Origin of the sequence: Algoriphagus sp., from assembly GCF_046296635.1 — a bacterium.
Lineage (GTDB): Bacteria > Bacteroidota > Bacteroidia > Cytophagales > Cyclobacteriaceae > Algoriphagus.
Window position 1 is genome coordinate 115344 of sequence record NZ_JBKBKZ010000007.1, and the last position, 51807, is coordinate 167150.

The 51807-nt window shown below is 40.2% G+C and carries 41 protein-coding genes and 1 tRNA gene (1 of these 42 cut by a window edge); 20 read left to right on the plus strand and 22 right to left on the minus strand.

Annotation, left to right across the window (positions count from 1 at the left end):
- Window positions 1-4186, minus strand: partial view of a T9SS type A sorting domain-containing protein gene (locus tag ACK4HU_RS07435; RefSeq protein ID WP_409804952.1) — the 5' portion only. Its footprint begins 4730 nt before the window's first position; the window shows 4186 of its 8916 coding nt (coding positions 1-4186); its start codon is at window positions 4184-4186; the stop codon falls past the left edge of the window.
- 583 nt (window positions 4187-4769) lie between these two features.
- On the opposite strand from ACK4HU_RS07435, the gene ACK4HU_RS07440 reads away from it, so the two are divergent.
- From ACK4HU_RS07440 to eno, 5 genes are all read left to right on the plus strand, one after another.
- On the plus strand, window positions 4770-5156 hold the full coding sequence (locus ACK4HU_RS07440; protein ID WP_409804954.1) for a DUF4174 domain-containing protein: 387 nt from the start codon (window positions 4770-4772) through the stop codon (window positions 5154-5156).
- Window positions 5157-5309: 153 nt separating this feature from the next.
- Window positions 5310-5504 (plus strand): hypothetical protein, encoded by a 195-nt coding sequence (locus ACK4HU_RS07445; RefSeq protein WP_409804956.1) that lies wholly within the window; start codon window positions 5310-5312, stop codon window positions 5502-5504.
- A gap of 113 nt (window positions 5505-5617) precedes the next feature.
- Window positions 5618-5691, plus strand: a tRNA-Pro gene (locus tag ACK4HU_RS07450).
- Window positions 5692-6409: 718 nt separating this feature from the next.
- Entirely contained in the window at window positions 6410-7522 is a 1113-nt protein-coding gene (locus tag ACK4HU_RS07455) for an ATP-binding protein (RefSeq protein ID WP_409804958.1), read from the plus strand.
- Between the two features lie 284 nt (window positions 7523-7806).
- Complete coding sequence (eno, locus tag ACK4HU_RS07460; protein WP_409804961.1) at window positions 7807-9099, plus strand: phosphopyruvate hydratase; 1293 nt, start codon at window positions 7807-7809, stop codon at window positions 9097-9099.
- Between the two features lie 387 nt (window positions 9100-9486).
- Here the strand turns inward: eno and ACK4HU_RS07465 are convergent, their stop codons facing one another.
- Window positions 9487-9855, minus strand: coding sequence for a single-stranded DNA-binding protein (locus tag ACK4HU_RS07465; RefSeq protein WP_409804963.1), 369 nt, complete (start codon window positions 9853-9855; stop codon window positions 9487-9489).
- Between the two features lie 250 nt (window positions 9856-10105).
- On the opposite strand from ACK4HU_RS07465, the gene ACK4HU_RS07470 reads away from it, so the two are divergent.
- From ACK4HU_RS07470 to ACK4HU_RS07480, 3 genes are all read left to right on the plus strand, one after another.
- Entirely contained in the window at window positions 10106-11302 is a 1197-nt protein-coding gene (locus ACK4HU_RS07470; RefSeq protein WP_409804965.1) for a serine hydrolase domain-containing protein, read from the plus strand.
- Window positions 11303-11469: 167 nt separating this feature from the next.
- Window positions 11470-12192 carry a sulfite exporter TauE/SafE family protein gene (locus tag ACK4HU_RS07475; RefSeq protein ID WP_409804968.1) on the plus strand — a complete coding sequence of 241 codons (723 nt, stop codon included), beginning with the start codon at window positions 11470-11472 and terminating at the stop codon, window positions 12190-12192.
- Between the two features lie 65 nt (window positions 12193-12257).
- Window positions 12258-12848 carry a Crp/Fnr family transcriptional regulator gene (locus ACK4HU_RS07480; protein WP_409804970.1) on the plus strand — a complete coding sequence of 197 codons (591 nt, stop codon included), beginning with the start codon at window positions 12258-12260 and terminating at the stop codon, window positions 12846-12848.
- Here the strand turns inward: ACK4HU_RS07480 and ACK4HU_RS07485 are convergent.
- The gene (locus ACK4HU_RS07485) at window positions 12838-13515 is read right to left on the minus strand and encodes a DUF4386 domain-containing protein (protein ID WP_409804974.1); all 678 of its coding nucleotides are present in this window, start codon (window positions 13513-13515) and stop codon (window positions 12838-12840) included. The two genes, ACK4HU_RS07480 and ACK4HU_RS07485, sit on opposite strands and share 11 nt — an antisense overlap.
- A gap of 304 nt (window positions 13516-13819) precedes the next feature.
- Between ACK4HU_RS07485 and ACK4HU_RS07490 the strand changes: the two genes are divergently transcribed.
- From ACK4HU_RS07490 to ACK4HU_RS07525, 8 genes are all read left to right on the plus strand, one after another.
- Window positions 13820-14209, plus strand: coding sequence for a hypothetical protein (locus tag ACK4HU_RS07490; protein ID WP_409804975.1), 390 nt, complete (start codon window positions 13820-13822; stop codon window positions 14207-14209).
- 631 nt (window positions 14210-14840) lie between these two features.
- On the plus strand, window positions 14841-15266 hold the full coding sequence (locus tag ACK4HU_RS07495) for a hypothetical protein (protein WP_409804977.1): 426 nt from the start codon (window positions 14841-14843) through the stop codon (window positions 15264-15266).
- Between the two features lie 204 nt (window positions 15267-15470).
- Window positions 15471-16364: a sugar phosphate isomerase/epimerase family protein gene (locus tag ACK4HU_RS07500; RefSeq protein WP_409804980.1), complete on the plus strand. Its 894-nt coding sequence runs from the start codon at window positions 15471-15473 to the stop codon at window positions 16362-16364.
- A gap of 122 nt (window positions 16365-16486) precedes the next feature.
- Window positions 16487-17848: a Gfo/Idh/MocA family oxidoreductase gene (locus ACK4HU_RS07505; RefSeq protein WP_409804983.1), complete on the plus strand. Its 1362-nt coding sequence runs from the start codon at window positions 16487-16489 to the stop codon at window positions 17846-17848.
- Window positions 17849-17953: 105 nt separating this feature from the next.
- Complete coding sequence (locus ACK4HU_RS07510; protein WP_409805056.1) at window positions 17954-18946, plus strand: PmoA family protein; 993 nt, start codon at window positions 17954-17956, stop codon at window positions 18944-18946.
- A 66-nt stretch (window positions 18947-19012) separates the two neighbouring features.
- The gene (locus ACK4HU_RS07515) at window positions 19013-20650 is read left to right on the plus strand and encodes an FAD-dependent oxidoreductase (protein WP_409804985.1); all 1638 of its coding nucleotides are present in this window, start codon (window positions 19013-19015) and stop codon (window positions 20648-20650) included.
- 178 nt (window positions 20651-20828) lie between these two features.
- Window positions 20829-21353, plus strand: coding sequence for a hypothetical protein (locus ACK4HU_RS07520; RefSeq protein WP_409804988.1), 525 nt, complete (start codon window positions 20829-20831; stop codon window positions 21351-21353).
- Window positions 21343-21501: a hypothetical protein gene (locus tag ACK4HU_RS07525; protein WP_409804991.1), complete on the plus strand. Its 159-nt coding sequence runs from the start codon at window positions 21343-21345 to the stop codon at window positions 21499-21501. The genes ACK4HU_RS07520 and ACK4HU_RS07525 overlap by 11 nt, the downstream gene beginning before the upstream one ends.
- 309 nt (window positions 21502-21810) lie before the next feature.
- On the opposite strand, the gene ACK4HU_RS07530 is transcribed toward ACK4HU_RS07525, so the two are convergent.
- Complete coding sequence (locus tag ACK4HU_RS07530; protein ID WP_409804994.1) at window positions 21811-22578, minus strand: HAD family hydrolase; 768 nt, start codon at window positions 22576-22578, stop codon at window positions 21811-21813.
- Between the two features lie 202 nt (window positions 22579-22780).
- Between ACK4HU_RS07530 and ACK4HU_RS07535 the strand changes: the two genes are divergently transcribed.
- The 3 genes from ACK4HU_RS07535 (at window position 22781) to ACK4HU_RS07545 (ending at window position 29646) form a co-directional block, all read left to right on the plus strand.
- Window positions 22781-24610, plus strand: a complete 1830-nt coding sequence (locus tag ACK4HU_RS07535; protein ID WP_409804997.1) for a hypothetical protein — start codon at window positions 22781-22783, stop codon at window positions 24608-24610.
- A gap of 825 nt (window positions 24611-25435) precedes the next feature.
- Window positions 25436-25615, plus strand: a complete 180-nt coding sequence (locus ACK4HU_RS07540) for a hypothetical protein (RefSeq protein WP_409805000.1) — start codon at window positions 25436-25438, stop codon at window positions 25613-25615.
- Between the two features lie 107 nt (window positions 25616-25722).
- Window positions 25723-29646 (plus strand): MopE-related protein, encoded by a 3924-nt coding sequence (locus ACK4HU_RS07545; protein WP_409805002.1) that lies wholly within the window; start codon window positions 25723-25725, stop codon window positions 29644-29646.
- Between the two features lie 325 nt (window positions 29647-29971).
- Here ACK4HU_RS07545 and ACK4HU_RS07550 read toward each other — a convergent pair whose 3' ends face one another.
- The 16 genes from ACK4HU_RS07550 to ACK4HU_RS07625 all read right to left on the minus strand — a co-directional run bounded on the left by ACK4HU_RS07550 (window position 29972) and on the right by ACK4HU_RS07625 (window position 48133).
- Window positions 29972-30892, minus strand: a complete 921-nt coding sequence (locus tag ACK4HU_RS07550; protein WP_409805005.1) for an alpha/beta hydrolase — start codon at window positions 30890-30892, stop codon at window positions 29972-29974.
- Between the two features lie 24 nt (window positions 30893-30916).
- A complete protein-coding gene (locus tag ACK4HU_RS07555; protein ID WP_409805007.1) occupies window positions 30917-31621 on the minus strand; it encodes a DUF3307 domain-containing protein in 705 nt (234 codons plus the stop codon).
- Window positions 31618-32262: a hypothetical protein gene (locus tag ACK4HU_RS07560; protein WP_409805010.1), complete on the minus strand. Its 645-nt coding sequence runs from the start codon at window positions 32260-32262 to the stop codon at window positions 31618-31620. The genes ACK4HU_RS07555 and ACK4HU_RS07560 overlap by 4 nt, the downstream gene beginning before the upstream one ends.
- Before the next feature lie 242 nt (window positions 32263-32504).
- The gene (locus ACK4HU_RS07565; RefSeq protein ID WP_409805013.1) at window positions 32505-32840 is read right to left on the minus strand and encodes an L-rhamnose mutarotase; all 336 of its coding nucleotides are present in this window, start codon (window positions 32838-32840) and stop codon (window positions 32505-32507) included.
- Window positions 32841-33125: 285 nt separating this feature from the next.
- Window positions 33126-34445: an L-fucose:H+ symporter permease gene (gene fucP / locus ACK4HU_RS07570; RefSeq protein ID WP_409805016.1), complete on the minus strand. Its 1320-nt coding sequence runs from the start codon at window positions 34443-34445 to the stop codon at window positions 33126-33128.
- Window positions 34446-34455: 10 nt separating this feature from the next.
- Window positions 34456-35226, minus strand: a complete 771-nt coding sequence (locus ACK4HU_RS07575; RefSeq protein ID WP_409805018.1) for an SDR family oxidoreductase — start codon at window positions 35224-35226, stop codon at window positions 34456-34458.
- Between the two features lie 171 nt (window positions 35227-35397).
- A complete protein-coding gene (locus ACK4HU_RS07580; protein WP_409805021.1) occupies window positions 35398-36222 on the minus strand; it encodes an amidohydrolase family protein in 825 nt (274 codons plus the stop codon).
- A complete protein-coding gene (locus ACK4HU_RS07585; protein WP_409805024.1) occupies window positions 36219-37082 on the minus strand; it encodes a fumarylacetoacetate hydrolase family protein in 864 nt (287 codons plus the stop codon). The genes ACK4HU_RS07580 and ACK4HU_RS07585 overlap by 4 nt, the downstream gene beginning before the upstream one ends.
- A gap of 330 nt (window positions 37083-37412) precedes the next feature.
- On the minus strand, window positions 37413-38171 hold the full coding sequence (locus tag ACK4HU_RS07590) for an SDR family NAD(P)-dependent oxidoreductase (RefSeq protein WP_409805027.1): 759 nt from the start codon (window positions 38169-38171) through the stop codon (window positions 37413-37415).
- 76 nt (window positions 38172-38247) lie between these two features.
- The gene (locus ACK4HU_RS07595; protein WP_409805029.1) at window positions 38248-38634 is read right to left on the minus strand and encodes a response regulator; all 387 of its coding nucleotides are present in this window, start codon (window positions 38632-38634) and stop codon (window positions 38248-38250) included.
- Entirely contained in the window at window positions 38624-39652 is a 1029-nt protein-coding gene (locus ACK4HU_RS07600) for a PAS domain S-box protein (protein ID WP_409805031.1), read from the minus strand. The genes ACK4HU_RS07595 and ACK4HU_RS07600 overlap by 11 nt, the downstream gene beginning before the upstream one ends.
- A gap of 5 nt (window positions 39653-39657) precedes the next feature.
- A complete protein-coding gene (locus ACK4HU_RS07605) occupies window positions 39658-40092 on the minus strand; it encodes a response regulator (RefSeq protein ID WP_409805034.1) in 435 nt (144 codons plus the stop codon).
- Window positions 40085-41977, minus strand: a complete 1893-nt coding sequence (locus tag ACK4HU_RS07610; RefSeq protein WP_409805037.1) for an ATP-binding protein — start codon at window positions 41975-41977, stop codon at window positions 40085-40087. The genes ACK4HU_RS07605 and ACK4HU_RS07610 overlap by 8 nt, the downstream gene beginning before the upstream one ends.
- A 105-nt stretch (window positions 41978-42082) precedes the next feature.
- On the minus strand, window positions 42083-46420 hold the full coding sequence (locus ACK4HU_RS07615; protein ID WP_409805040.1) for a PAS domain-containing protein: 4338 nt from the start codon (window positions 46418-46420) through the stop codon (window positions 42083-42085).
- A gap of 73 nt (window positions 46421-46493) precedes the next feature.
- Complete coding sequence (locus ACK4HU_RS07620; RefSeq protein ID WP_409805043.1) at window positions 46494-47564, minus strand: Gfo/Idh/MocA family protein; 1071 nt, start codon at window positions 47562-47564, stop codon at window positions 46494-46496.
- Entirely contained in the window at window positions 47561-48133 is a 573-nt protein-coding gene (locus ACK4HU_RS07625) for a peptidylprolyl isomerase (protein ID WP_409805045.1), read from the minus strand. Before ACK4HU_RS07625 ends, ACK4HU_RS07620 begins: the two co-directional genes overlap by 4 nt.
- A 139-nt stretch (window positions 48134-48272) precedes the next feature.
- On the opposite strand from ACK4HU_RS07625, the gene ACK4HU_RS07630 reads away from it, so the two are divergent.
- Complete coding sequence (locus ACK4HU_RS07630; protein ID WP_409805047.1) at window positions 48273-49529, plus strand: GAF domain-containing sensor histidine kinase; 1257 nt, start codon at window positions 48273-48275, stop codon at window positions 49527-49529.
- Window positions 49530-49546: 17 nt separating this feature from the next.
- Here the strand turns inward: ACK4HU_RS07630 and ACK4HU_RS07635 are convergent, their stop codons facing one another.
- Together ACK4HU_RS07635 and ACK4HU_RS07640 are read right to left on the minus strand one after the other, a co-directional pair.
- Window positions 49547-50668 (minus strand): 1-acyl-sn-glycerol-3-phosphate acyltransferase, encoded by a 1122-nt coding sequence (locus tag ACK4HU_RS07635; protein WP_409805049.1) that lies wholly within the window; start codon window positions 50666-50668, stop codon window positions 49547-49549.
- Window positions 50669-50754: 86 nt separating this feature from the next.
- Window positions 50755-51612 (minus strand): alpha/beta hydrolase, encoded by an 858-nt coding sequence (locus ACK4HU_RS07640; protein WP_409805052.1) that lies wholly within the window; start codon window positions 51610-51612, stop codon window positions 50755-50757.
- Between the last annotated feature and the right edge of the window lie 195 nt (window positions 51613-51807).

The window sequence follows — 51807 nt, forward strand, 5'->3', positions numbered from 1 at the left end:
CACAGGCTAAGGTACTGTTAGTTACATTCAAGATTCCTGTTGCGGAGATTCCAAAGGAAGTAGCAACCTTAAATATAGCCGAAGAGGCTGTACTTCCATAAGATCCATTGGGTTGTCCCACACTTCCAAGGGTTAAGGTGTTTGCGGAGGAATTGGCAGTTCCCAGATTGGCTGATGTAGTTGCCGCAATTGAAAGATTTCCGGCGAAGGAAGTGGCTCCAGCAAAGGTTTTTACACCGGAGGCTCCACCCAAAATGACGTTGCCATAGGTATTGGTAGCGACAGTTTGGTTGGTACCTGCATACTCTACAGTACTGCTGGCATCGATTGTCCGGGTTGTGTAATTGGTAGGAAATGCTGCGGTGCCATTTGCTGATGTAATAAAAGTGGTTCCTGCTCCAATTGTCAAAGTTCCACCTGCCGTGGATCGGTCGATCGAAATAGCTCCAGCGTTTAGTCTCCCACTTGTCAGTGAAAGGTTTCCATCCGGAAGGGCAGGAGTCCCACCTAGGGTCAAAGTTTGCCCAGCAGTTAGGTTTACAGTCAAATTTCGGAGTCCGGTATTGACTAATTCCGGTCCTGATGTTTTTGAGTTGCCGGAATAGCTGACGTCATAAGCATTGCTGCCTTGCAGTGTACCTGTGAGTGAACCTGCAGTCCTTAAAATTGCCGAATTGACACTCATGGTGAGGCTGGTACCTGCTCCAAGTGCCCCTGAGGCCAGCGTCAAAGTGCCTGATACAATGGTAGCAGTACCAAGTGATACACCGGCAGGATTGGAAATTGTGAGGTTCGCGAAATTATTGGCACTTGACCCAGAGGAGGTTTGAACAGCGGTACTCTGGAAAGTAACTGTTCCTGTTCCAGCAGAAAAGGTTCCGTTATTTATCCAGTTTCCTCGAACAGAAAAAGTTGAGGTTCCAGTCATACTTAGGCTTGCACCCGATTCTATTGTAATATTTCTGGATAGAGCCCCCGTGGTGTTAATCTCTGGTTGGTTTACGGTAGCAGGGATAGTTACATCGGTCGTTGCCGTTGGTAATCCATTACACCAGTTAGCTGGATCAAACCAATCCGAACTGACATCTCCGGTCCATTTTCCATCCTGGCAGACATTCGTCACAAATAAGATTCCTGGGTCTATAGTCCCAAAATAAGTTGCCAATTTATTGGTCGCTGTAGAAGCTGTACTTCCGTAAGATCCTACCCCTTGAGCTATTCCATTCAGAATTAAAACCTCTACAGATCTATCAATATTTCCCAGTCTGGCAATAGCAGTGGGATTGATGACCAATTCATTTGAAATGGAAGTTCCTGCGTCGAAGGTCTTGTTCCCACTACCGCTTAGAACCAGTTTTTTGAAAGTCAAACCGGCAATGGTTTGCGCTGCAAGACCATTGAACTCCACTCTGGAATCAGTCGCATCTACCGTAGCAGGATTGGTTACAATTAGTTGGTTCCTGATGACAAAATCCCCTGATCCCTCTGGCTCCATGGTATTAGTCCCACTGGTGGATAAGATTTCCAGATTTTCATAAATCCCATATACTATAGTTTGTCCACCGTCTGCTTTGTTGTATTTCACGACAAAGCTCCAGGTTACATCCTGAGGAAGCGGTTCCAGCGAGGTACTCTGAGTCTGCAACTGTCCTCCACCGAGGGTAGTAATCAGAGTAGGGCCTATGGAAAAGCTTCCCATATTGAATGTGATACCATTGGGAATGTTCAACTGACCTTTCATGGTAAAATTGGAAGTCGAAGTCAGGGTACTACCTGCTGTAGAAGTCAGGGTTACATTTCTTAATCCTGCACCGCTAAGCTCTTCGCCTGTCGGACGGTTTCCGCCTGAATAAATCACATCGTAATCCTCTGTACCTTGGATAGTTCCATTCAGATCCGCCAAGGCGTTGGTCAGGAGAATCTGTGATTCATCGAGCATGGTCAGGTTTCCATTGGTATTAAAATCCCCATTGGAAAGGGTCAGGTTGGTAGAGACGGAAATCGGGCTGTTGACCCCCACACTGAGTGGGTTGTTGATTGTTAATGCCTGAAAAGCGGTTGGGGAGGTTCCTGAGATACTTTGCGCTGCCGATCCTGTAAAAGAAATTAAACTGTTTCCTGTAGTGAAAGTGCCGTTATTGGTCCAATTTCCTGACAGGGAGTGTGAAAATGCACCCGCATTGAAATTATTGGATATCAGAATAGTACCATTGGCTGTGAGATTGCCCGAGGCTGTTTTTGCTCCGGTTCCTGAAAAAGTCAGGTTATTAAATGTGGTGCTTTGAATGCTTGCCGGATTGTCACCATTAAAGTTGATGGTGCTCGTACCGGGAGTAAAGGTCCCTGCACGAGTCCAATTGCCGCCCACATTGTGTGTAAAGGAAGCTCCAGAAAATATAGTTCCGGTTCCTATATTGACATTTCCCCCTATAGTTAGCCCAATGACTGCTGTGCTGGATGCAGTTCCTGTTAAAGTAAAATTGTTACAGATGTCTGTAGTACCTGTTTGAAATGTTTTTACTCCAGATCCACTGAGAATCAAATTCCCATAATTGACTGCCCCGATGGTTTGATTACTTGCTGCATTGTAATTAACTGTACTGGCACAGTCAATATCCCATGTAGTGTAATCCATAGGGAAATTATTGGTTCCACCTACCAACAAATTTGTGTTTGCCGCCAAGGTGAGGGTTCCACCTGCCGCTACCCGATTGGCAGTGAATGTGGATAAGTTGAAAGTACCAGAAAGTACACTCAGATCACTGGTAATAGTCCGGTTTGCGTTAAATGTGACTGTATTTGATCCACTAGCTCCCGTATTCGCTATAATGAAAGAATTGATGGTAGCAGGAGGGCCGGTACCAATCGCTTGGTTGACGCTACCATTGTATATGTAATTTCCGGTGGTGCTGAAGGTTCGGATTCCGGTATTTTGTATATGTCCGGTAGCTCCTGTTACAGAAATTCCGTCTGGAGAACGTATTCCTAAGGTTGCTCCCGTGCCCATCACAAAAGTCCCGATGCTACCTGATGTACTGGAAGTTGCGTCAGCGAATTGTAGAAATGAGCTGGCAGTGACTTCAAAATTTATAGTTTGAGAAAATGTTCCCCCAGTTTTTGAAAAAAATTGAATTGGGCCTCCACCTTGGAAATTTATCAAACCAAAACTGGAACTTGTTTCAGTAACTAAGCCACCTGATTGGGAATAGTTCCCATTTAATAGGAGCGTCCCTGAACCGGAAGTTCGACTTAAATCCATAGTTCCCCCAGAAATAGTTACATTCCCGTTTACCGTAACAATTCGGCTGGTATTATTATTCTGGAAAGCTAAATGACCACTGATTAGATTGAGATTCCCTCCTATTGTAAAACTCGATGCAATCCTGATTTGTTGATTATTGTTTGGGTTTTGAATAGTCAAATTTCCAGCAATACTTAGTGGAGAAAAACTCATATTAACGTTGTACTCAGGGCTAGCAAGAATGACGTCTCCGAAGTTTTGATCAGTATTTCCACTAGTTGTATTTTGGGTTCCCGTTACTCTAAGTATGGATGTCGGAGCCCAAGTAGCAAGAGGGAATGCTGTCCCATTTCGTGCGTGATGATATTCGGACTCTTCATTGAAAATAATTTTGTTTGTTGCCGAGTTGCTGAAACTTCCGCCTGTATTGGTAATTTTTCCATTTACAGTGATTGAGACTCCGGTATTATTCGTTCTTAAGTTGCCTAAATTCCCCAAAACCAATTCCCCATTGATCAGTCCAGTTGCGTTTGCGGCTAGGGTAATTCGAAACCTGTTGCTTGATGAAACTAACGTAAGTTTTGCTCCAGAATCGATTTGTAAATCCTCGCCGACAAGGTTGCTGATGTTAAGGTTATGATTGTTTTGTGCTGTATTTAGGGTAATTTGACTATTGTTTGTGATTAATAATCGACCTATGGTTTGACTTGGTACAGAAATGATATTCAGGGTCGTTCCTGAATTGAATTGCAGAATGTCATTGTTTGCTGTTGTTGTTCTTGTCGGGTTCCAATTTGCGGCAATGGCCCAAGAACCATTATTCGGTCCGACCCAGGTGTAGGTAGTCTGCCCCCAACTCACCCCATACCCAAACACCAAAAGCCCTACAATCAGGTAAAATTTGATCTTTGTCAAAAAAGATAAACCCGGTAAAATTTTATTCATAAAGAGGGGTGATCAGAATATTCTTCTGAGGGTAATCGTAATAACGCACTTTAACTAGGGTAATTTATATTTAGCCAAAATCAATCCAATTTTTGTTAAAATTCAATATTCTAGGTTTGAATTACATTTTCGACGGTACTTATTAATTAACTTCAATTTAATGTATAAATAGTGCTACTATTTACTTGTTAAATTTTAATTTGCCAAATAAATTCAAAAATCTCCGACCCTCACTAAATGAGTGAATTCATAAAATTTTTTTGAAATTCCTGTGATTAAATTGTGAATTCCAAGAATTAGAAATTCGGGAAACATGATAATTCCTTATAAAAAAAATCAATTTAATGCATAAGCTTTATTTAAAAAGAGACTTATTATTTGCAACCGCAGATAAAAAATCTTTTGTTTTTCAAAAGCTTTGATTATCAGGTTTCTTTTTAGAAATAAATTTTACCATGTTTAAGAAGGGAAAAAGGATACTGTTCGCTTTGTAATTTTATCTATCGAAGACTGTATGGATTCAAGGTTTTTAAATAATCATTTCAGGTAAAAAAAGTTTTAATCTTATATGGTAATTCTTCTAATGATCTCACTTGTTTTGAATTTAGAAAAGCCAAAATCTCCAAAAGATTTTGTTTGGGAAAACCGAATTCTGATTATTAGTTCTTCCAAAGTTGAATCTTTTTGGTTTGAACAAAATCTCCAAAAAAATTTGAACGATCGTAAACTTCTGGTTTTTTATTTCAAAGGAGATTTTTTGGTAAAAACCACATTTCAAGGTAAAGTTGACGCTGGTAAATTTTTGGAAAAGCTTCCCTCCAAAATTTCCAATCCCGATCGATGGGTTTTGATTGGACTGGATGGCGGGGTAAAATTTATGAGTTCTAAATCCCCACTACCCTCCGAGATTTTTAGAATTATTGATGCAATGCCTATGAGGCAATCTGAGATCAGATCCACTGAGAATTAAGGACTTTTTCCGTTTTTCTTACCAAAACATGCAAAATATACCCTATAGAGGGTATGTTTTGGTACTTTTTAGCACTGTATTTTTGATGGAATTTGTAAATGATATCTATGAAATTCTTTTATCTATCCTCCAAATCCAACAATCAAGGACAGTATGAAATCCACGAAAAAGATTGTGAAGACATTCCTGATGCAATCGATCGTGATTATTTGGGTCCATTCAACAATGGGCGAGAAGCGTTACGCAAAGCTCAACTTATCCAACCAAACTCAGTCTGTTGTGAAAAATGCTGTAAAACCAATTTTGAAGCTTCCTTTCTACAATCAAAAAGGAAAGAGATTTAATTGATTTAGATTTGTTTTGGAAATTCTTTGGATTTCAAAGTGTAAAAATCTTTGGAGTTTGAATCTAATTGTGAAACTTTTTAAAATCTGTAAAAATTGTAATTTTAGCTCCCGAATCGGGGTGTGGCGCAGTCCGGTAGCGTACACGTCTGGGGGGCGTGTGGTCGCAGGTTCAAATCCTGTCACCCCGACAAATAAGGATTTTAAACAAAATCAAAACTCTGTAAATAGCTGATTTACAGAGTTTTTTGTTTTTGGGGTAATTCAATAAACATCAAAAGAATGCATATTCCTGGTGTACTATTTGGTGAACTGTCAAATCGGGAATAAATGCATCACGGCGATTCTAAGTGTTAAACAAAAGGCGGATGAACCAATCCCTCTCAGGACATCAATTGGTCGGTATGATAAATACTACAACCAAATTCAATTTTGAAAATAAGCTGCTTTCCATCCTTAAGTTCAGTCCTATTCTAGTAGCCAGTGATATTTTTAGTAAGTGAGCTTACAATGAGACCAGACAGGTATTTCCTTTTAAATTCAATGTAGAACCAATAAAAGGGAAAATATTCCCCTTTATGAGAATACACTCGTAAAAACACAGGTTGGTTAGTTCGAAGCTTGACACTTTTTAAATTTTAAAGACAAAAAAAATTTGGTGCTTATTGACCTTAGGACTCTAATTTCTTTGAAAAAGTCAATTGAAAAGCAACCTTAAAAATTCACATATTTTGAAGGCTCGAGTTCTTATTTGGTTATGGCAAAAGTATTGATAATTATCTTTATGATTTTCGCCTTACAGGGTGCTTTAATTCCAAGGGACGTCTCCAAATCTAATTGCTCTTCAAAATTTTAATTGATTTCATGAGGAGATTGAATTTATAAATCTGACTAAATCTTTTTATAACCATGGCTCCTACTGACGAACAAAAAATAGCTGAACTAGAAGAGTTGAATAATGAACTGGAAAATTATTTCGATAATACCATCATTCCCCAGTTGTTTTTTGACAAAGAAATGATCTTGAGGAAGTTTACACCTCCTGCAATGAAGCAGTTTAAACTTACCAAAGCAGATTTAGGTAGGTCTATTCATGATTTGAAAAATACCCTTCGGCATACTACGATTATAGATAATATCGAACGCGTATTAGCCACAGCCAAAATCCTTGAAAAGCAGATTCAAACAGATGATATGTGTTGGTATCAGATGAATATTTTACCATGCTTCGACAAGGCTGATCGAAAATTAAATGGAGTAATTCTCACCTTTATCAATATCACCGGCAGAGTCAGAGATTTAAAGGAGCAGGAGAAAGTAATTGCAGAGTATGAAACGCTTTTGGATACCGTGTCTCACGACATTAAAAATGGGCTTACAGGCATGCTTCTTTCGGTTCAACTCTTAAATGATTTAGAGTTGGAGGATTTTAAAGAAATTAAATTTTATACCAAGAAAATTGAAAATGGAATCAAGAAAATCAAATTGATTTTAGGAGATTTTCGCGAGTCCGAAAGTAAGCGACATAAATATAAAGCAGAAGAGGAATTGCTTAATATTGAAAGTATTTTGGAGGATGTAAAATTTGCGCTCATCGATGAGATACATGAGACCAATGCTACAATAACAGCTGAAGTAAAGCATTCAGAAATAGTTTTTCCAAGAAGGGAGTTAAGAACAATTATTTATAACCTTGTAGTAAATGCCATTAAGTTCAAATCACCGGATCGCAGTCCGGAGATTTCGATTAAAATAACAAAAAAGGGCGCTTTGATGATTATATCTGTAAAAGATAACGGTATCGGAATTGACCCCAGTAAGCTTAAAGATATTTTTTCTAAATACTACAGAATAGAAGACACCTTGGAGGGTTCTGGTATAGGATTATATTTAGTCAAGACTCTGGTATCCAATGCAGGTGGTAAAGTAGAAGTAGAAAGCAAACTAGGGAAAGGGACGGAGTTTAAGATTTATTTTAAGCAAAAAATTGATAAGGTTTTGAAGAAGAATGCAGAAAAATAAATCCTTGTATTTCAGAGTATAAATTTCATTTAGAGGAATTGACAACCAAAAGTGTTTTGTTACTCTATATAGGGTTTTGATTTCCTGAATTTTTCTTGGATGATAGCAATTGAACAAAAGTTCAACTTAGGATTTATTCTAATAGGCTTTAGGTACTATAGAGAATATTTATTTTTTGAAAGAATTGATTTTTTAGATCCGTTATATGGGAGTTGAATGAAAATATTTCCTCACCAAGACATTCTAATTTATAAAGGAAACAGTAAATAAACACTAGTCTAATCATGATGAAAATTCAAAAAATTAAAGCAATCGAAATTCTCGATTCCAGAGGAAATCCAACCGTGGAAGTAAATATTCAACTTGAAGACGGTACGACTTCACGTGCAATGGTTCCAAGCGGAGCATCGACAGGAGAAAGAGAAGCCACAGAATTAAGAGATGGTGATAAGAATCGGTACGGCGGTAAAGGTGTTTTAAAAGCGGTAGAAAATGTTAACACAGTAATTTCAAAAGCGCTTGAAGGAAAATTTTTCAACAGTCAACGAGAGCTTGACTATTTTCTGATTGAGCTTGATGGAACCCAAAACAAATCCAAATTAGGTGCTAATGCGATCTTGGGTGTTTCGATGGCGTATGCCCGTGCTAAAGCCATGAGTTCAAAAATTCCTTTGTATCAATACTTGGGAGGAAGTAATGCGCACCTTATGCCTGTCCCTTGTATGAACGTTATCAATGGGGGAAAACATGCGGACAATACCGTGGATTTTCAGGAATTTATGATTGCACCACATAATGCACCTTCTTTTTCAGAGGCAATTCGAATGGGAGCAGAAGTTTTTCATTCTTTAAAAGCTGTGCTTAAAGCAAAAGGATTTAGCACGGGTGTGGGTGATGAAGGTGGATTTTCCCCTGATTTGAAATCAAATGACCAAGCCGTAGAATTGATTTTGGAAGGAATCGAAAAGGCTGGATATACTCCCGGGAAGGATGTGAGCATCTGTCTTGACCCCGCAGCAAGTGAGATGTGGGAAAATGGAAAATACAGGTTTTTCAAAAGTTCACAGAAACTCGCCACAAGCGATGAAATGATAAAACTTTGGGAAAATTGGGTGAATCAATATCCAATCGTATTGTTGGAAGATGGTTTGGCTGAAAATGACTGGGAAGGCTGGAAAAATCTGACCGATATTATGGGTGAGAAAATTGAAATTGTTGGAGATGACTTATTCTGCACGAATAAATCAATTTTAGCAGAGGGTATAGAAAAGGGAGTTGCAAATTCAATCCTGATTAAATTGAATCAAATAGGAACAATCACAGAAACTCTTGAAACGATTGAGCTTGCCTATAAAAACTCCTACAATTGTTTTGTCTCACATAGAAGTGGCGAAACAGTCGATAGCTTCATTGCTGATTTGACAGTAGGAGTTAATGCGGGGCATTTAAAAACCGGTAGCGGCTGCAGAGGGGAGCGGGTTGAGAAATTCAATCAGCTCCTACGTATCGAAAATGAATTAGGAAATACATCCGAATTTGCAGGATTAAAGGCCTTTAAAAACGCCATCAAACCATAGAAGTAATTGCAACTTCCTTGGAAATTTGACTTAGATCTTCCAAATCCCCCAACTTAAGTAGTCATGCTCAAGATTCGAGTGACACAACTAAGAGGTAACGGTTTTTTAAACAAATTCTACTGAGGTAACATTGGACTGAGGAAACATTGGACCAGACCAAAAAAACAAAGCCCTTTCGGTCATTTCTGAAAGGGGCTTTGCTTTGAATAAAACTTTGGTCTGATTAACCCTGAAATATACATTAGAGGAACTACTCAGGTCTCATCCGCAGCGGCGGACAAAATCTATCGCTGGGATTCACTTTTCTCCCGATGGCCATTGGGATCGATAATGCCTTATTTTCTTGCCGTTAGAAACCTCTTAAGGAATCCAAATGCATAATCGAGGTTAGAACGGCAAATCTGCCTCAAGCTTCTTTGATTTGGGCGAACCCATCAGTAGGAAGTCGCTGACCACCACTTCTGTGAAGTACCGCTTTTCACCGTTTTTATCGGTGTAGGCTCGGTTAGAAATTTTACCCTCGACACCTACCTCCGATCCTTTGTCGGTGTATTTTTCAAGAATTTCTGCGGTCTTTCCCCAGATGACCAGGTTGTGCCAGGTGGTTTCGGTGACCTTTTCACCTTTTTGGTTTTTGAAAGATTCGTTAGTCGCTATAGTGGCGTGACCTACGACTTTGCCGGATTCGAGGGTTTTCAATTCTACTTTGGCACCCAGATTACCGATGAGCTGTACTTTGTTTCTTAGCGTGTTCATGATTTTGAAAGTTTAGGTTGTGAACGATTTGTTAAAGATTTTCGCCAGAGGCTTGTTGATGAACCAAAGTTGGGGAGTGGCGCAAAAAGTAGTCGGTAGCTAGTCGTTTGTATTCGATTGTAGTCGTTTGTTGTCGGGTAATATGGCTTTATACACTGGAATGAGTTTTTTAGAATGAGGGGTAATTGTTAAATTTAATATATTGATAAACGAACTGGCAAACATTTTTCTAACCTTAAAATATTTGATAATGAGACAATTACTTGTTGTACTAATAATTATATCAATAGTAGGTTGCGAAACTGAAAAACAAGAAAGTAATGTTGCACTAGATGAATTACCTCTAGAAACTTATTTTCAAAACAGTCAGCTTCCTGCAGCGATTATGGGATATATTAATAAAGAAGGCGATATGCACTGGTATGCATATGGACCCTCAGTTTGGGGTGGCAGAGACACGGTAAATGAAAATAATATCTTCAGAATTTTTTCAATGACAAAGGCCATTGCTTCCGTTGCCGCTTTGCAGCTTGTTGAAAAAGGTTTGATTAATCTTGACGAACCTTTAGATAATCTTATGCCGGAAATGAACTCGATTCCAATCTTAACAGAAACAGACGAGCTTGTAAAGGCAAGAAAAGCAATAACCTTGAGGCATTTATTGACACACACGGCAGGATTTGGATATGAATTTCTGGATTATCGCCTTCAATCATTTGATAAATCTAAATGGGAACATGATGATTTACCAAGATTATTTGAAGCTGGCGAAAGATGGCAGTATGGCACTAATACAGAATGGGTTGGAAAAATTGTCGAAAAAATAAGTGGAGAAGACCTCGAAACTTACTTAAGAAATCATATTACGGGGCCTTTACAAATGAATAGTACCTGGTTTAATGTGCCGGATAACCTGAAAGAAAATATTGTTTCCTGGGGTGTGCGTGATTCAACCGGATTTAAAGAAAATCCTCGCATTCCGGCAAAAGTTGTCACAAAATACAGTGCAGGTGGTGGTTTATATAGCTCACCAAAGGATTATCTATTTTTTCTCAACTGCATAATGAATGATGGAAAATATGATGGCGGTCAAATTCTAAAACCCGAAACTGTTGAGATGATGTTTAAAAATCAACTCGAGGGGATTTCTCTTAATTTTAACATCCCTGTAGGCGGGTTTCCTGAAACAATAGGTCTAGGTGGTTTTGCCGATGAATTGGACACTTATGGACTTGCATGGGCAATTGAAAACAATGATGACGAATTGGTTCGAAATAAAGGGGCTGTCTATTGGGCTGGGATTGCTAATTCATATTATACATTAGATAAGGATCAAGAAGTTGCCGTTGTATATTTTACCCAGTTTCTTCCTTTTAATGATAAAGTATCCTATGATTTTTATAGACTTTTTGAAAAGGAAGTTTATTCAACTTTAAAATCAAAATAACGATTAACCAACAATGTTTTTGCGAAATGAAGGTCTAAGTATTAAGATTTAATGGCATGAATCTTACCGACCAATTGTCAAACCGAATTGAAGTTCATTTAACCCTGCACTATGATTAGGTTTGAACATGATGCCCCATTTTTATTAATACCTAAAAGAGTTAATATTTGACCTCAGAACTAATCCTCCTATTCGTAATTTCATTTCTCGCTGCAACAATTTCAGGAGCGGCAGGATTCGGAGGAGCGTTAGTTTTGCTTCCATTTTTGACAGGAATAGTTGGGATAAAGGCAGCTGTACCCATTTTGACCATAGGGCAGATTTTCGGGAATGCTTCAAGGGTGTGGTTTGGCAGGCACGAACTTAAATGGAAACCCATTATTTTCTTCCTTCTCACTGCAATTCCTTTGACAATTTTGGGAAGTTACTTATTCACCGAAATTGACAGCAATACAGTAAAATTTGGAATTGGATTATTTCTCATTCTGTTAGTCGTTTATCGCAGAATGAAAATTAGGAAAATAGAACTTGGGGATAAGGGAATGTTGCTTGGTGGCGGACTGACAGGTTTTCTATCAGGACTTGCCGGAAGTGCAGGTCCGCTTGGTGCAGCTTTTTTCCTTGGACTTAATATGACAGCGACAGCATACATTGCAAGTGAAGCGTTTACAGCTTTGGCTATGCACCTGACCAAGACAATTGTTTACAATAAATATTCACTAATTGGTCAGACGGAACTTTACTATGGAGTTTTTATCGGTGTAGCAATGATTTTGGGTAGTTGGACAGGAAAGAAAATAATTGAGAAATTGAGCAGAGAGAAATTTATTTTACTCGTGGAGTTTTTGCTCATAATCTCCGGCCTGCAACTTATTTGGACAGCAATTTGACACCGGTTCTGATGTACCGGTTTTTAATGGTTACTGAAATGGAGAAATTTACGGCACCTTGAAAAATGACAGAGCAAATGGGAAATAGGTTAATTAATTATTTTTTAAGATTCACTCCATTGACTGAGGGAGAGATTAAAGCCTTGACTGACAGTATGCTTATTAAAGAAATCAAAAGAGGGGATTATCTTTTAAAAGAAGGTCAAACGAATAGAGATACTTTTTTTATTTTGGAAGGTTTGGTAAGACAATACAGGCTGACAAATGGCGAAGAAGTTACAATGAATTTTTTCAATGAAGGGCAATGGATTATTTCGTTCACAAGTTTCTCAGACAATCCCATTGCTGATAGTTATTTGATTTGTGAAGAGAGCACCTTCGTAGTGGTAGGCAATGAAGAAAAAGCTCAGGAAATCTTTAAATATTTCCCGAGACTGGAAACAACTTCAAGGGCAGTAATGGAAACTGTATTTGCAGAACAACAAAAGATGCTTACCTCATATTTGACTGAGACACCCGAACAGCGATATTTAAGGATTTTAAAAGAAAGACCTGATATATTTCAAAGAGTTCCTCAATATCAAATTGCCAGTTATATCGGCGTAAAACCTGAATCTTTGAGCAGAATTAGAAAGAGAATAGCTTCTAAACATTGACAGCTTTTACCACTTCAGGTTTTTTAAAACCTTTTGCGATAAGCCAAATGCTCAGAATAATTTCAAATAATCCACCGGGAATAGATAATATCACTCCGTATGCCTGTCCAACTAATTCTAATCCGCAACCAATAATAAAAATTAAGTACCCCAAGAAACCCCATATTGGAAAAAAAACTGGAACAAGCTTAGATTTGAACAGCAGACTACAAAAAATCAATCCGCCACAAGCCCAAAGTATCATGCCAAGCTGGTACGAATAAAAATTTCCACTTGAAGATAAAGTTAATAACATGGATAAAAATGAAGCATCATGTAAACTTGTTTCATCTAACGCTTCACTTATTGGAATAGGCAATAAAAGAAAAACTGCTCCCAACGTAAGTAAAAATGTGCCGAAGGAACCTAGAACCAAATACATAAGTGAAAGACTATGACTTACCGGTTGAAGAACATGAAACATTATTATAACCATTCCAAGATTAGATAAGGTATGAAAAACAGCAATTAAAATCGCACCTATAATAAAACCTACTTTGTTTTCAGCAACCTGAAATGCTTGCAATTGAGTATTTAATAAATCTGACATAAGCTCTATACCAGTTGCATAGGACACAAATGAAAGAATGAAGAAAATTCCGAATAATCGTGCTGAATGTCTGTTCATGATTTATTTTGATTTAAATGTTATGTCAAAAATGGCGTGATAGAAAAACAAAAAAATTGACTTGGGTTAAGAAAAGAAACTGGGTGAGAAAAAATGGAATTGAAAGCCCAAAATACCTTAAGTTAAGTTGCAAATGGCTTGTATACGCCCATTTGGAAAATCCAAGTGGATTTTTCTCGGGTTTGGGTTTTGTTTAGTAGATTAGGTGCTCAATGCTCTCCAGCTTTAAGCCAAGAAACGTTGGAGGTATACTGCCGAAATTGTAAAGTAAAAACGCTATCTAAAAATTTAGAAATTCAGAATTATGATAATAGAAATAGCAAAATGGACATTAATTGCTTTCGGATTATTTTTTATTCTTATAGGAGCAATTATGTTATTCAGGCCTAAAATTGCTAGAGAAACTTTGAGGAAAGCTGGAAGTACAAACCTCATTAATTATGGAGAAATTACAATAAGAATGATACCTGCGACTGCATTGATTATTTTCTCGAATTATTCAAAATATCCTGAGTTTTTCAAACTGTTTGGATGGTTTATGCTCATTACTTCTATTGTTCTTTATTTTGTTCCTAAAAAATTACATCATGCTTTTTCCAATAAATGTGCTGATATTTTAAAACCAGGTTATTTTCAATTAATTTCTCCTTTTGCGATCATGATAGGAATAATGATAATAAAGTCTGTAGCCTAAACACCTATTTAAAGATGAAGTTTTATTGGACGAATTTGTTTACGCAATCAGACGGAGTAACTGGAACAAATAGATATTGAATCAATTTTTTGTTTTCCCACAGATTCTCACAGATCAAAATCACAGATCAGGACAGATTTTTTTTGCTTTTGATTCAAGTCTCCCAACTTGGACCTTATCTGTATTAGAAATAAGATTTGTTAGTGTAAGACTCCATTTTAGTAGGTCCATCTTTGAAGTCTTTACCAAAGTTTAGCTGTTAACAAAAAAAGTTAAAAGCTTTAGCTTTTTCTATGAACTCAAAGGCGATTGAAGTTTTTCAAAAGATGACATTACCTAGAACCTATTCTCTGAGTCCTCAGTGGTAAATGTTTTTTAATAGCAGCCTCCCTACCGGGAGTTAAATCTGAAGACTCCATAATAATGGTAGATCCAAGTTTGAAAATTTCACCTAATAAGAGTTGCAAACAGTAACGAAAGCGACCCGAGAATTAGTCGGTAGCTAGTCGTTTGTATTCGATTGTTTTCGGATAATATTTCTTTTCAGGTTCGAATAAGCTTTTAAAAATGAGGGGGAATTGGTAGGTTGGGGGAGTGAATTATACACAACTAATTTTTAAATTTAAACAACATGGAAATCTTTGACATTAATACATGGTGGTTACTTGTATTGATTATAGTCCTTTTCACTTTTGCTTATAAAAAACTTACGAGGAACCCAGACGCCATTACAAGTAAATTTGTCGCAAGGAAGAAGGTACAAGGAAACCCCGAGCAAAACCTGAGGATCATAAAAGAGGCTTCAAAAAATGCTGGTTTTAGAAAAGTTGGTTTTGACGAAGAAAGGAGTCGTTTTTACGCTCAGACAAGTTTTTCCATGTCTTCATTTTTGGAATATATTGATGTGTCGTTTACTCAAGATAATTTTTTTACTGAACTCGAATTCAAATCCATTTGTGCATTACCCACTCAAATAATTGATTGGGGCAAGAACAAGCGAAACTTCAACAAATTCGAAAGAGAACTGGAAAAACTGATTCCAAGATCAGTAAACTAGGAATATTAAAAGCAGGATGAACTAAATCTTTTGGGTCAAGCCCGTCTGCTCCGTGAAGGTCTGAAAATTTGAACTAGTCGAAATATCTCCTTTGAGTTCCTTCACTGCCTTCGTGGCAAATAAAACCCTCCTTTTCCACAATCGTTTCCGAAGATTAAACATAGCTCGGGACGCTCGTCCGCATTTTTATTGGTATAATTAGCTATGATAGAAAAGGATTTGTCCAGAAGAAGCTTTATTCAAAAATCAATTGCTGCTGGAATTGGCATTTCAGCACTACCATTTATTCCAGCATGCTCGGCTTCAAGGAGAGATGGAATGAGATTTGGCCTCGTGACTTATGAGTGGGGAAAAGACTGGGATCTTCCCACTTTGATCGCCAATTGTGAGGAAACAGGCGTTTTGGGTGTAGAACTTCGGACCCAACATGCCCATGCAGTGGAAACCAATCTCAGTGCTGCGCAACGGGAAGAAGTTAAGAAGCGGTTTGCAGATAGCCCAGTCACTTGCCTTGGATATGGTAGTAATTACGAATACCACAGCCCCGATCCTGCCAAACTCAAAGAAAACATAGAAGGCACCAAAGCCTACATCAAGCTCTGCCAAGACATCGGTGCTACAGGAATCAAAGTGAAGCCAAACAACCTTCCTGAAGGAGTTTCCAAGGAGAAAACCATTGCACAGATCGCCACTTCTTTCAATGAAGTTGGGAAATTTGCCCAAGATTATGGACAAATAATTCGGGTTGAGGTACATGGGAATCTCACTCAGGAACTCCCGGTGATGAAAGCGATTTTCGATCAGGTGACGGAATCCAATGTCAAAATCTGCTGGAACTGTAATGACGAGGATCTATTACCACCGGGCCTCGAGGCCAATTTTCACAGCGTGAAAAAATGGTTTGGTGACACCGTCCACGTCCGGGAATTCAATGTCGGGGAGTATCCTTATCCAGAGCTTTTCAAACTCTTTACAGGAATGAATTACGATGGCTGGATCCTGCTCGAAGCCCGAACTCAACCCGCTGACCGCATCGCTGCACTCAAAGAGCAACTTTCTCTATTCAATGAATTAGTGACACAATCAAAAAACAGATAAAAAAGTGACTGTCTAAACTTTGAACCTAACCATCATCAGTCATCCGACATCGGACATCGGTCATCGAACATCGGACATCGGTCATCCGACATACAACACTAAAACAATAACTCCAAAATACCATGAAAAACGACAATTCGAGAAGAGATTTTCTCAAAAAATCAGCCCTTACCACCGCAGGAGTGGGTTTGGGTGCTTTAGCTTTTCCTGCAAGCAGCTATAGTAAAATCTTGGGAGCTAATGACCGAGTCAATGTCGGGATCGTCGGTTTTTCCGACCGGGCAAGAGGTGCTTTGATTCCTGCCATGCTCAAGCATTCCAAGGAAACGAATTTTCAATTCACAGCCGTCTCTGACATTTGGAACAGAAGAAGAGAGGAATGTGTGGCCTATGTCAAGGATAAAAGTGGATTGACGATTGCCACTGCCAGAAATAATGAAGAACTCTACGATCGAAAGGATGTAGATGCGGTGATCATCAGCACGGCGGATTTTCAGCATGCCTTGCATTGCAAGGAAGCAGTAGAAGCTGGGCGTGACGTGTATGTGGAGAAGCCTTTTGCCGAAACCATGGCCGATAACCGAGCAGCCAAAGAAGCCGTGCTCCGTACCGGAAAAATTGTTCAGGTAGGTTCCCAGCGCCGAAGTGGCCTCAATTATCATCAGGCAAATGATTTCATCAAAGCCGGGAAATTCGGAAATATCGTGGCTGTGGAGATGACCTGGAACGTGAATCAGCCGGGTAGATGGAGAAGAAAAGACCTTTCTACTCAAATTAGAAAAGAAGACACCGACTGGGACAGATACTTGATGAATCGACCAAAGCAGGAATGGGATTCGAGAAAATATTTGGAATTCCGTTTGTTTTGGCCATTCTCCTCAGGAATTCCGGGACAGTGGATGGCGCATCAGATCGATACCGTCCACTGGTTTACAGACTTGCCACATCCGAGAAGCGTAGCTGCCAATGGAGGGATTTACCTCTGGAAAGACGGCAGAGAAAACTACGATACCATGACTGCGGTCTTTGATTACGGGCCATTGAATGACAGCACCAAAGGTTTTCAGGTAATCTATTCTTCTAGATTTACAAATGGAGCAGGTGGAACGAAGGAGATTTATTATTCCAATTCAGGAGAACTTAACCTCGATACCAACCGAATTTCTCCAAACGGAGGATTGAGTGCAAACAATGCACGAGGCATGGGCATGGAAGCCAATCTTCTTCCCGATCTGGCGTTGGGTGAGGCAATACAAGCCGAAACTGGTGCAGATACTGGGGTAGATGATTTGACTTCAGCACATATGCGGAACTGGTTGGATTGTGTTCGTAACCGGAAAAAGCCGAATGCCGATGTGATGGCAGGGTACAACCATTCCATTGCTAATATCATGACTACTGCAGCTTTGCGGACAGGTCAATTTGTGACTTTCGACGAGGAAAAGCAGGAAGTTTTAGCTGGAGGCAAAGTATTTCAATATTAATCCAATCATTCGATGACTATTCAACTAAAGACCGGCCTTTGGGCCGGTTTAATTTTGATTTCTTCAGCTTGTTCTGGAGGAATAGACACCAATTCTGATGATTCAATGGAGCAAATGAATTCAGTCACTTTGGTAAGAAACGATACAGAAAAGAAGGTTGAGGTATTGGTCGAAGGAGCCCTTTTTACGGCTTATCTGTATCCCGAATCTATAGCCAAACCGGTCCTTTATCCTATCAAATCCGCAAATGGGAATGACCTAACTCGAGGTTTCCCATTAGCGCCAAGAGCAGGAGAACGAGTCGATCATATGCACCATATCGGTGTATGGTTCAATTATGGTGACGTAAATGGTTTGGATTTTTGGAACAATTCAGATGCGATAGGGGAGGATAAAAAGAGTGGGTACGGCTCGATTGTTCATACTGAGATCCTCAGCACTAGAGAAAGTAGGGAAGGGGCGGAATTGGAAGTGGCGGCAGATTGGATTGCTTCTGATGGAAGGATTCTGTTGAAAGAAACTACGCACTTTATATTCAGTTCAGTTGGAGAAAAGCGAGTAATTGATCGCACCACCACCTTGACTGCCCATGGACAGGATGTGTCATTCACCGATAACAAAGAAGGAATGTTGGGAATCCGAGTTGCGCGGGAATTGGAGCATCCATCCAATAAGCCTGAGATCTTCACCGATGCGAGCGGGATTGCTACTGCTGTTCCGACTTTAAACAATGAAGGTGTCACTGGCATGTACCGAAGCAGCGAAGGAATCGAAGGAGACGATGTATGGGGAACCCGAGGAAAATGGGTGAATCTTACCGGTGAAATCAAAGGAGAAAAGCTATCACTAGCCATAATCGATCATCCTCAAAACCCCGGTTATCCTACGTACTGGCATGCTCGAGGCTATGGGCTATTTGCTTCAAATACGCTTGGTCAAAAGGCCTTGAGTGGAGGGAAAGAAGAATTGAACTTCAAATTGGCAGATGGAGAATCGGTAACTTTCCGATATCGAATTGTGGTTAATTCAGGAAGTTCATTAACTGATGAAGTATTGAATCAGGAATCTGAAAAATTTTCAATGATCAATGGTCAATGATCAATTTTCAAGTTTTGGTAACCACTAACCACTAACCAATTCCAAATAACTATTAACCACCTCTCCATGCGGCTAATTTTCTCCCTTTTTCTCAGCCTTCTTGTTTTTTCATGCAATTCACAGGAAAAAACAGCCTTCGAAGCCGATATCATAATTTATGGCGGGACATCTGCGGGGATTACTGCGGCAGTTCAAGCAGCGAAAATGGGGAAATCGGTATTAGTCGTGTCTCCGGATATTCACCTTGGAGGTTTATCCTCCGGTGGTTTGGGTTTTACAGATACTGGAAATAAATCGGTGATTGGAGGTTTGGCCAGAGAATTCTATCACCGATTATACCTGCATTACGAACAGGATTCGGCTTGGAAATGGCAAAAGCGGGAAGACTATGGTAACAAAGGTCAAGGAACTCCAGCGATAGATGGGGAGAATCGAACGATGTGGATTTTCGAACCGCACGCAGCCGAGCGGGTTTTTGAGGATTTTGTCCGGGAAAATCAACTCGAAATCCATCGGGATGAATGGCTGGATCGGGAATCTGGGGTAACAATGAAGGATGGAAAAATCACATCAATTCGTACGCTTTCCGGAAAAACTTTTCAAGGCAAAGTCTTTATCGATGCCACTTACGAAGGAGATTTGATGGCTGCGGCTGGAGTGAGCTATCATGTCGGTCGGGAAGGTAATTCAGTGTATGGTGAAACCTGGAACGGGGTGCAAGTAGGGGTGTATCAGCACCGGCATTACTTCAAGGATTCTATCAGTGCTTACAAGGTTCCCGGAGATCCTTCCAGTGGAGTATTGCCTGAGATTTCTCCAAATCCTCCGGGAAAAAATGGGGAAGGGGATAAGTTGCTTCAAGCCTATAATTTCAGAATGGCCTTGAGCCGAAATCCCGATAATCGAGTTCCTTTTGCGAAGCCACAAAACTATGATCCTGCACGATATGAACTTCTAGCGAGAGTGTATGCAGCAGGTTGGAAGGAGACTTTTGATAAGTACGATCCCATCCCTAACCTAAAAACTGATACTAATAACCATGGGCCATTTAGCACGGACTATATCGGTAAAAACTATGATTATCCTGAGGCGAGCTATGAACGACGAAAGGAAATCATCAAGGATCATGAGGACTACCAAAAGGGGCTGATGTATTTCCTTTCCCATGATCCCAAAGTCCCTGAAGATGTCCGAAATGAAATGGCAAACTATGGCTTAGCAAAAGATGAATTCACAGATAATGGTAATTGGCCGCATCAGATATATGTCCGCGAAGCTCGTCGAATGATCGGTGCCTATGTGATGACCGAGCATGATGTCCTTGGTGCCAAAGCAGTACCTCATCCTGTCGGTATGGGTTCCTATTCCTTGGATTCTCATAATACCCAGCGATTTGTGACTCCGGGAGGTTATGTCCAAAACGAAGGAGATATTGGGGTTCATCCTAAGCAACCTTATTCGATTTCCTATGGGACTTTGGTTCCCAAAAAAGAAGATTGTACCAACCTCCTAGTTCCGGTCTGTGTATCGAGTTCGCATACCGCTTTTGGCTCGATCCGGATGGAGCCTGTATTTATGATTTTGGGGCAAAGTGCTGCCGCAGCTGCTTCTTTGGCGATTGATGAGAAGCAAGCCGTTCAGGATTTGGACTACGAAAAGTTGAGAAAAGTGCTTTTGGAAGAAAAGCAGGTTTTGGAGAATTGAGTAAAGTAGAAGTCTAAATCAATGCTGTATAAAAAAATTTATACCAAGCCAATTTGAAAGATGGTGATCCGGTGACACTAATTTAATCGTTGTTTCAAAAGCTATTATTTGAATTCGAAATTTTATTCCGTTCAACAATTTTCCCTATCCTTGAAATAAATTATTTTAGAATAGTAAAATGAAAATCAGGGGTTTAGATTCTGAAATAGATAAGCTGACTAATTCTATCGAAAATAGAGTTAGTGGGGATCAATTTAGGACCACTTTAAGCTTACTTAGTTTTGAGGAATTGAAGAAAGTAACCAAAAAATCTGGATGGGTTTTCAACTGGAAAAATGAATTCAAGAGTCAAAACCGAGAAGTTTTCAAATTAACCATTGAAGACAACCCCCAAATCATTCAAGGAATAATCAGCTTAGAAGAAAAAGAAGACCATGTCTTTATGCATCTTCTTGAAAATTCTCCTGTTAATAAAGGACACGAGAAGATGTATATTGGAGTGGCAGGTAATTTGGTTGCATTTGCTTGTAAAATTTCTTTAGAAAGGGGTCATGAAGGAAATGTTGCGTTTATTTCCAAAACTCAGCTTATTGAACATTACGTTAATACTTTAGGAGCTTTTCATTTTGGAGGTAGATTGATGATTCTAAATCCAAGTGCAGCTCTAAACCTGGTAAATAAATATTTTAATTATGAAGGATAGAAAAGAAAATATTGAACTTGAAATTGATTTTCTTGGTGGTGAAAAACTTTCGGAAAAAGAAGAAAAAGAGTTGAATGAATTTTTTGCTAAAGCAAAAGCACTTAGGTCAAAGTCTCCAGCCAACTCCAAAAAGAAAACAAAAGTTTAACTAAATGGCTCATTTTTTAAAAGTCATTTTTTATTCGAAATCGATACTCTTAAAATCAGATTTTATTTCCTCAAGATCCTTTAGAAAAATTGGATCTTCAGGTGCTCTCTTCATCAACTCTATTTTTTTTTGGTGGATGGTCGATGTATCCTCTATGGTCACCAAAACTTCTTTTCCGGAAGATTTGAGACTTTCTGGCAAATCAATGATTAGTTGATCGCCTTTTATTTTATGTATTTGCTTGATAGTCAACTGGAAGAGTGTTTTTAAACTTTCTGGATAGAGGTAATAAAATCTGGAAAGGTTCGCTTATCCAATTTTCCGAATCAATTCAGACGCTTCTCCAATGTGCTCCAACTTAAAAAATCGCTCATGTTCCACTTCATGTTCGACCATCTCATGCGCCCAAGTGATATGAAAAGGAATATGAATACCATATCCCCCCATTTCCAAAACGGGAAGAATGTCGGACTTCAGGCTGTTGCCTAACATCAAGAACTCGGAAGGGGTGATATCCAAATGACGGATCAGTTTTTCATAATCTGAAACCCGCTTTTCGCTCATGATCTCTATATGGTGAAAATGCTTCTCAAGGCCCGATATTTTGAGTTTTCGCTCTTGATCCACCAAATCACCCTTTGTTGCCATCACGATGCGATAATCTCCATTGAGGGATTTGAGGACTTCTTCCACTCCTGGAAGTAGGTCAACTGGTTTAGCAAGCATTTCCTGACCAATTGTGATGATTTTTTCGATGATCCGAATTGGCATCTTGTGATCTGAAATCCGCATGGCTGTTTCAATCATAGAAAGCATAAAGCCTTTGACCCCATACCCGTAAATCCCAAGATTTTCGATCTCGGTGCGATACAATTCTTTCATGATTGTATGCTGCGGCATAAAATCCTCCAACAGACTGGCAAACTTTTCCTCCGCTTCGCGAAAAAACGGTTCGTTCACCCAAAGGGTATCGTCCGCGTCGAAGGCAATTACTTTGATGGGCATATTTTTATAATAATTGATGATCAAATAACCTGATCTATGCGAAATGTATTTGATTTTTTGGAAAATCTCCATGTTTTGATCCCAAAGTCTATTGATCCCGCTTTGAACGGTTTTAAACAAATGGCTGTATAACCGAGTTTTTTGCTGAAAATTTATTTTCTTAAGATTTGCTTAAGTTTAGTTTTGAAACCAATCATAACAATAAACTGAGGTTATTTTACTGTCTTTGACAGGAAGACGGGAGAACGTTATTGGTAGTTTGAACTTTTTTATTATGTTTACAATGCTCATGGAAAAGCTAAGAATGCAATACACTCAAATCTGCTTTTTAATCTTATTATTTACAGGATTTTGTATTTCTGCACCTGCACAGGAACCTGAAAAGCTAGGGCTTGATGTCGATAAATGGGCAGTTGAATTAAGTAAAAGTCAGTTGACTGAAGTAAACAGCTTAGGAAGTTTGACGGAACAGTTGATTGAAGTGGATAGCCTACGGGCAATTCATTTTTTGGATTCCCTTGAGACCTCAAGTTGGGCAAAAGGATATTATTTCAGAACCTATTTTTATATGGTCAAAGCAGCTGTTATATATGCAAAATATGCCGGATACGATAAGTATAAGGATCGCAACGCAGCAGCTTTAATGCCCATCAAGGAACAGTTGATGCAACTCTATGCTAATGCCCTCGATGCAGCATTCCAAACTGAAAATGAAAAAGTAATTGGGTGGGTAAACTTTTATTCTGCACGCCGAATACTTTCTTTTGGAGAAACAGCCTGGGCGGTGATGTACTCCAAAAACGGAGTTGATCTGTTCGAAAAGATAAACTATCCAGTTGAGCCCCCGGTATATACTGAACTTGCAGCTTTGCTTCACGAGGTACGGGAATATGACGAAGCTATTACCTATGCAAAAAAAGGAATAGCTGCATGGAATACACCAAATGATGAATGGAATTATGAAAATCCCTACATGTACAAGGTAAATGCCTACAATACAATAGGCAGTAGTTTTTACAATAAAAACGAAAATGATTCTGCTAACATCTACTGGCAGCAGGCACTTAAATATGCGACCGATAATATGGATTCGATCTTGGCAGAAAAGGTGTTGGGTAATATTGGTAAGATTATCTACGTGCAAAATAATTATGATTCAGCATGGGCTCTGTTCAAAACCAATTTTCAGTACAGTATGTACGATAGTGCTTTTAACGAAGCCGCCAATGCATCCCAATGGATGGCCAAGGCAAATCTGGCTAGGGGCAATATGATAGCCGCTTTAGCCGAAGCAAAGGAAGCCCTTCGCTTGTTAGGTCTTTGGCCCAAAAATCAATATCGGCGTGATACTTACTATACCCTCAGCCAAATATATCGGGCAATGGGGAACTATGATAGTGCGTTTTATTTCAACGACCGCTACATATCACTGAATGATTCGCTGGAAAAAGAAATTGCTACGAGCAGTCTTGATATTGCTGATGCAAGGTTGAAAAGTGAAGAAAGTCGTTACAAAATTCAGAAAATAAATAAGGAAAAACAGAAGGAGCTATTCATCAGAAATAGTTTGATAGCCGCCATTGTTGCTTTTTCCCTGATCATATACTTAATAGAGAACAGACGGGGCTTGAAAAATAAGTTGGCATTGGAAAAAGCTGAAAGTGAAAAAATGCTGATGGAGCAGCAAATTCAATCATCAAAAGAACAGATTAAAAGCTTTACCGCTAATATCATTGAGAAAACAAGCCTCATTGAAAAGCTGGAAGGACAATTGAATGAAAATAGTGTAACCTCCGAACAGCAACTTCTCATTTTCGAACTAAGCCAGCAAACTATACTTACCGAAGATGATTGGGTAAAATTCAAATCACTCTTCGATAAAATATATCCTACTTTTTTCCACAAGCTCAAAAAAAATGCGGCGGATATAACTGTGGCCGAACAGCGGATGGCAGCACTTACGCGTTTGGAATTGACCAGCAAACAAATGGCTGCTATGCTAGGTATCTCGGTAGATAGTGTACATAAAACACGGCAACGCTTACGACAGCGACTTCAACTTGGATCCGATACCAATCTAGACGAATACATTGCGGGTATTTGATACACTGCAAGGGGCCGTCTCTTTAAAATTTAACTTAAATCTTACCTTCGGCTTTTTTTTACCACAGAGAAAAATAAAGAAAAGTTAGAGGAATATTGGTTTGTAAATGGAACCTCAATCTCATCTCTCACTGAAGACCTTTTTCAATTTCACAGAGAAAGCTGAAGCTTTTTGATTTTTAGCTGCGAAGGAACGCAAAGTTTTTTTGACAACAGTCCTTACTGCTGATATGCCTGGTCCACTGAGAAAAGTTGGTTTTGAAGATATGTTCTCTGAGATCTTCGGTGGCGGTATCAGAGATTAACCCTTTTGAAAGCGAAGAGAAAAGCAAAAGTTTATTTTCCTTAAAGCCCTGTAGGGGCGACATGTAATAGCCAGGGTTGGTTGGTGAGCTTGTCGAACTATAACCCCTGGACTGGAGAGAATTCCATTCAACCTTGCGCTGGCGCAGAATTTTTAATAAAGAGCCTGGATGCATATGCCAGCGCAACGCCGAGAATATTTTTTAAAAAAATAGGAACATAGTGACACATAGTTTAATATTCCTCAAAGAACTTATACTATGTTTTCTATGTGGCTATGTGGTTTTCAAAAAGGCAATGCAAAACTTTTCGTTTTAGTTTTTATTCACTAAGGTCACGAGAGTTTTTTTACGGACTATAACTCATTGATTATAAATTTTTTAACTTTCCCCTGTCCGGACTTTGTCCGGTACTTTTAAGCTTTTCGCTTAAACTTGTCAGTATTTTGTCGCCTTAAAAACTTTGTTCATCCTGGTATAACATACTATTTGGACCATGATAATTTTCTTATCTGGAGGCAAGTATGGGAAAGAAAAATTGGACACTGTTGATAGGATTTATCGTCGTCCTGATTCTCATTCTTTTGGTGTACTTCTTTTTCGAAAAGCGAATTGAAGCGATACCGGACCAAATCAATCAAGAGAAATCGATAGCTAAAGATTCTCTTTTGTCGGTGAAAAACATTTTTATGCTGATGGTCTAAAAAGAAATTATTGAAATATGAATCAAGCATTTCAAAGTCGAGATGCAGGAGGACAGATCTCTTGCAAAGCGAAATTTCGAATGAACTCAAATAATAACTAAAAACTCATGAAAACATTTTTACTCTTTTTCTTATGTCTATTGGGACAGGCAGCGTTTGCCAAAACAATAGTGGTCGCCAATGGAAATGACAGTGGCCAAGGAAGCCTTAGAAATGCCTTGGAACAGGCCCAGGATGGAGATGTCATTACATTCTCCAACGTCAAAGAAGTGACGCTCACTTCGGTCTATTTGACCATCAACAAGAATGTGACTATCAAAGGTGATGGCCTCACGCTTCGGGCTGATTTTTCACCCGTGATAATGGCTACTACAAATGGCACGGTTCGCTGGGAGCAGGTTAATTTTGAAATTCCAGCCAGTTCTTTTGAGCAATTAGCATTGCCCACGCGAGCTAAAGTAATTTTCGAAGCTTGTACTGGCCAATGGGAAAACACAAATACGTCCCTTAGAAATAATGCTACAATTGAAGGCGTCGATGGTAATGCGGGGCAATTATTACCTGATGAAGGGGAAATCAAACCTTTGGTAGTAATAATACCTGGTGATCCTATCGATGGTGGTGGTGGTGGTTGTACAACCACCTTCTACCAAGATTTGGACGGAGACGGTTTTGGCAATCCTGCTATTAGCCAACAAGCCTGTTCAGCGCCTTCGGGATATGTAAGCAACAATACTGATTGTAATGACAACAGTTCGATAGAAAAACCTGGACAAGTGTGGTACAAAGACAGCGACAACGATGGCTATGGAGCCACCGGTGTATCTTCTATTACCCAATGTTCGCGACCTACAGGTTATAAGGCAGCTACTGAACTGACTTCGACTACTGGTGACTGCAATGACAGCAATCCTAACATCAATCCCGGTGCCACAGAAGTATGCGATGGCGTGGATAACAACTGCAATGGGCAGATTGACGAAGGCGTACAAACCACTTTCTACCAAGATTTGGACGGAGACGGTTTTGGCAATCCTGCTATTAGCCAACAAGCCTGTTCAGCGCCTTCGGGATATGTAAGCAACAATACTGATTGTAATGATAGCAATCCCGAGATCAACCCCAACACTGTTTGGTACGAAGACAGGGATGGTGATGGATATCCAAGTAACCGGACATTCACTGGTTGCAACAGGCCGCAATTTTTTTACGGCGGATTTTTTTCCACCACCTTTACATTAGGAAAACTTGCTTCAGAGTTAGCAGGATTAACGTTGGATTGTGATGATACTAATGCATCCATTAGCCCGGGTACAGTATGGTATAAAGATGTCGACAATGATGGCTTCAGTGATGGAGCAAGTCAACAAAGTTGTTTCAGGCCTTCGGGATATAAACTCATAGGAGAGGTAGTGCCGGGCGGTGATTGTGATGATAACGATGCGGCTATTAATCCAAATACAAGATGGTATCCTGACTTTGATAATGATGGCTATAGTACAGGAAATTTTATTGTCCAATGCACACGTCCTGAAAAACATAAGTTGGCGAGAGAATTAACAGCCATTGTTGGGGACTGTAATGATAACGATGCAGCACTAAACCCGAATACATTATGGTTTAAAGATGAAGATGGTGATGGTTATTCAGATGGTGTAACCCTAAGGCAGTGTTTAAGACCTGCAAACTATAAACTACCATCTGAATTAATCAATTTTGCTACAGATTGTAATGACCTAAATAGTGTTATCAATCCTGCAACCAAATGGTTTAAAGATGCAGACAATGATGGTTACAGTGATGGTACTTCAGTTACCCAATGTTTACAGCCTGATGGCTACAAACTAGAAACTGATTTAATAGCTACAAATGGCGATTGCAACGATAACAATGCAGACATCAATCCAGGTGCAACCGAAGTATGCGATGGTGTGGATAACAACTGCAATGGGCAGATTGATGAAGGTGTAACAACAACTTTCTACCACGATGACGATGGAGATGGTTTTGGTGACCCTGCTGTTAGCATCCAAGCCTGTTCAGCACCAGGGAATTACGTGACCAACAATACCGATTGCGACGATACTAATCCAGATATCAACCCTAATACGGTCTGGTACCTTGACGCAGACAGCGATGGGTACTATACTGGTGAGGGGATAAAACAGTGTGAAAGTCCAGGTGAAGGATACCGCTATGCGGATCTTCTTGGCGACGGCGATTGCAATGATAATGATCCTGAAATCAACCCAGGTGCTGCTGAGGTGTGCGATGGTGTGGATAACAACTGTAATGAACAGATTGACGAAGGTGTAACAACCACCTTCTACCTCGATGACGACGGAGATGGTTTTGGTGACCCAGCTGTTAGCATGCAAGCCTGTTCAGCACCAGAGAATTATGTAACCGACAATACCGATTGCGACGATACTAATCCAGATATCAACCCTAATACGGTCTGGTACCTTGACGCAGACAGCGATGGGTACTATACTGGTGAGGGGATTAAACAATGCGAAAGTCCAGGTGAAGGATACCGCTATGCGGATCTTCTTGGCGACGGCGATTGCAATGATAACAATCCTGAAATAAACCCAGGTGCTGCTGAGGTGTGCGATGGTATCGATAACAATTGCAACGGACAAACAGATGAAGGATTTGCCGACACTGATAATGATGGTATTGCAGATTGTGTGGATCCTAATAATGATACAATCAGTTTTGTATTAGTTAATTCGGGCACCAATGGAGATATATTTAATCTAACTGATGGGCTTCAAATCGATCAAAATATAATTCGGGGACTGAGCCTGAATATCAGAGCGAATACTACTCCAATGATAGTTGGAAGTGTGTATATCACGCTCGCCGGGCCTGTAAATGCAACTATGACCGATGATGTTGCACCATATGCCCTTTTTGGAGATAAAAAAGGAAATTATAATGGACGGAATTTGCCAGCGGGTAACTATATCCTTACAGCAACCCCATATTCTCGCTCAAAAAGAAAAGGAACTGTCGGTTCGACTACTTCTATTCAGTTCTCTATTGTAGAAGCCCCTGTTTTTGTCACAGGGATAACAACTACACCGTCAACATTCACTATGTTGGAGGGAAGCACACTTCAGATCTCAGCGACGGTAGAGCCTGTTAACGCAACCAATAAAACTGTGATTTGGTCTTCTTCTGATCCAGATGTAGCAATTGTAAACTCCAACGGTTTGGTGACTGCCATAAGCCCTGGGGAGTCTACAGTTACAGCCACCACACAAGATGGTAGTTTTTATGCCTCGACTTTGGTGACTGTAATACAAACCAATTCTGATTTGAGTATTGATAATTTCACTTTGGTCAATTCGGGAACCAATGGGGATATAGTAACACTAACAGACGGCATGCAGATTGATCAAACTCTGACCCAGGGGCTGAGACTTAATCTAAGGGCGAATCCAGCGCCATCGCTCGTGGGAAGTGTATATATCAAACTCTCAGGTCCTGTAAAAGCTACTACAACTGATGATGATGCGCCATATTCACTCTTTGGAGAGAAAAAAGGAAGTTATAATGGACGGAATTTACCTCCAGGAGAGTATATCCTGACAGCGACCCCATATTCCAAACCTAAAAGAAGAGGAACTGTGGGAACAACCAAAACCGTTAATTTCTCCATTACAAGTGCTGCATTCAGAATCGATGGAAACACATCAGAGAAACCTGATTCCACTAAATCCAAAGGAAACGCTTCTGTGATGGTGAAAGAGCCTCAATTGAGTGATACTTCAAAGGTTACCAGAATGTATCCTAACCCTGTTTCGGATCAGATAATTCTTGAACTTTCAGAATTCAAGGAAGAGCAGCTCGAAGTAAGCATTTATGATATGAAAGGTATACAGTTGTTTACTCAATTGATGGAATCAGAAAATGGGAAGATAATCTTGGATATCACGAATTTAAGATTGAAACCGGGAGTATTTGTTCTACTTGTAAACTCCAACGGCGTTCCTCAGACATTCAAATTCCTGAAAAAGTAAGCTAAAAAGCCACAACACCCATTACCAGCCTCCAAAGTCAAGGATTGATTTTGGAGGCTTTTTATTGCTCAATTGGCTAAGAAAGGCAATGGTTGGCAGGTTGAAGATGGGGGTACTTATGGCATAAGATGCAAGCCATCTTTTTTAAAAGATCTGTCCAGGATTTTTTAACAATGGATGATTAAGAATACACCGAATCGCCTAGAAAGAGAGTCACATCACCTTTATCGTTTGTTTAACTTTATAGTAAACTCCGAGACTTGTAAGTGGTGAGTAGTAAAAAGTAAGTTGTGACTCTCTACTCACTTTTTACTACTTACAAATCTTACTTTTCAATTGTTTCATTCATCCACGCCAGTAAAACCTCTCTCCAGCCTTCCAAAGCTCCTTTTCCCAATCCAAAAGCAAATCCATGACCACCGGATGGATAGATGTGGAGTGAAGCTTTCACCCCATTTTTGTGCAGTGCTTGATAATAGAGAATTGAATTTTCAATCGGAACTCCCTTGTCATCCTGTGCATGAACCAAGAAAGTTGGAGGGGTTTCTGAATTGACATTCAATTGACCAGAAAAGCGATCTTTCAATTCTTGGGAAGCATTTTCTCCAATTAGGTTCTTTCTCGAGCCTCCATGAACTGCATCATCCTGAAATGTAATTACAGGATAGACCAAAACAGAAAAATCAGGCCTGGCGGAAAGTGCGTCTATGGGATCCTTTGGCCGATCTATTTCATGGTTGTATTGTGTACTGATTGTGGAGGCTAAGTGCCCTCCGGCAGAGAAACCCATCACGCCGACTTTGGCTGGATCGATGTTCCAAGCAGTAGCATTTTGCCTGACTAAGCGTATAGCACGTTGAGCATCCATGAGCGGAACTTCCTTCGGATCGGTCAGGGATTTGGAAATGGGAAGGCGGTACTTGACCACAATTCCTGCTATTCCCTGTGAATTTAACCATTTGGCGAAGTCGGTTCCTTCCCAGTCATAGGCCAATATTCCATATCCACCACCAGGAAAAATGACCACAGCTTTGCCTGTAGAAATCTGCTTTGCTGGAAGATAAACTTCAATCGTCGGTATTTGCACATTGGCGATTCGGATGATGCCTTCAGAAACAACTTCTTCCTTCAAGTCCATTTCATTCTGAAGGGGAGGAGTGCCATTCCAAAGTGGGAGCGTATGATTTTGGGAAAATGCCATAAAGCTGAAAAGGCTAAAAAGGATGGTTAGTAATGGTTTTTTCATAGTTGAGAGCATAATACAAGGTTTTTAAATATTTTCTACAACCCATAGAACTGCAAGTCCTGTGAGGATGGATATTCCAAAACTGATCAATGTGCCAATTAAAATATATTCGGTCAGTTTTCTATCTTTTGATTTCCTGAGATCCCCAAATCGAAAAACTGACTTGGCAGCCAAAAGGAAACCTATTGCTTCCAATTTACCAGTGATCACAAACACAAAAACAAATAATCGCTCCAACATTCCAATATATTTTCCGGCATTTTGAAGTGAAGCGCCCTCTGAGAGGTCCAACTTTTTTGACCAGCCTGCAAGCAATAACTGTATGGTGATGCCAGCTACTTGAGTGATTAGAATTAGGGCAGTGAGATAAATCCAGAAAGCAGGTGAAAACGAAAGGTCGATTTCGGGTTCGAAATAAAAATACCACAAACCCACAATTGCTGATAAATGGACCATTTGATCTGCAAAAAACCAGTGAACCCAGTTATTGCTTTTTTGAAAGTATAGCTTTATCAGGTCTATCAAACCGTGAATCAGCATTAAATACAACGCCAAACCCCAATATTCGATTCCAAGTAGAATTACTATCAGTGCACCGTGAATCAGAAAGTGAAGATAGATTTTTGGGGATTTTGCTTTTTTCTTTTCCTTTTCTGTTACCCATGATTTTGGTTGAAGTAAGAAATCTCCAATCAAATGAGCCAGCAGAAGTTTAACAAGAATGATCATAGAATCAGTTTTTTAATCCTTTTACGGTAAACTTTTTCTATTTCCATCAAATCAACTACATGAGTTCGATTCCATCGCCCACTAACGGAATTCTGCTTAATGCCCAGTTTTTCTCCAATTTCTTCTTGGGTGATATTTGGATGATTCCATACTACTTCCATAAGTTCAGCTGAAGATATTGACCAGCTATCCATTACTATTCCAGCTAGCTTTAGATACAAATTGATTTCCTCATCCAATTCTTTCCAAGGGCTCTGGATAGCCAGGTTGATTTTCTCCTTTTTTAATCGGTCAAACTTTTCTCCGGCATTGATAAAGGCAGGCCCATTGCTTTCGGAGATTTTGACCCCTGTATAGTTTTTTTCACCGATACCTATGGAAATGCGAACATCTATCGGGCTGGAGTTTTTTTGGTTTTCCTCGGATTGGATCTTCTTTATCAAAATCTTAATCTGAATTGCCCGGTGCAGTGCTTCTTCAGGATTTTTGATCTCCAGCTGAAAAAAGTCACCCCAGACCAATTCCCAGTTTTTGGGTGTTTCACCCCATTGGGAAAAAAGTTCCTGCAAGGGTTTTAACCAAGGTTCAGGATTTCTGAGCTTACGGGAATGGATGATGTCACCTTTGATCACTGCTATCATAGAATGAAATATCGTCTAATTCAATGATTATTCAAAATATCGTTTATTTATACGATAAAATCAATTATCATCTATTTATACGATAATAAGATTTATCGCTGAAAAGAACGATACTTCTATCTCTGTCAACGAATCGGAACAGACCTTGAATTTTCATAAGTTAACAATTGAAGGCTTAATTCAGAGACTCAACTTTTAACCATTAACCCTTAACAAATCAATTAACCCTTAACAATTAACCTTCAAACCCTAAACTCAAAAATCTTCTCCGTCACAGCCCATCTCCAATTTGCGGGAGTGCCCGGAAGATTGGTTTGATATTGACCGAGAAAAGCCTCCCATTCCTGCACTTTTGGATTTGCATTGTCGAGCTCAGCTTTTCGCTCAAAGCTAAAATTATCATCACCTACCAGTATCATGCTGAGTCGGTTATGCCAGCGGTAAATGCTCATTTGATGCACTCCAGCAACTCGAATGCTTTCTAGGATTTCCGGAGCGACCGCTTTATGACAGTCGATATAGGCCTGAATTGCTTCAGGTTCGTCTTTGAGATCGCAGATGAGAAGGAAGGTTTGCATTTTGGATTTACGATTTTTGAATTACGATTTACGAGGTGATGGAAACCTTTTTGGTTTTTAGAACCTCGAAGGTATTTTTAGTTGCAATTGAATCTTACAAACTTCGAAATTTTCCAGTCCGAGTACTTGCAGGCATTCGGTGTTTGAAATTAATGAACATCGAACATCGAATATCGAACAGCGAAATCGTAGGCATCGGACATCGGTCATCCGACACCGGACTGACAAATAATGAACATCGAATGAAGAATATCGAATAATGAATCACACCTACTTCCCAACCTCCTAACTTCCTACCCTCCCAACTTCCTTCACCCGTACCGCAAACAACAACACCACCAGAAAACAAAACAGCGGCAAAACAAAAGAGAAATTCACTTCGGGAACACCTAAGATAATCACATCAGTGTAGCCCTTTCCTCCTAAATCCAAAATCATCCCCTGAAGCGTTGGCATGATTGCTCCTCCGACGATTGCCATCACTAAAAAAGCCGCGGCAAATTTAGAGTCTTCACCCAAGCCTTCTAATGCCACTCCGTATATGGTAGGAAACATCAGTGACATCGCAAAACTGATCGCCACCAGGCTATAAAGTCCAATCATTCCCGTAAGGAAAATAGCTCCTACCGTGAAAACCATTGCCATTACACTGAAAATTGCCAGCAACTTTCTAGGGGCAATTATCCTCATCAAAAAGGTGCAAATCCATCGGCCAACAAGGAATATACCTAGTGAGGCATATGCATAATTGACTGCATCGTATGTACTAATTCCGATTGATTCAGCGTATTGGTAGATATAGGTCCAAACCATGATCTGCGCACCGACATAGAACATTTGAGCTAGGGTTCCTTCGACGAAATTTCGATTCTTAACCAGTCTTTTCATCGTTGGACCAAAGTTGACTTTACCTGTGGAATCCTTACTCTCGGGCATTTTGACCATCAAAATCACAATAAATATCCCGACCACCACCAAGCCCAACATCACATAAGGGTTGCGGATGACCATCAGGTCATTAGTTCGGATGACAGATTTGGCGGCTTCATCTAAGGAGTCAAATATGATGTTCCCGTTTTCATCGACATTATTTGACTGAAGTGCATTGAGAATAAAGGTTTTGGCGACAAAGAGTCCGGCCAAAGCTCCCATGGGATTAAAGGCTTGCGCTAAATTCAATCGCTGGGTTGCCGTGACTTCGGGTCCCATCGAAAGAATGTATGGATTAGCGGTAGTTTCTAGGAAAGCCAAACCAAAAGTCAAAATGTAAAGTGAGGCGAGAAAAAAACCATAACTTTCCCAAGCTGCTGCTGGGTAAAACAGACAAGCTCCTATTGCATAAAGTCCCAAGCCAAGCAGCACTCCGGTTTTGTAGGAGTATTTTTTGATAAAGAAAGCTGCGGGTAAAGCCATGGTAAAATACCCCCCATAAAACGCCAATTGCACCCAGGAAGCTTGGGTATTGTTCAGTTCCAAGACACGCTTGAATGCGGCGACCATGGGGTTGGTGATGTCATTGGCGAATCCCCAAAGTGCAAAAAGTGAGGTAACTAGAATAAAAGGGAGTAGAAGATCTTTTGGGACAAGGGCTGGTTTTTGAGTCATGGGTTTGATATCAAAGGGCTCGATCAAGGTGCGTATAGCCACCGTCAACATAGAGATGTTGTCCGGTGATGTGGGAGGCTTTATCCGAAAGTAAAAAAATAGCCATCGAAGCAATTTCTTCCGAGGTCGTCATTCGATTTCCCAAAGGAATTCGTGCATTGATTTCATTCAGTTTTTCTTCTGGATTGGGGAAAGACTGAATCCAGTTTTCGTACATCGGGGTAAAAACCTCAGCTGGAAGAATGGCATTTACTCGGATTTGATAGGGGAGGAGCTCCACCGCCCATTCTCGGGTCAGCGCAAGTTGAGCCCCTTTGGCAGCAATATATCCAGAAGTTTTGCCTTGTCCGGTTACGGCTGTTTTGGATGAAATATTGACAATAGCTCCTTTGCTTTTTTTTAAATACGGCAAAGCGAAATGGGCCAAATAAAAGTAGTGGAAAAGATTCTTACCTACAGAATTGGCAAATGCCTCCGGAGTTCCATATTCCAGTCCAACTCCATCATTTGCGCCGGCATTGTTGACCAAGCCATCAATTCGTCCAAAGGTTTCAATGGTTTGCTTCACGGCAGACTCAGCATCTTCAGGGGAAAATAGTCGGATAGGTATTTGAAGTGCATTTCCTTTTGCCAAGTCGAGGATTTCCTTTCCTTCTTTCTCAGATGGGTCTATCATCACAGGAATAGCTCCTTCTTCGATCAATCCTCTGGAAATAGCACCTCCGATACCTTTGGCACCTCCGGAGATTAGGATGACTTTATCTTGTAGGTTTAGGTTCATATTTAGTGTTCAGTGGTCAGTAGGCAGTCTCAGTAATCAGTTTTCAGTAGGTCGCAGTTGTCAATGCAGGTTGTCAGGTTTAACAAAGTCGAAACCTTTGAACGCTAGATTTGGATACTTCGGTCTTCGGTCTTCGGTCTTCGGTCTTCCAACTCTTAAACTCTTTATCCTTCATACCCTATAAAACTCAGCCGCAGTTTCGCCCATGATTCTTGCTTTTTCAGTTGCAGATAGCGTGTCAGTAAACTCCTCAATCACTTGCCAAAATCGCTCATATTCTCCAGCCAAAAGACAAACAGGCCAATCACTTCCATACATCAAGCGACTCGGCCCGAATAATTCCACAGCAATTTCCAGATAGGGGAAGAGCTGTTCAGGAGTCCATTTTTTCCAATCAGCTTCTGTAATCATTCCCGAAAGTTTGCAGTGAACGAGTTCCCGCTCGGCCAGTAGCGTCATGGCTTTTTTCCAATCTTTCCATTCTCCGTCTTTGATAAATGGCTTGGCCAAATGATCGATGACAAAACGTTGATTCGGGCATTTTTTCACCAAATCTAAAGAAGCTTCCAAGTGATTTGGGAATATCAAAATATCATAAGGGTATCCTCTTTCACCGATTTTTCGAATACCCCAGATTAATTCTTCCTGAAGCATATACCTCGGATCTTTGGATTGGAGTACTTCGCGAAAACCCAAAAGTTTTTGATTTTCAGAATAGGTGTCAAGCAACTCATCTAAGGAATCGCTTTTCAAATCTGCCCAACCGACGACTCCGACGATCCACTCGTGTTGATCTGCCAAATCGAGAAGAAAATCGGTTTCCCGAAGGCTCTCTTCCGCTTGCACTGCAATGCAACCATCCATTTTAGCATCTTGAAGTAAAGGAAAAAGATCTGCAGGCCTGAAATTGCGTCGAATTCTGTTCATTTCAGGACCTATCCAATCCTGTCGTTTTGGATCATACTCCCAGAAATGTTGATGACTGTCCAGTCTCATGCCTCAGGATCTTTCATCGCGACCTGTCGTGACACTCCCAGTCCATCAATTCCCAATTCGACAATATCACCATGCTCTAAATAACGTGGAATAGGCTTCAATCCCATACCTACGCCGGCTGGAGTTCCAGTGGAAATCACGTCTCCAGGCAGTAAAGTCATGTATTGGCTGAGATGAGAGACGATCGTTGGGATGTCAAAAATCAAGTCAGAGGTATTACTGTCCTGAAGGATTTTTCCGTTCAATTTGAGCCAAAGACGCAGATTATGCGGATCTGGTATTTCTTCTTTAGTAGCTAAAACTGGTCCGAGTGGAGCGAAGTGATCAGCACTCTTCCCTTTGACCCATTGTCCACCGTGTCGAAGCTGGAAATCACGTTCGCTGACGTCATTATGAAGGCAATAGCCTGCAATGTATTCATTGGCATTTTCCGGGCTTACATACTTTGCTCGTATACCGATAACAACTGCCAATTCCACTTCCCAGTCAGTTTGGATTGAATTTTTTGGAATGTAAATTGGGTCAAATGGTCCGCAAAGTGAAGAGGTTGATTTCATAAAAATGATCGGAACTTCCGGAACTGCCATTCCTGCTTCTTCGGCATGTTTTCGGTAATTGAGACCGATGCAGATAATTTTTGAAGGACGAGCAATGGGCGAGCCTATTCGGGCATTTGCAGGAATCTCCTTGAGATTGGCTTGATTGAAATTCAGCCATTCTTGTAGTCTTGCCAGACCATTATTGGTAAAAAATGCTTCATTCCAGTCTTCTCCAAATCCCGAGCAATCAAGATTCTGTCCTGATTTATTCTGGATACCTGGTTTTTCATGTCCTACTTCTCCAAATCGAATGAGTTTCATGGTTATGGGTTATTAGGTTATTGAGAGATAATTGAATTTACGATTTAAGAATTTTGATTTACGAGGTTTACAATAGAATGAAAGTCTTCTTTTTAAGTTGAAGTGAATTTTATAATTTTTCCCACCTAGTTAAAAAAAGTTTAAAAATTCCAAATTTCACCATTCCATCCCAATCAAATTACTAATTGACTAATGCTATCTAATTTAAGAATACTTCGAATTATTAATCAAAATTGAGGAATATCGAATATCTAACCAGCCTGCGGTCGGCAGGTGATGAATATCGAGTAGTAAACACCGGTCATCGGACATCGGACATCAGGCACGAAGCTACATCTTCAACCCCATAAAGCCGCCGTCAATATTGAAGTTGGCTCCGGTGATGAAACTTCCAGCATCCGAACTGATGAAATACGCTAATTCAGCAATTTCATCCGGAGTACCCATCCTTCCAATAGGTTGAGTCGCTGCCAACTTATCATACATTTCTTTTTCTTGTCCGGGATAGTTTTTGGCCAGAAAACCATCAACAAATGGGGTATGTACTCGACCGGGAGAAATGCAGTTGCAGCGAATCCCGTCTTGCACATAGTCTCTTGCTACGCTGAGAGTCATGGAAAGGGCTGCCCCTTTGGTCATGCTGTAGGCAAATCGATCCGGAATACCTATGGTCGCAGCCACAGAGCACATATTGAGAATTGAGCCGCCTCCATCCGCCTTCAATTTTGGGAGTGCTGCTTTGATACAATTAAAAATCCCTTTGACATTGACTTGAAACAGTCTATCAAAGTCATCCTCTGAGGTAGTTTCTACCTTTCCGATATGGGATATACCGGCATTATTGATCAGTACATCGATTTTACCCGGGATCAATTGAATCAACTTTTCCACTTCTTCATAGGATGCGATACTTCCTTCAAGAAACTTGACAGGATAGCCCTTTTCATTTTCTTCAATTTGGAGTTTAATTCCTTCGAGGTGATTGGTGTCTATGAAAAAGACGTGGCTTCCTTCTACTGCGAACTTGCGAACTATGGCGAGTCCGATTCCGCTGGCCCCGCCAGTGATCAGAACGTTCTTTGATTTCATGATTTTAGGTTCGGGTTTAGAGCGATTTTTTTACAAAATCAAACTAGGTTAATTTGATAAAAAATGAAAGGATTTTTTAATCCTCTTTGATCTGATTTAGGATCTTTTCGATTTTTTCAAAGGTGATAGGCTTTTCATAAAATCCGATAACCGAAGGATATTTTTTAGCGATTTCACTATTGGCCGAGCTCACCGAAGAAGTAATAAGAAAGACTTTTGAAAAGCTGTCTTTTCTTTCAATCAATTCATTTAGGAAATCCCAACCTGTCAAATCTTTCAAGTTGATGTCAACTATTAAAAATCGTCTTTGACTTGAATCCGGAAATTTAGCAAGATGGTCTAATGCATGTCGCCCTGAGCTAAAAGGTCTTAACTTGGTTTCGGGACTTACTTTATGAAACATCTTTTCCAGAATGGCCAACAATACCTCATCGTCATCTACTAGGATTATTTCAGGATTCATGGTTGTCGAGAGGAGTTATGTTTTCTGATTTTAGACTGATTTCTCTGATGATATGATCGAGCTCATCGGCAGAATTTTTGACATGTTCGATCAATTCAATATTCTCTTCTGGGGAATTTCCATAGTCAGACTCCAAGAGGTTGACCAGACCAAGGAGCCTTGCTAACGGTGCTCTCACCACATGGGACTGGATCCATGCGATCTCTCGAAAAGTCTGGTTTTGTTTTTCTATAGTTTGCACATATTTTGCGCGTTCAGTGATATCATTTGCCAGTACTAAAATGGACTCTTTACCATTAAAACTTAATGGATTGATAGTCGATTCAACAAAAATCAGCTCCCCATTTTTCTTTTTATGCCTGTAAATAATTTTTGGATTAAGCGTTATTCCATTTCGGATTTTCTGAATGTATTCTTCCATGAGGATCAAATCTTCACTAGGGCGGATATCACCAATCGTCATGCTCAAAAATTCGGCTTCACTGTATCCGTAGTGAGTTATGGCAGCCTTGTTGATGTTTAAAAAACGAAGCGTTTCGAGATCGCAAACCCACATGGGAAGTGGGCTGAGTTGGAAGAGGTCGCTGTATCGTTTTTCGGATTTTTGAATTTGATCGGTGAATTTGCTTCGTTGAATTGCATAAATCACACTTTTGTAAAGAATTATCGGCGTGAGCTCATCTTTAAGTAAATAGTCGGAAATACCTAAGGACAAAGATCTTATGCTGAAATCCAAGTCTGAGAAACCTGTCAGTGCTACTACAGGAGTGCCTATAGCAAATTCCAAGACTCCTACAATCAACTGTTCCCCCGAAAGATCCGGTAAAGAAAGATCCAGAAATATGATGTCAAAGGAATTGCTTGAGTCCTGCAGAATTTTCTTAGCTGACTGAAAGGTCTCAGCCCGAGTGAGTTTGGGATTTAAAATGTATTCGGTAAGATATTCCTCAATGAGGATGTAATCCCCAAGATTATCCTCAATAATTAAAATATGATAGGATTTCTCGTCCTTTCTCATGTTGATTAGTTATTGGGAAGTTGAGCGATGTTAAACCAGAACTCTTCAATTTTAGAAGTCACATTTATGAATTCTGCTACCTCCAGAGGTTTAATAATATAGCAATTTGCGTGCTCCTGATAGGCCTTCAAGATATCTATTTCTGAGGAAGAGGTAGTCAAAATGATGATTGGGATATGTTTGAGATCAGGATGGTTTTTGGCACTTTGCAGTACTTCATGTCCGTTTTTTTTAGGTAGATTTATGTCCAATAGAATCAGATCAGGCAAGTCTTTCTTTTTGTTTTGTAAACTTGAAAGCAAAAAAGTCAGGGCGTCACTTCCATTTCTTAAGACTTTAAGTTCATTTTTGACTTTACATTCTTCTAGAGCTTCGGTAGTAAGAATGATATCTCCTTCATTGTCTTCAACTAAAAGAATTTTTATAGGTTGTTTATTCATATATTTTTAGGGTAAATAAAAATTTACTACCAACTCCAAGTTCGGACTCTGCCCATATTTCTCCGCCATGTTGAGTCACGATCTTTCTGCAAGTGGCTAGACCCATTCCTGTTCCGGGATACATTTCTTTAGAATGTAGTCTGTTCAAGATACCAAAGATATGTTCAAGATACTCAGCTTCGATTCCGATTCCATTGTCTTCAATAGAAAATTCCAAAAAATCTTTTCCCACACTACCTGAAATCCTGATGATTGGCTTTACTTCTAAATTTTTATACTTAAGTGCATTTCCGATCAGATTTTGAAACAGGATTTGAATAGGCGTTCTTATTCCCCAAATAGAGGGAAGATCCTCCAAGATAATCTCTGCATCAGATTCCCTGATGATATCAGACTTGAGCGAAAGCACTTCCTTTAATAGTTCATTTGTATCAATTTTTTCAAGATTATTTGGATCAAATCCCACTTTAGAATATTCCAAGAGGTCATTGATCAGGATAGTCAATCTCTTGGATCCATCTATGGCAAAGTTGATGTACTGATTCGCTTTTTGATCAAGTTCAGTGCTATATTTCTTTTGAAGCAAAGTCAAAAATGAACTGATCATACGCAATGGTTCTCGCATGTCATGCGATGCTAAGAACGCGAAAATTTTGAGCTCCTGATTTACGTTTGCGAGACTTTTATTGGCTTCCAGAAGTTCGATTTCGGCATTTTTTCGTTTTGAAATATCCTGTGTAGCACCGATCATTCGAATGGCCTCGCCATTTACATTCCTGAGGATATATCCTTTGTCATTAATAAAAGCATAGCTGTTGTCTGCTTTTTTGATACGGAACTCCTGTTCCCAAAACAGACCCGAACTTTGGAGCGTCTCTTCAAGGTTTTTGTTGACCTGATCAATATCCTGGGGATGAATTATACTTATGAAAAAATCATTGTTTCCGATTTGGTCACTTTCATCATAGCCCAATAATTGAAAGAAAAGGTCTGATCTGTAGGTTTTATTGTTCACGATATCCCAATCCCATATCACATCTGAAGTCGCTTTTGTAGCTAATTCGAACCGCTCATTGGCGGCTAGGATTTCCTTGGACTGCTCTTCCAATTTTTTCCGGAGAAGTGCGGGCTGACGGGCAAAATTCCACGTAGCATATCCTAAGATGATGGAAAAAACAATTCTAAGAACAATTTCCAAAAAAACACCGGAAAAGGCCGTGCTCTTTTTTAGTTGAACGGTCAGGGTCCAGTTTCCAATATCAATTAACCTACTGGCAGCAAATCCTGATGCCTCAGATACATCTCTTGAGGGGATATAATTTTCTATTTCACCTGAATTAGGGTTTGTCTTAGTTATTTTGACCAGAAATTTCTCATCGACATGGTCTGACAATAGTCCATTCTCAAAAATGGTTTCAACTTTAATAATGATTGCAGACAGTCCTTGAAGTTCTCCATTTTTGAAAAAGGGATATCTTCCCACAATGCCAATTCCTCCCTGCTTGAGACGAATGGGTCCTGAAAAAAACACGTCTTTTCTGCGGACAGCCTCCAATACTTCTATATTTCTGGTTGAGTCTTCGAGGACATTATATCCTATTACAGCTTCATTTCCTTCCAAGGGGTAAACCGCCACAATAGTCCCACTGTCTAAGTATTGAATGACATCAACTAAAGGATTACTGGCTAAAATTTCCTTGCCTATTGATTCAAATTTGGCGATGACGTTTGCTTGATTCTGGGCATAAAAGGCAAGTGTTTTTACAGCAGATATACCATTGTTTAATGCACTAAACAGTCTGTTTTCCAGTTCATTAAGTTTAGAGATCACTTCCTCCCGCTCTACAGCCAGTTTGAGTTGATATTCCGCATAGGAGAGGTACATCGTGAGAGAGAGACTTATAAAGAATACAATCCACCCGGAGGACTTTGGGCTCGCCGATATTAAGTTACTTACCCGACTTTTCAACTTCTCTAAATTGATCACGAATTACTTTTTAATAGTAAAACAAAAATTACTTCCTGCTCCAAGAGATGATTCAACCCAAATTTTTCCACCATGAAACTCCACAATTTTCTTGCAAATAGCCAAGCCAATCCCGGACCCGGAGAATTGTTCTTTTAGATGTAGTCGTTGAAAAATAACAAATATTTTGTCCCGAAACTCAGGATCAATACCGATTCCATTGTCTCTGACAGAAAACTTCCATTCGGACTCATTTTCTTCACCTTCAATCCAGATTTCCGGGATATTATCCTTGGCTTGATATTTCAATCCATTGGATATTAAGTTTTGAAATAGTTGAATTATGGTACTGGCATGACAAATGATATCAGGTAGGGTGCTTACATGGATTTTTGCTTTCTTTTCATCAATCAATTTCCCATTTAATATCAATACCTCCTTGACTAGGTCGGGGGTATGACTCAATTTTTTTTCACCGGAGAGATTACCAACTCTAGAAAACTCAAGCAAATCCAAAATGATTTCTTTCATTCTTCTTGCCCCGTCTACTGCAAAATGAATGTATTGAAGACCCTTTTCGTCGAGGACATTGGCGTACTTTCGTTCGATAAGCCCGAGAAAACTTGAAATCATCCGAAGTGGCTCCTGAAGGTCATGAGATGCCACATAGGCAAACTGCTCCAGTTCTTTATTGGAAGTTTCCAACTTGCTGTTAGTTTGAGCAAGTTCACCATTAAGTAACTTAAGAGATACCTCATAGGATTTTCTTTGAGTGATATCCTGAATTGCGCCCACAGCACGAGTTGCTTTTCCTTTTTCATCCCTCAGGACGGTCCCTCTATCCAGCAGGTGAAAGAGCTTCCCGTCTTTTCTGATGAAGCGATATTCAGATTCAAAGAAATTTTCCGAAGGACTGGCAAGAACATTGGAATACACTGAAATTACACGATCTCTATCTTCAGGATGTATATTATCCCTCCATCTATTGTAGTTGTCATGAGTTCCTGAGATTTCTTCGCCAAATAGGGTGTTGAAACCTTCACCCCAGTAATGATCGCCTGTCTCAATATTCCAGTCCCAGATGGAATCGTGTGAAGCTTGAGAAATCAATCTAAGCCGTTCGTTGAATTCACGAATCTGTTTTTCAGAATCCTTTCTTTGAGTGATATCCCGAATAATGACAGAAAGTCCGCCGTTTGAAGGATAGATAGTTACCTCCAGCCAAGCTTTAATCCAAGAATCAAAGATTTCAAAATATTGGGCTTGATTCTTCTCATAGGCTTTTTCATAACCTTCCTTGAATTTTTCACTGATTTTATAAAGAGCTTCAAAAATATTTTTCCCAATGATTTTTTCTCTTTTGATACCGGTAAGATTTTCAACAACAACATTCCAGTAGGTTACCTTGTAGTCTTTGTCGATGGCATAAAAAGCATCTCCGATACTCTCCAACAAAGAATCTCTGGACTCAAAAGCTTCTCTGATTTTATCCAAATTCTGTTTTCGCTCGATTGCTAGGGATAGATTGGTGGTGACTGAAGATAAAAATCCAATTTCATCTTCGGACCAAATTTTACTGGTGGTACAGTCGTCAAATCCCATAAATCCATAGAAGGATCCATTTACAAAAATTGGCATGATCAGGATGGACTTAATTCCCTGGGCTTCCAGAAGTTGCCTCATATTCTCCTCGGCTTTTTCGGCCACTACCATAAACGGCTTACCCTGTAGCACTCCTTGGTAAGTGATAGGATGATCCTCCAAGGGTATGGCTTGGATATCCGGATTGTCGAGTTCGGAACTTACCAATCCATTGGTCCATTCATGGGTTTGTTGGGTAAATAGCTTCCCTGTAAATGGATCAGCGTAATTTTGGAAAAAATAAACTCGATCCGCACCAGCGGTTTCTCCCATTAATTTGAGTGTAGGATCTATAAGTTCTTTCCAGTCTTCTGATTCCAATAATGATTGGATGATGTATGAAATCGATGAAATGAGTCCAGTCTTTTTTTGAAGCTCCAGCTCTTTTTCCTTCTCCTCGCTTATGTCAGAAAGACTTCCTACCATCCGATAGGGCTCACCATCTGAATTTCTCAGAATTACCGTATTTTCTTTGACTAGGGTATAGGTTCCGTCGAACTTTTTAAATCGATACTCTCCGTACCAACGATCGGAGCTTTTATCATTTTTGGTGATTAGAGTGGATTCTCTGATTGAGGGCAGATCATCCGGGTGTATCATGGTTTGCCAAATGTCCTCAGTCACTTGTTCCATTTCCTCCGGATAGCCAAAAAGTCTGTGGTAGCCTTTTCCCCAGAAAATAACATTCTTCTTTAAATCCCAATCCCAAATCGCATCGGAAACTGCCTGTGTAGCTAAATGAAATCGTTCATTACTTGTCTTTAATGAGTGTTCAGCCCAATACCGATCTGTCTCATCGATAACTGTTGAGATCATGATATCCTGATCGGGTAGGGGGATGTTTTTTGCGGAAACAATCCTTTCTTTTCCACTTTGGGTCATGATAGGAATGTTCTTCCAGATCATACGCTCAGGATTTCCACTTTGGATGTCGGCAATAATTTGCGTGGTAATGGTGTCCCGAAATGTTTTGTTGGGATAGATTTTCTCAAAAAATGTTTCTACATCACTGAATACATCCGGTGGCCAGCCATAGATTTCGCTGAAGGCTGGATTGAGGTAAGTGGCTTTGCCCGTGCTGATTTTATTAACAGCTATCCCCAAGGGAATATTTTTTAAGGTTGACTCAATGAATAGATTTCGCTCTAGGAGTTCTTTTTCAATGGTCTTTTCTCTGGTAATGTCCTGTACAGTTCCTCGGAAGTGCTTCACCCCATTCTTATCGAATTCTATTGCCCCCTTTTCGTGAACAAATTTGATTTCGCCTGAGGAAAGTTGAATTCTATGAACAGCATCTAAGGGGCCCTTTTCTGCCAGTGCGCTGTTGTGATGTTCGAGGAAAGTCGCTCTGTCTTCCGGATGAATGGTCTGAATAAACAGTTCAAAATTGGGATTGAATTGATCCTTATCTATTCCCCAAATCGCAAAAACCTCGTCAGACCAATAAATATCTTCGGTCTGTATATTAAACTCCCAATAGCCGAGTTTTCCAATTTTCTGTGCCAGACTTAGACGATCAAGGAGCTCATTTTTCCTTTTCTCTTCCAGTTTTTTTTCTGTGATGTCTAAAGCGTAGCAACCTACGGCGACTACTTTTCCTTTTTCATAGATAGGTTTGAAATTGACCTCCATGTAGCCCCCTCTTTCCATCATGGTGACTTTTCGTTCTACTGAAAATGTTTCACCAGCTAATGCCCGTTCATACCAATTTTTCCATTCGTGAATAAATTTCTCAGGTAATGGTGTATTGAAAATTAGATTGCCACCAACATGAAGATCCCAATCCCCAATTTCCTTCATGGTTCGGAGGAATTTTTGGTTTGCAGTGATCAAGCGGAAGTTTTCATCTATTGCCCAAATGGTTTCGGGTGAAGAATCCAGAACAATGGAAAGTTTTTGACGGTCCTTTTTGAGTTTTTTCTTTGTTTTGACCAGTTGGGTAATGTCCCTGGCGATTCCGAAAACAGTATTGGAAGATTTGTCAAAGGTTGCTGACCAACTAAGGTAAATGATGGTGCCGTCTTTTTTGAAATAGCGGTTTCTGAAATTTGAGGAGGGAATGCCCGCTAAGACCTCCAATCTGTTTTTCAGGGTATCCTGAAAGTCATCCGGGTGAATCATATTTCTGAATGATTTCCCGATGAGTTCTTCCGGAGAATAACCAAGGATTTTTTCACTGGATTTGGATACCCTGAGGAAAGGTCCATCCTCTTCTGCAATAATGATCAAATCCTGAGTAGCATTCAGAATGTTTTCAATTTGAAGGTTGGTCTTTTTAAGTTCTTCTTCCTTTAATCTTTCCTCAGTGACATCCTTAAAAACCCCAAAAAGGCGAATGGGTTTACCATCTTCATTAAGGTCAACTACACCTTCTGATATTACATGCCTAATCTCGCCATTTGGTCGAATGATTCGTTTCTGAACTTTGTAGGGATCGCCGGATTCGAAGGATTTTTGATAATGTAAACTTGCCCTTTCCAGATCTTCGGGATGAATTGTGGACAATCCTAACTCGGTGGAGGCAATTGAAGACTTTGGATCCAGACCTAAAATGTGAAAAAACTCATCAGACCATTTGTTTTCACCGGTAAGTAAATTAACCTCCCAATGTCCGATACCTCCCATTGACTCAACTTGCCTGAGTAATGCTTTTGTTTCCTCTAATATTTTCAAGGAAGGATCAATAGTTTGAGTGTCTCTGGGGGTAGAAGGATTACCCATATTGAGGTGGTTTTACTGCTAAATATAAGTTTATTCTGTAGCTCATTTCTATCAAGTGCAGTATTGTGTAAACCTACAACCTCACCACCTCACCGGTTTTTACAGATTCATCACAGGCAAAGGCGATTTTAAGACTATTCAGTGCGTCGCTTAGGTGATCTGTCAGGTCAAGATTATTTTGGATTGCCGAAAGAAAATAGGCCTGCTCTCGGTTACACAGCTCCTGATGGTCTGGTTCATCAGTCATATCTATCCAAGTATCTTTCTTCAGAAAATGGTTTTTGTCATCGATGTCTGCATGATGTACCCGGATGGATTCTGTTTTGGTATGGCTATCCACATGATCGGACTTTCCTGCCGCACCTGCATTCTTGGCTACAATTGAGACTGCTCCTTTTGGGCCGAATACATCTTTGACAAAGAAGGCAGTCTCGCTAACCATCGGCCCCCAACCTGCCTCATACCAACCGACAGATCCATCCTCAAATCTGATCTGCAATTGACCGTAATTGTAGTTGTCTGGAGCAATATCTTCTGTCAACCTTGCCCCAATAGCGGAAACCCACACTGGTTTGGATCGAGTCATTTGACACATCACATCAATGTAGTGGACGCCACAATCAACAATTGGACTCAGGGATTTCAATAAATTTCGATGGACATCCCACATGTAGCCTTGGCTTTGTTGATTGAGATTCATCCGCATCACGAGAGGTTTGCCCAATTTTTGCGCTTCCTCGATGAATCGAATCCAAGAAGGATGATGCCTCAGAATATAGCCGACGACTAATTTTTTGCCTGTTTCTTTTGCTTTGGCAATGATTTTTTCGCAACCCAAAACCGTGTCTGCAAGTGGCTTTTCAATGAAAATATGGCAGCCTGCTTTCAGGGCTTTGATAGCAAATTCTTCGTGAGTATCAGGATAGGTGGATATACAAACTGCATCAGGTTGGGTAGTTTTTAATGCAAGATCAAAGTCTTCAAAAAGTGGATAATTAGCATTTAATGTCTCATTCAATTTCACTTTGCTATCTCCTCTAGCCACCAGCCCACAGATTTCAAACTCAGGCATTTGATGATAAGCTGCTGCATGGGAAGCACCCATATTTCCACAGCCAACGACTAGAATTTTGATGGATTTCATTTAATAGAATTCTGGGTGAGTTGATTATAATCTTGCTGACTAAGATATATAATTTCTACAGTCAAAGGAATTGGAATATCGGGAGTGTTGGATTCATTTCGCTTTACCTTTACGATTTGATCTATTATCTCCATTCCTTTGATTACATGTCCAAAGACAGTGTAATCACCATCAAGTCGGTGTAGTCCATTTGGATTTTGAACGATATAAAATTGACAACTGGCAGAGAGCTTTCCCGGATTGTCATCTCTTCCAGCTCCAACTGCTCCATAGACATGGGTTAATTCAGGATGAAATTCCGGTTCCAGTAGATACTCTGAATCGGTAAACCCCTCAGGCGTGTCAGGACAACCTCCTTGCGCAACGAAGTTTGGTATGACTCGATTAAATGTCAACGAATCCCAATAGCCTGCTTCAGCCAATTGGATGAAACTGGCTCGATGCCTTGGTGTCCTTTCGTCCAAGTTGATCCAAATTTCTCCTTGTGGCGTACTTATTTTGCCCACGGGAATAGTATCCAAACTCTGAAAAATCAGGAATAGAAGTAGAAAGTATTTAATTGAAATCATAGGAATCTTGAGTTTGTCAGTAAAATACAACCATTCATTTACAATAGTAAGGAACTGATTTTTATGATAAAACTTAAATGTCCAAGAGTATGTCAGAAGTGAATATTTGTTACTTCTTTTGCTAAAACACCCTTTTATTATGGATCAAGAAAATTCAATTCTACCTGTATCGGTCGACCTAGACCCACCGATTCCATCCAATGAAATGGAGCGAATAATGGCGCTCGTTGATTTTGATTTGGACTACATGGATCTGAATAAATCATTCGCTGATCTGACCAAGCTCGCTGCCAAAGTTGCGGGTACTTCCATCTCCTTAATCAATTTGATTGATTCATTTACACAGTGGAGTGTGTCTTCCTATGGGATAGATATTCGACAGATGCCAAGAGAAGAATCCGTCTGCCAATACACGATAATGGAAGAAAACTCGGATGGATTTGAAGTAGAAGATTTGTCCAAAGATGAGCGGTTTAAAGACAGACCATTTGTCACCAATGCCCCTCATTTAAAATACTATTTTGGAATTCCCCTGAAAGTGAATGATGACTTAGCCTTGGGAGCCCTCTGTGTATTACATGACGACTATAAAAGTCTGAGTGCTGAAAAGAAAGAAATGCTGGAAATCATTGCGGGTGAAGTGGTCAATCGGATCAAAATTCATCAGGCTGTGGCTAATCTGAAAAGAACTGTTCAAGAAACAAATTCTATTAAAAACAGAGTTGCCCACGACATCCGAGGACCTATTGGGGGGATCATTGGACTCGCAGAGATTATTCAGATGCAAGGTGACAGCAATAAGCTGGAGGAGGTTTTGGATTTTATCGCTTTGATCCAAAAAAGTGGAAAATCTGTCCTGGAGCTTGCAGATGAGATTCTATCGCACAACTTTGATCTAACAGGTGGAGTAATGAAACGGGCGCCCAAGGATCATGAGTTTACACTTTCCACTTTGAAATTCAAGCTCGAGGACATGTTTAATCCCCAAGCTATCACCAAGCAGGTGAAGCTGGAATTAACGGCAACTGCACCTTTTGCCGAGATCCCTTTTCCCAAAAATAAAATTCTCCAGATTTTGGGTAATCTAATTTCCAACTCTATCAAGTTTACCCCATCGGGTGGGATTGTGGAAGTATTGTTGGATATGGAGGTGCTCGACCAACAGAAAATATTACAGTTCAAAGTAAGGGATAGCGGGGTCGGTATTTCTCCCGAAAAAATTGCTGAAATCCTGAGAGGGGGTACAACTTCTTCCAAAGGAACTTCAGGAGAGAAAGGCTACGGTTTTGGCCTAAACTTGGTCAATCATCTCATCAAAGGACTGAAAGGTCGCCTTTTGATAAAATCCGATCCCGGAGAAGGGACCGAATTTGAATTTATACTACCCTTAGCCTGAGCTTAGCTCAGGTTTTTTTATTTCAAACTGTTATCGACAGGATAGGCATACATCGACAGGAAGCTTTTCAAAAGCTCGGGGTTGCTCGTATCCACCTTACTCAACAATCGTTTTTCGAATGCATCTTTTTCCTCCAAGGAATAATGACTGGAGAAATGTTCACTACCTGAAAGTAAGTCATGGGCAATATAGTTACTTGGCCACAGCCTGTATCCTTTCCAAATTTTGTGGTTAATAATTGTGGCAAGCTGAGCAAGCTTCTCGGTCTGAGAGATGTCCGAGGTGGAGATCGCCTTTATTTCATGATCCAATACGCCATTTACCTGAATATGGATTCGTCTTTTAGTCCCAAGAAGTCCTCTCAGCAGGTTTACAAAGTCCTCGTTCTCGTGTTTTACATATTTTTCATCACGGGATTTTGCAAGGAGCTCCGGCATTTTTAAACTATCAGTTGGGTCGTATTCGTATGAAATGGATACAGGGACGACTCTGATTTTTTCAAAAAACCCGAATGAATCAGCTCCATTCTCGGCAAGTGTCAGCATTTTTAGTACACCTTTTTGGGTGATGTCATTACCATCTTTAGTTCGCCCTTCACGCTGTGCAGTCCAGACTGATCTGTTCTCGTTGAGGAGCGATTTCCGGATATACTCCGAGACCATCAGCGAACTTTCAAAAAGTGCACGACCTGTCAATCCTCTGCGAATAGCGAAGTTCCGATTGAGTCGTGAAAGCGTGTGAAGGAAAGGTTTTTTAATCAGATTGTCGCCGATTGCAGAAGTGGTCATCACAAGACCTTTCTCATAAATACAGGCATTCAAAAGCGAAGTATCGAGTATGATGTCGCGGTGATTTGAAATGTAGAGGTAAGCAGTATTTGGTTCCAAGGCCTCAAAGCCGCCGGTTGTCAGCCCATCGGAGCTTTTCTCCAAAACTTTTAATAAGGCAGGATAAATGAAATTGATCTGAAAATCCCTGAGTGAGTGAGTATGCTTCATCAAATCTTTCCAATGCGATGGATTCTCATCCGGAAAGGTGAAATTCATCATCGCTTCCAGCATAGGGTCTTCGATAATCTGGCGAATCGCCTTGTTGGCTTCCGCATCGTAAAAAGGTCTTATTGAATCAAATTTGGACATAGTTGGGTGTGTATTCTTGCGCAAAAAGCAAAAATTAGCTGAATAATCGAAGTAAATTTCTCTTAAGGGTAATAGTCGAATTAGAACTATTTCCTCTTCAGGTACTTATCAAAAAAGAGTAGATGGACTGGTAAAGCCTCGGTCCAATAGGCCCAAGTATGTGCGCCGGGCCGCTCGATGTATTCATGAGGAGTTTCATTTCCGAGAAGAAGCTGGTGCATTTGTCGATTAGTTTCGATAAGGAAATCATCCACTCCGCAGTCGAAAATCAAGGCCAATCCATTGCTTTTCATCCTATCCACAAGTCCTACCGCTGTGAAAGTGCTGAATTTTGGACCATCATAATTTAGATCTTGGCCTAGCATATCCTGCTGTCCTTGCTGGCGCAAAGTCCGGAAATCTGCAGGCACTTTCCACATTCTGGTGTCGATGTTCATTACTCCGCTCATACTTCCTGCAGCGATGAATTGGTCTGGATGCTTTGCTGATAGCATGATGGCGCCGTGACCACCCATCGACAGGCCAGTGATGGCTCGAGATTCTTTTTTCGCTAAAGTCCGGAAGTTTTTGTCAATGTGGGGGATAAGTTCGGCGATGATATAAGTCTCATATTTGACAGAATCCAGTAGAGGACTATCAAAGTAATAGCTCGAAGGTCCGACACCGGGAGTGACGATAATCAGGTCATATTCCTCTGCCATTCGTGCTATAAGTCCTGGTTCACTGACATTTTTATGCCAGTCGCTGAACGCTCCACTGCCACCATGTAACAGATATATTACAGGGTATTTTTCGGCTCCTTTCTGGTAAGAAGAAGGAGTGGTAACTGCAGCTTTGAGATTCTTTTTCATTGCCGGGCTGTAAACCTGAATGGTGTCTGTTTTTGCCTGAGAAAATCCGAGAAATGGGATTAGGCAAAAGAGTAGGAGAAGGCTTTTTTTCATTTGATTATAATTTTTTTATATGTATATCCGCAATTCTGCCAGTAGCCATATTTTGTTAAGTTTCACCTCGACTTCGCTCGGTGTCCGTTAGTTTTTTTTAGGGGAGGGGAGGAATATGCGGCTGCGCCGCATATAACTACCCACCCAATAAAAAACAGAAAAACGGTGGGCGAGCGAAGTAGAGGCCCATTTTTT

Excerpts from the sequence above, each read along its gene's own strand:
- ACK4HU_RS07485 (WP_409804974.1), bottom strand. The coding sequence starts at position 13,515 with ATGAACAGACATTCAGCACGATTATTCGGAATTTTCTTCATTCTTTCA.
- ACK4HU_RS07480 (WP_409804970.1), top strand. The coding sequence starts at position 12,258 with ATGACAGAGCAAATGGGAAATAGGTTAATTAATTATTTTTTAAGATTC.
- ACK4HU_RS07615 (WP_409805040.1), bottom strand. The coding sequence starts at position 46,420 with ATGGGTAATCCTTCTACCCCCAGAGACACTCAAACTATTGATCCTTCC.
- ACK4HU_RS07465 (WP_409804963.1), bottom strand. The coding sequence starts at position 9,855 with ATGAACACGCTAAGAAACAAAGTACAGCTCATCGGTAATCTGGGTGCC.
- ACK4HU_RS07520 (WP_409804988.1), top strand. The coding sequence starts at position 20,829 with ATGAAAATCAGGGGTTTAGATTCTGAAATAGATAAGCTGACTAATTCT.
- ACK4HU_RS07535 (WP_409804997.1), top strand. The coding sequence starts at position 22,781 with ATGTTTACAATGCTCATGGAAAAGCTAAGAATGCAATACACTCAAATC.
- ACK4HU_RS07490 (WP_409804975.1), top strand. The coding sequence starts at position 13,820 with ATGATAATAGAAATAGCAAAATGGACATTAATTGCTTTCGGATTATTT.
- ACK4HU_RS07495 (WP_409804977.1), top strand. The coding sequence starts at position 14,841 with ATGGAAATCTTTGACATTAATACATGGTGGTTACTTGTATTGATTATA.
- ACK4HU_RS07595 (WP_409805029.1), bottom strand. The coding sequence starts at position 38,634 with ATGAATCCTGAAATAATCCTAGTAGATGACGATGAGGTATTGTTGGCC.
- ACK4HU_RS07530 (WP_409804994.1), bottom strand. The coding sequence starts at position 22,578 with ATGGAGATTTTCCAAAAAATCAAATACATTTCGCATAGATCAGGTTAT.
- ACK4HU_RS07610 (WP_409805037.1), bottom strand. The coding sequence starts at position 41,977 with ATGTACCTCTCCTATGCGGAATATCAACTCAAACTGGCTGTAGAGCGG.
- ACK4HU_RS07600 (WP_409805031.1), bottom strand. The coding sequence starts at position 39,652 with ATGAGAAAGGACGAGAAATCCTATCATATTTTAATTATTGAGGATAAT.
- ACK4HU_RS07440 (WP_409804954.1), top strand. The coding sequence starts at position 4,770 with ATGATCTCACTTGTTTTGAATTTAGAAAAGCCAAAATCTCCAAAAGAT.
- ACK4HU_RS07640 (WP_409805052.1), bottom strand. The coding sequence starts at position 51,612 with ATGAAAAAAAGCCTTCTCCTACTCTTTTGCCTAATCCCATTTCTCGGA.
- ACK4HU_RS07500 (WP_409804980.1), top strand. The coding sequence starts at position 15,471 with ATGATAGAAAAGGATTTGTCCAGAAGAAGCTTTATTCAAAAATCAATT.
- ACK4HU_RS07575 (WP_409805018.1), bottom strand. The coding sequence starts at position 35,226 with ATGAACCTAAACCTACAAGATAAAGTCATCCTAATCTCCGGAGGTGCC.
- ACK4HU_RS07545 (WP_409805002.1), top strand. The coding sequence starts at position 25,723 with ATGAAAACATTTTTACTCTTTTTCTTATGTCTATTGGGACAGGCAGCG.
- ACK4HU_RS07515 (WP_409804985.1), top strand. The coding sequence starts at position 19,013 with ATGCGGCTAATTTTCTCCCTTTTTCTCAGCCTTCTTGTTTTTTCATGC.
- ACK4HU_RS07585 (WP_409805024.1), bottom strand. The coding sequence starts at position 37,082 with ATGAAACTCATTCGATTTGGAGAAGTAGGACATGAAAAACCAGGTATC.
- ACK4HU_RS07555 (WP_409805007.1), bottom strand. The coding sequence starts at position 31,621 with ATGATCATTCTTGTTAAACTTCTGCTGGCTCATTTGATTGGAGATTTC.
- ACK4HU_RS07590 (WP_409805027.1), bottom strand. The coding sequence starts at position 38,171 with ATGAAATCAAAGAACGTTCTGATCACTGGCGGGGCCAGCGGAATCGGA.
- ACK4HU_RS07540 (WP_409805000.1), top strand. The coding sequence starts at position 25,436 with ATGGGAAAGAAAAATTGGACACTGTTGATAGGATTTATCGTCGTCCTG.
- ACK4HU_RS07605 (WP_409805034.1), bottom strand. The coding sequence starts at position 40,092 with ATGAATAAACAACCTATAAAAATTCTTTTAGTTGAAGACAATGAAGGA.
- ACK4HU_RS07580 (WP_409805021.1), bottom strand. The coding sequence starts at position 36,222 with ATGAGACTGGACAGTCATCAACATTTCTGGGAGTATGATCCAAAACGA.
- ACK4HU_RS07565 (WP_409805013.1), bottom strand. The coding sequence starts at position 32,840 with ATGCAAACCTTCCTTCTCATCTGCGATCTCAAAGACGAACCTGAAGCA.
- ACK4HU_RS07505 (WP_409804983.1), top strand. The coding sequence starts at position 16,487 with ATGAAAAACGACAATTCGAGAAGAGATTTTCTCAAAAAATCAGCCCTT.
- ACK4HU_RS07470 (WP_409804965.1), top strand. The coding sequence starts at position 10,106 with ATGAGACAATTACTTGTTGTACTAATAATTATATCAATAGTAGGTTGC.
- ACK4HU_RS07445 (WP_409804956.1), top strand. The coding sequence starts at position 5,310 with ATGAAATCCACGAAAAAGATTGTGAAGACATTCCTGATGCAATCGATC.
- fucP (WP_409805016.1), bottom strand. The coding sequence starts at position 34,445 with ATGACTCAAAAACCAGCCCTTGTCCCAAAAGATCTTCTACTCCCTTTT.
- ACK4HU_RS07620 (WP_409805043.1), bottom strand. The coding sequence starts at position 47,564 with ATGAAATCCATCAAAATTCTAGTCGTTGGCTGTGGAAATATGGGTGCT.
- ACK4HU_RS07625 (WP_409805045.1), bottom strand. The coding sequence starts at position 48,133 with ATGATTTCAATTAAATACTTTCTACTTCTATTCCTGATTTTTCAGAGT.
- eno (WP_409804961.1), top strand. The coding sequence starts at position 7,807 with ATGATGAAAATTCAAAAAATTAAAGCAATCGAAATTCTCGATTCCAGA.
- ACK4HU_RS07630 (WP_409805047.1), top strand. The coding sequence starts at position 48,273 with ATGGATCAAGAAAATTCAATTCTACCTGTATCGGTCGACCTAGACCCA.
- ACK4HU_RS07560 (WP_409805010.1), bottom strand. The coding sequence starts at position 32,262 with ATGATAGCAGTGATCAAAGGTGACATCATCCATTCCCGTAAGCTCAGA.
- ACK4HU_RS07455 (WP_409804958.1), top strand. The coding sequence starts at position 6,410 with ATGGCTCCTACTGACGAACAAAAAATAGCTGAACTAGAAGAGTTGAAT.
- ACK4HU_RS07550 (WP_409805005.1), bottom strand. The coding sequence starts at position 30,892 with ATGAAAAAACCATTACTAACCATCCTTTTTAGCCTTTTCAGCTTTATG.
- ACK4HU_RS07510 (WP_409805056.1), top strand. The coding sequence starts at position 17,954 with ATGGAGCAAATGAATTCAGTCACTTTGGTAAGAAACGATACAGAAAAG.
- ACK4HU_RS07635 (WP_409805049.1), bottom strand. The coding sequence starts at position 50,668 with ATGTCCAAATTTGATTCAATAAGACCTTTTTACGATGCGGAAGCCAAC.
- ACK4HU_RS07525 (WP_409804991.1), top strand. The coding sequence starts at position 21,343 with ATGAAGGATAGAAAAGAAAATATTGAACTTGAAATTGATTTTCTTGGT.